Source organism: Amphibacillus cookii, from assembly GCF_016908375.1.
Taxonomy (GTDB): Bacteria; Bacillota; Bacilli; order Bacillales; family Amphibacillaceae; genus Amphibacillus_C; species Amphibacillus_C cookii.
This window is the reverse complement of record NZ_JAFBDS010000008.1, coordinates 1-57671: the sequence shown is the minus strand read 5'-3', so window position 1 is coordinate 57671 and position 57671 is coordinate 1. Positions and strand designations below refer to the sequence as shown.

48 protein-coding genes, 4 pseudogenes and 2 riboswitches (1 of these 54 running past the window's edge) are annotated in these 57671 nt (G+C 39.0%); of the genes and pseudogenes, 46 read left to right on the top strand and 6 right to left on the bottom strand.

The window, feature by feature from the left end:
• The 6 genes and pseudogenes from JOE23_RS12230 to JOE23_RS12205 form a co-directional block, all read left to right on the top strand.
• A protein-coding gene (locus JOE23_RS12230) for a S9 family peptidase (protein ID WP_204438770.1) crosses the window boundary here: on the top strand, positions 1–269 show its 3' end. Its footprint begins 1690 nt before the window's first position; the window shows 269 of its 1959 coding nt (coding positions 1691–1959); its start codon lies beyond the left edge, outside the window; the stop codon is at positions 267–269.
• The gene (locus JOE23_RS12225) at positions 266–700 is read left to right on the top strand and encodes a hypothetical protein (protein WP_204438769.1); all 435 of its coding nucleotides are present in this window, start codon (positions 266–268) and stop codon (positions 698–700) included. The genes JOE23_RS12230 and JOE23_RS12225 overlap by 4 nt, the downstream gene beginning before the upstream one ends.
• 707 nt (positions 701–1407) lie before the next feature.
• A pseudogene (locus tag JOE23_RS12220) lies at positions 1408–1614 on the top strand (transposase); the annotation flags it as partial.
• Between the two features lie 100 nt (positions 1615–1714).
• The gene (locus tag JOE23_RS12215) at positions 1715–2089 is read left to right on the top strand and encodes an MmcQ/YjbR family DNA-binding protein (protein ID WP_204438766.1); all 375 of its coding nucleotides are present in this window, start codon (positions 1715–1717) and stop codon (positions 2087–2089) included.
• A gap of 94 nt (positions 2090–2183) precedes the next feature.
• Entirely contained in the window at positions 2184–2636 is a 453-nt protein-coding gene (locus JOE23_RS12210) for a GNAT family N-acetyltransferase (RefSeq protein ID WP_204438764.1), read from the top strand.
• Positions 2623–3054, top strand: coding sequence for a VOC family protein (locus JOE23_RS12205; RefSeq protein ID WP_204438762.1), 432 nt, complete (start codon positions 2623–2625; stop codon positions 3052–3054). The genes JOE23_RS12210 and JOE23_RS12205 overlap by 14 nt, the downstream gene beginning before the upstream one ends.
• Before the next feature lie 479 nt (positions 3055–3533).
• On the opposite strand, the gene JOE23_RS12200 is transcribed toward JOE23_RS12205, so the two are convergent.
• Entirely contained in the window at positions 3534–4091 is a 558-nt protein-coding gene (locus JOE23_RS12200) for a TetR/AcrR family transcriptional regulator (RefSeq protein ID WP_204438761.1), read from the bottom strand.
• Positions 4092–4377: 286 nt separating this feature from the next.
• On the opposite strand from JOE23_RS12200, the gene JOE23_RS12195 reads away from it, so the two are divergent.
• From JOE23_RS12195 to JOE23_RS12180, 4 genes are all read left to right on the top strand, one after another.
• Complete coding sequence (locus JOE23_RS12195; protein WP_204438760.1) at positions 4378–5079, top strand: ATP-binding cassette domain-containing protein; 702 nt, start codon at positions 4378–4380, stop codon at positions 5077–5079.
• Positions 5080–5092: 13 nt separating this feature from the next.
• Positions 5093–8542, top strand: coding sequence for an FtsX-like permease family protein (locus tag JOE23_RS12190; protein ID WP_204438759.1), 3450 nt, complete (start codon positions 5093–5095; stop codon positions 8540–8542).
• A gap of 76 nt (positions 8543–8618) precedes the next feature.
• Positions 8619–8822 carry a hypothetical protein gene (locus JOE23_RS12185; RefSeq protein ID WP_204438758.1) on the top strand — a complete coding sequence of 68 codons (204 nt, stop codon included), beginning with the start codon at positions 8619–8621 and terminating at the stop codon, positions 8820–8822.
• Positions 8823–9003: 181 nt separating this feature from the next.
• A riboswitch (purine riboswitch) is annotated at positions 9004–9104 on the top strand.
• A gap of 124 nt (positions 9105–9228) precedes the next feature.
• On the top strand, positions 9229–10527 hold the full coding sequence (locus JOE23_RS12180; RefSeq protein WP_204438757.1) for an NCS2 family permease: 1299 nt from the start codon (positions 9229–9231) through the stop codon (positions 10525–10527).
• Between the two features lie 1287 nt (positions 10528–11814).
• Here JOE23_RS12180 and JOE23_RS12175 read toward each other — a convergent pair.
• The gene (locus JOE23_RS12175; protein WP_204438754.1) at positions 11815–12225 is read right to left on the bottom strand and encodes an Hsp20/alpha crystallin family protein; all 411 of its coding nucleotides are present in this window, start codon (positions 12223–12225) and stop codon (positions 11815–11817) included.
• Positions 12226–12336: 111 nt separating this feature from the next.
• Here JOE23_RS12175 and JOE23_RS12170 point away from each other — a divergent pair, with 111 nt between their 5' ends.
• The 16 genes from JOE23_RS12170 to JOE23_RS12095 all read left to right on the top strand — a co-directional run bounded on the left by JOE23_RS12170 (position 12337) and on the right by JOE23_RS12095 (position 28928).
• Positions 12337–12987 (top strand): DUF2179 domain-containing protein, encoded by a 651-nt coding sequence (locus tag JOE23_RS12170; protein ID WP_204438752.1) that lies wholly within the window; start codon positions 12337–12339, stop codon positions 12985–12987.
• Complete coding sequence (locus JOE23_RS12165) at positions 12968–13144, top strand: NETI motif-containing protein (RefSeq protein ID WP_204438751.1); 177 nt, start codon at positions 12968–12970, stop codon at positions 13142–13144. Before JOE23_RS12170 ends, JOE23_RS12165 begins: the two co-directional genes overlap by 20 nt.
• Before the next feature lie 77 nt (positions 13145–13221).
• Positions 13222–13321: riboswitch (purine riboswitch) on the top strand.
• 282 nt (positions 13322–13603) lie between these two features.
• Entirely contained in the window at positions 13604–14095 is a 492-nt protein-coding gene (gene purE, locus JOE23_RS12160; RefSeq protein WP_204439012.1) for a 5-(carboxyamino)imidazole ribonucleotide mutase, read from the top strand.
• Positions 14082–15203, top strand: coding sequence for a 5-(carboxyamino)imidazole ribonucleotide synthase (gene purK / locus JOE23_RS12155; protein ID WP_204438750.1), 1122 nt, complete (start codon positions 14082–14084; stop codon positions 15201–15203). Before purE ends, purK begins: the two co-directional genes overlap by 14 nt.
• 12 nt (positions 15204–15215) lie before the next feature.
• Positions 15216–16511, top strand: a complete 1296-nt coding sequence (gene purB / locus JOE23_RS12150) for an adenylosuccinate lyase (protein WP_204438749.1) — start codon at positions 15216–15218, stop codon at positions 16509–16511.
• 64 nt (positions 16512–16575) lie between these two features.
• On the top strand, positions 16576–17286 hold the full coding sequence (gene purC, locus JOE23_RS12145; protein WP_275581503.1) for a phosphoribosylaminoimidazolesuccinocarboxamide synthase: 711 nt from the start codon (positions 16576–16578) through the stop codon (positions 17284–17286).
• On the top strand, positions 17283–17534 hold the full coding sequence (gene purS, locus JOE23_RS12140) for a phosphoribosylformylglycinamidine synthase subunit PurS (protein WP_204438747.1): 252 nt from the start codon (positions 17283–17285) through the stop codon (positions 17532–17534). Before purC ends, purS begins: the two co-directional genes overlap by 4 nt.
• Positions 17531–18214, top strand: a complete 684-nt coding sequence (gene purQ / locus JOE23_RS12135) for a phosphoribosylformylglycinamidine synthase subunit PurQ (RefSeq protein WP_204438745.1) — start codon at positions 17531–17533, stop codon at positions 18212–18214. Before purS ends, purQ begins: the two co-directional genes overlap by 4 nt.
• Positions 18198–20426, top strand: coding sequence for a phosphoribosylformylglycinamidine synthase subunit PurL (gene purL, locus JOE23_RS12130; RefSeq protein WP_204438743.1), 2229 nt, complete (start codon positions 18198–18200; stop codon positions 20424–20426). The genes purQ and purL overlap by 17 nt, the downstream gene beginning before the upstream one ends.
• Positions 20402–21811, top strand: a complete 1410-nt coding sequence (gene purF / locus JOE23_RS12125) for an amidophosphoribosyltransferase (RefSeq protein ID WP_204438740.1) — start codon at positions 20402–20404, stop codon at positions 21809–21811. Before purL ends, purF begins: the two co-directional genes overlap by 25 nt.
• An 18-nt stretch (positions 21812–21829) precedes the next feature.
• Positions 21830–22858, top strand: coding sequence for a phosphoribosylformylglycinamidine cyclo-ligase (gene purM / locus JOE23_RS12120; protein ID WP_204438738.1), 1029 nt, complete (start codon positions 21830–21832; stop codon positions 22856–22858).
• Positions 22848–23429: a phosphoribosylglycinamide formyltransferase gene (gene purN / locus JOE23_RS12115; protein WP_204438736.1), complete on the top strand. Its 582-nt coding sequence runs from the start codon at positions 22848–22850 to the stop codon at positions 23427–23429. The genes purM and purN overlap by 11 nt, the downstream gene beginning before the upstream one ends.
• A 3-nt stretch (positions 23430–23432) precedes the next feature.
• Positions 23433–24968 (top strand): bifunctional phosphoribosylaminoimidazolecarboxamide formyltransferase/IMP cyclohydrolase, encoded by a 1536-nt coding sequence (purH, locus tag JOE23_RS12110; RefSeq protein WP_204438734.1) that lies wholly within the window; start codon positions 23433–23435, stop codon positions 24966–24968.
• Between the two features lie 27 nt (positions 24969–24995).
• The gene (gene purD, locus JOE23_RS12105; protein WP_204438732.1) at positions 24996–26252 is read left to right on the top strand and encodes a phosphoribosylamine--glycine ligase; all 1257 of its coding nucleotides are present in this window, start codon (positions 24996–24998) and stop codon (positions 26250–26252) included.
• 281 nt (positions 26253–26533) lie between these two features.
• Positions 26534–27328 carry an ABC transporter ATP-binding protein gene (locus JOE23_RS12100; protein ID WP_204438730.1) on the top strand — a complete coding sequence of 265 codons (795 nt, stop codon included), beginning with the start codon at positions 26534–26536 and terminating at the stop codon, positions 27326–27328.
• Positions 27321–28928 carry a hypothetical protein gene (locus JOE23_RS12095; RefSeq protein ID WP_204438728.1) on the top strand — a complete coding sequence of 536 codons (1608 nt, stop codon included), beginning with the start codon at positions 27321–27323 and terminating at the stop codon, positions 28926–28928. Before JOE23_RS12100 ends, JOE23_RS12095 begins: the two co-directional genes overlap by 8 nt.
• Before the next feature lie 120 nt (positions 28929–29048).
• Here the strand turns inward: JOE23_RS12095 and JOE23_RS12090 are convergent, their stop codons facing one another.
• Both JOE23_RS12090 and JOE23_RS12085 read right to left on the bottom strand, forming a co-directional pair.
• Entirely contained in the window at positions 29049–30308 is a 1260-nt protein-coding gene (locus tag JOE23_RS12090; protein WP_204438725.1) for a methyl-accepting chemotaxis protein, read from the bottom strand.
• A gap of 151 nt (positions 30309–30459) precedes the next feature.
• Positions 30460–31773 carry a 6-phospho-beta-glucosidase gene (locus JOE23_RS12085; RefSeq protein WP_204438722.1) on the bottom strand — a complete coding sequence of 438 codons (1314 nt, stop codon included), beginning with the start codon at positions 31771–31773 and terminating at the stop codon, positions 30460–30462.
• Between the two features lie 383 nt (positions 31774–32156).
• Between JOE23_RS12085 and JOE23_RS12080 the strand changes: the two genes are divergently transcribed.
• The 18 genes and pseudogenes from JOE23_RS12080 (at position 32157) to tnpA (ending at position 54099) form a co-directional block, all read left to right on the top strand.
• Positions 32157–33197: a DUF3048 domain-containing protein gene (locus JOE23_RS12080; RefSeq protein ID WP_204438720.1), complete on the top strand. Its 1041-nt coding sequence runs from the start codon at positions 32157–32159 to the stop codon at positions 33195–33197.
• Between the two features lie 13 nt (positions 33198–33210).
• A complete protein-coding gene (locus tag JOE23_RS12075) occupies positions 33211–33513 on the top strand; it encodes a YerC/YecD family TrpR-related protein (protein WP_204438718.1) in 303 nt (100 codons plus the stop codon).
• A gap of 15 nt (positions 33514–33528) precedes the next feature.
• A complete protein-coding gene (locus tag JOE23_RS12070) occupies positions 33529–34515 on the top strand; it encodes a Gfo/Idh/MocA family protein (RefSeq protein WP_204439009.1) in 987 nt (328 codons plus the stop codon).
• 484 nt (positions 34516–34999) lie between these two features.
• Entirely contained in the window at positions 35000–35683 is a 684-nt protein-coding gene (pcrB, locus tag JOE23_RS12065; RefSeq protein ID WP_420827540.1) for a heptaprenylglyceryl phosphate synthase, read from the top strand.
• A 16-nt stretch (positions 35684–35699) separates the two neighbouring features.
• The gene (pcrA, locus tag JOE23_RS12060) at positions 35700–37931 is read left to right on the top strand and encodes a DNA helicase PcrA (protein WP_204438714.1); all 2232 of its coding nucleotides are present in this window, start codon (positions 35700–35702) and stop codon (positions 37929–37931) included.
• A 16-nt stretch (positions 37932–37947) separates the two neighbouring features.
• Positions 37948–39948, top strand: a complete 2001-nt coding sequence (ligA, locus tag JOE23_RS12055; RefSeq protein ID WP_204438712.1) for an NAD-dependent DNA ligase LigA — start codon at positions 37948–37950, stop codon at positions 39946–39948.
• Between the two features lie 18 nt (positions 39949–39966).
• Entirely contained in the window at positions 39967–41130 is a 1164-nt protein-coding gene (locus JOE23_RS12050) for a CamS family sex pheromone protein (protein WP_204438710.1), read from the top strand.
• A gap of 369 nt (positions 41131–41499) precedes the next feature.
• The gene (gatC, locus tag JOE23_RS12045) at positions 41500–41790 is read left to right on the top strand and encodes an Asp-tRNA(Asn)/Glu-tRNA(Gln) amidotransferase subunit GatC (protein ID WP_204438709.1); all 291 of its coding nucleotides are present in this window, start codon (positions 41500–41502) and stop codon (positions 41788–41790) included.
• A 13-nt stretch (positions 41791–41803) separates the two neighbouring features.
• Positions 41804–43285 (top strand): Asp-tRNA(Asn)/Glu-tRNA(Gln) amidotransferase subunit GatA, encoded by a 1482-nt coding sequence (gatA, locus tag JOE23_RS12040; protein ID WP_204438708.1) that lies wholly within the window; start codon positions 41804–41806, stop codon positions 43283–43285.
• Positions 43282–44712: an Asp-tRNA(Asn)/Glu-tRNA(Gln) amidotransferase subunit GatB gene (gatB, locus tag JOE23_RS12035; RefSeq protein ID WP_204438707.1), complete on the top strand. Its 1431-nt coding sequence runs from the start codon at positions 43282–43284 to the stop codon at positions 44710–44712. Before gatA ends, gatB begins: the two co-directional genes overlap by 4 nt.
• Before the next feature lie 407 nt (positions 44713–45119).
• Complete coding sequence (locus tag JOE23_RS12030) at positions 45120–46055, top strand: diacylglycerol kinase (RefSeq protein WP_204438706.1); 936 nt, start codon at positions 45120–45122, stop codon at positions 46053–46055.
• A 522-nt stretch (positions 46056–46577) separates the two neighbouring features.
• On the top strand, positions 46578–47666 hold the full coding sequence (locus JOE23_RS12025) for a hypothetical protein (RefSeq protein ID WP_204438705.1): 1089 nt from the start codon (positions 46578–46580) through the stop codon (positions 47664–47666).
• A gap of 49 nt (positions 47667–47715) precedes the next feature.
• Complete coding sequence (locus JOE23_RS12020) at positions 47716–49014, top strand: hypothetical protein (RefSeq protein WP_204438703.1); 1299 nt, start codon at positions 47716–47718, stop codon at positions 49012–49014.
• 248 nt (positions 49015–49262) lie between these two features.
• On the top strand, positions 49263–50645 hold the full coding sequence (gene rlmD / locus JOE23_RS12015) for a 23S rRNA (uracil(1939)-C(5))-methyltransferase RlmD (protein WP_204438702.1): 1383 nt from the start codon (positions 49263–49265) through the stop codon (positions 50643–50645).
• A 49-nt stretch (positions 50646–50694) separates the two neighbouring features.
• Positions 50695–50925, top strand: a complete 231-nt coding sequence (locus tag JOE23_RS12010) for a hypothetical protein (protein WP_204438701.1) — start codon at positions 50695–50697, stop codon at positions 50923–50925.
• Between the two features lie 748 nt (positions 50926–51673).
• Positions 51674–52522 carry a sialate O-acetylesterase gene (locus tag JOE23_RS12005; RefSeq protein WP_204438700.1) on the top strand — a complete coding sequence of 283 codons (849 nt, stop codon included), beginning with the start codon at positions 51674–51676 and terminating at the stop codon, positions 52520–52522.
• Positions 52523–52585: 63 nt separating this feature from the next.
• Entirely contained in the window at positions 52586–53146 is a 561-nt protein-coding gene (locus JOE23_RS12000; protein WP_204438699.1) for a PadR family transcriptional regulator, read from the top strand.
• A gap of 485 nt (positions 53147–53631) precedes the next feature.
• Positions 53632–54099 (top strand): annotated as a pseudogene (gene tnpA, locus JOE23_RS11995) (IS200/IS605 family transposase).
• Between the two features lie 270 nt (positions 54100–54369).
• Here the strand turns inward: tnpA and JOE23_RS11990 are convergent.
• Both JOE23_RS11990 and JOE23_RS11985 read right to left on the bottom strand, forming a co-directional pair.
• Positions 54370–55527: an IS110 family RNA-guided transposase gene (locus JOE23_RS11990; protein ID WP_204438698.1), complete on the bottom strand. Its 1158-nt coding sequence runs from the start codon at positions 55525–55527 to the stop codon at positions 54370–54372.
• 211 nt (positions 55528–55738) lie between these two features.
• Positions 55739–56185 (bottom strand): annotated as a pseudogene (locus JOE23_RS11985) (transposase); the annotation flags it as partial.
• A 528-nt stretch (positions 56186–56713) separates the two neighbouring features.
• Here JOE23_RS11985 and JOE23_RS11980 point away from each other — a divergent pair.
• Both JOE23_RS11980 and JOE23_RS11975 read left to right on the top strand, forming a co-directional pair.
• Positions 56714–57205 (top strand): annotated as a pseudogene (locus tag JOE23_RS11980) (tubby C-terminal domain-like protein); the annotation flags it as partial.
• A 73-nt stretch (positions 57206–57278) separates the two neighbouring features.
• The gene (locus JOE23_RS11975; protein ID WP_204438694.1) at positions 57279–57446 is read left to right on the top strand and encodes a Fe3+ hydroxamate ABC transporter substrate-binding protein; all 168 of its coding nucleotides are present in this window, start codon (positions 57279–57281) and stop codon (positions 57444–57446) included.
• The last annotated feature ends 225 nt before the right edge of the window (positions 57447–57671 follow it).

Genomic DNA, 57671 nt, shown 5'->3' with positions numbered 1-57671 from the left:
TTTGGGACAAGTCGCCGATTGCATACGTCAATAACATAGAGACACCACTTCTAATCATTCATGGTGAAAACGATTTGCGTTGTCCTGTCGAACAAGCAGACCAATTATTTTCCGCGTTAAAAAGCCAAGACAAATGCACAAAACTAATCAGGTTTCCCAATGCTAACCACGGTGTATTAAAGAATGGGAAACCATGCTATCGAATCAATTTACTTGAACATGTCAATGATTGGTTTAATAAATATATAAAAGGAGAGAGCGAAACATGAGCGCGATTAGATTGTCGATGCCAGTCGCTTTTTTAATTGAAAATTGTTTAACGAGTGGTCTATCACATCCATCGATTATTGACGCACTTGATCGTAAAGATTTTACTATATTTAAAGATAAAGTGATTGACCCCGATATGGATTTTGCTGATCGTCTAGAAATAGCTTCAGATCTGAATGAAGATTGGCAGCAAGCAATAGTTAACGGCTACCAGATGAAACATTTACATTTGAATGGGTTGAAAAAACTATTAAACTATAGATTTAATAAAAAGGAAAACATAGATTATCATCAAAAAGATTTAACCATAATAAAATTGCAATTAGACAATCAAGAACTACTTTTGTTAGAAAGAATGATTCAAGGACAATGGTGTATAAAGCATGAGGCGAATGAGGGTTATCAAATATGTCTAAGGTATTCAACTTAATTTATCACTGATAACCATCCGTAAACCGCCCTTTACAAAATAGAGAGCTGAGTTCAATCTATTTAGACGGGCGTTAACGGACGCTAATGTCCTGATTCACTTAGCTAACCACAGTGGGGGCTCACTGATTGAAGTTTCGTTTAATTCAGGTTGTATAATATTTGACGTTGGTGAAGAGAAATATTCCTTTCATGATTATGTAAAATGAGGATCGAAATTCACTAGCGTCTTTTCTATTTCTCTGATTATAGAAATGGGTTCGGTCGTGCAGTGATTCGCTTTCCGCAGGCACGGCTTCAGCTAACTCATGTGCGCACAAAACGCTCACATGAGTGGATCTTCAGCTCGTGCTATTCGAGACTGCTGAAAAACTAACCCATGGAGGTATTTTATAATTAAAATATGGTGTATTCCACTCCAGTTACAGACGATCGCTTTCCGCGGGCACGGTCTCGGGCCTACAGGATGTAGGTCAATTAGACGTTGTCACACGAGGTGACGGATTTAGTCTAATATTCCACTGTGTGAAGCTAAGAGCGCTTCTAAAGTGGATCTTCGGACGCGTGCTATTCCCGCTGGAGTCGTCGTCTTTCACTTCCGTTTTATTAGCGATCTAATCTTACTAAACACCTTACAATAATCAGTTTTCGTCTCTTTTCTTTGGTATAATAGAAAGAGAAAGTAATAAGAAAAGAGCGGTGAAAATGATGTTAAAACAACAAACATCCCTTTCGTTAAGTCCTTATATGCAACTCTATGATGCGCTTATTCCAAAAGACAACTTTCTTCGCAAAATGCGAGATCTTATTGACTTCCCTTTTGTTGAAGAGGAATTAGAAGATAAATATTGTTTAGATAACGGACGAACTGAGCCGCCTATTCGCATGTTTAAATACTTATTACTAAAACAGATTAGAATTTAAGGAATTAGCCACATCAAGATATAAAAGGGTCATTTTAAAGATATCATGGTATACTTAATTTAAAATTCTTATTTTCTAAAGGAGGGTCTTGATGTCTCAGTTAATTGCAACACGGATTGATCACTTTAAAAACGTAGGTGATCGCTTGAAAGGGGCAAAAGTCTATTATCGAGAAGATTGGGATGTCTATTACTTTGATTTAGTGGGAAAAATGTTCGGAATGATGACGCCTGAACCGAGTGAAGATGCGATTATTACTTTGAAAGGGTTGCCTGAAGATAATGAATTTCTCCGTGAAACATGCACGGATGTGACGCCAGGTTATTATGCCAATAAAGTCCATTGGAATTCAATAAAGCTAAGGACAGAGCAACTAACGGATGAAGAAATTGAACGGTTAATTTTACAATCGTATCAGCTTGTTTATAAAAAACTAACCAAAAAAGTCCGTGAACAGCTGGGATAAGTTGTAAATGAACGTGTAGTTATAGAATGGGGGGACCTTGATGAGTGTGGTGAACTAAATATCTTAGATAAACCAATAGAGAGGATATTTAGCGATGATTATAGAATTAAATGAACTAAAACAGACAGAATTAGACCAAATAATGACGATATGGCTCACAGCTAATCGTGAGGCGCACCACTTTATAGACATCAGTTATTGGGAATCGCGTGTGGAAACCGTTCGTAAAATGATCCCGACGGCTACACTTTATATTAAAAAGCGTGATCAAAATATTGTTGGTTTTATTGGGGTTAGTGATGGTTATATTGCTGGTTTGTTTGTTGATCGAAGTGAACGTGGTAAAGGAATAGGTAAAGCTCTACTTGATCATGCGAAAGCAAGAGCTCAGTCATTAACGTTGAATGTTTACCAACAAAACAAGCAGGCTGTTCGATTTTACCTTAACAACGATTTTCAAATTATGGACATGCAACGCAATCAGGAGACTGCTGTAAATGAGTACACGATGAAGTGGAAAAGGAGTGGGCAAATTGAATCGCATTAATTTGATTTGTTTAGGTGTAGATAGTATTCCGCGTGCATTGAATTTCTATCAAAAAATTGGCTTTGAAACCACTGCGGAGGACCATGCGCCTGTTGTATTTTTCAAAAATAGTGGGACCAAACTAGAGTTATTTAATATTCATGAATTGGCGAAAGATATTGACAAGACGAATCCACCTCAAGTGAATACGGAAGGTTTTGCTGGGATAACTTTAGCAATAAACATGAAGTCTAAGCAAGAGGTGGATGCATTTTTTGCATTAGTTGCACAACATGGGGCGACGATTGTGAAGCCTCCTGAAACCGTTTCTTGGGGTGGTTATAGTGGCTACTTTGCTGATTTAGATGGTTACTACTGGGAAGTAGCCTATGGAGAAGACTGGATTTTTGATGACAATGATATGTTAATTATCGAGTAACAAGATGACGAAGATCTGAAGCTGTATCTATGAAAAACATACTAAGATTAGTGGGTAAGATCATCGACGGATGAATCTTACCCACTATTTTTCGTTTAGGCGTATAGTGAGGTTGGGACATAACTAAACATAAAGAATGAGAATCCGAACAATCTGGACTAAGCGTAGGCAAAACAAGTAGACTCCTTTGGGAACAGCACGAGCTGAAGATCCACTGTGTGAAGTGTCCTTTTTCACACAGTGGAGGAATGTTAGACTAACCCCGTCCCGTCCTGGGACAACGTCTAACTGACCTACATCCTGTAGGCCCGAAGCCGTGCCCAAGGAAAGCGAAGTGTTTTGTCGAAGCGTTATCAGTACTCAGACATTAATGTTCGGATTTTCTCTATCTCATTCTTTTTTGTCCCAGCCTCTTTAAAATGTGTTTATGCTAAAATGAAAATTCAAATCGTTAGCATTGATAAAGAGAGAGCGAGGCATTACTTTTTAAATGAAGATAAGCCATTTTGGCTTATACGCATAATAATATCAGCCATTTCAGCAGACGATTTTATAGAATTACTTTTTAACCACGTTTCGATCAGCCGGATACTTCCGCTAATGACATATTTACTTAAGTATTCAGCAAGTTCTCCGTCCGTTTGATTTCTCTCTAAAAATCCTCTTACAACAAAATCATCAGCCATACTCATAATTTTGTCATGGAAGCCTGCATTCACTTTTTCATTTAGGAGTGTTAAGCATATATCTTGGTTGGCTACAATATAGTCTAATAATTTAATCACCATTTCATCCGCTTCATTTATATTGACATGGTAGTATGCGATTAATGTTTGCTCCATGTCGTTCATCACTTCTGTTTCAATCTGATCAAGTAAATCGTAGACATCACGAAAGTGGGCATAAAAGGTTGAACGGTTAATGTCTGCTTCCTCGCATAATGCTTTAATGGTGATCTTAGAGATAGATTTATCTTTAAGTTGATTGATTAGCGCTTCTTTTAACACCATTCTTGTGTATTTCTTTCTTCGATCCATTCCAACTCCTCCTACCTAAGCATATCAAACTATACAATAATAATGAAAATGTTAGTACGCCAACATAATAGTCATATCTGTTGGGGACTGTACGTTTTTAAAAGAACTGTATGTTGAATACCCAACACGCTGTCTTTATAATGGAATATATCAATTTTATGAAGAGTGGTCAACAGTGGCTGAACGGGAAGATAAATATATGTTAAAGGCATTATTGACCTGGTGATAAGATGCACTTTATTTGTAGTATAATGGTCTATGGGACATTTTAAAGGGGGCAAAATCTGTGAGCTATGTTGAAGTTGTTGATGAACATAAACGTTATAAAATGGGTGAAAATACTATTGTGGCAAACAATGGTATTTCCTTTGAGATAGAACAAGGTGAGTTTGCGATTATCCTGGGTCCAAGTGGTGCGGGAAAGTCAACCGTGCTTAATATTCTAGGTGGCATGGATACACCTGACGAAGGAAAGGTTTTAGTCGATGGCCATAATATTGCTGAATACTCAACGAAGCAATTAACTCAGTATCGTCGTGATGATGTTGGATTTGTTTTTCAATTCTACAATCTTGTGCCTAACTTAACGGCAAAGGAAAATGTTGAATTGGCTACACAAATATCACCAAATGCTTTAGATGTTGATGGCGTGTTGAATGATGTAGGCTTAGCCGATCGAGTCGCTAATTTCCCTGCCCAACTTTCTGGTGGGGAACAACAACGGGTTGCCATAGCGCGTGCTTTGGCGAAGAATCCGAAGCTATTGCTTTGTGATGAACCAACTGGAGCATTAGATTTTGAAACAGGCAAGCAAATCCTTAAGTTATTACAAAATACAGCACGTGAAACCGGAACAACGGTTATTGTTATTACCCATAATTCAGCGATTGCGCCCATGGCTGATCGCGTTATTTATATCAATGATGCAAAGGTAAAGGAAACGATTTTAAATCCACGGCCACGTTCGGTTGAAGAGATAGAATGGTAAGGAGGCGTGATTAGTGGGTAAAAAAACAGCATTACGAAAACTGATTTTTAAAGAGATTTGGACTTCAAAAGCGCGCTTTTTGTCTATTTTAATATTAATCCTTTTAGGGGTAGGTTTTTTTGCAGGGCTACAGGCAACAGGTCCAAATATGTTAACAACAGCTGATAATTATTTTGATCAACAACATTTTTATGATATGCATATTCAGTCAACACTCGGTTTTGAAGATGAAGAAATGCAGCTGATTGCAGACTATCAAGCGACTGAGCAGCTTGAAGCTGGTTATAGTCAAGATGTATTAGCTGGTGAGCATCGTTTAGCTATGAAATTAATCGGTTATCATGAGGACCACCAATTAAATCAATATATAGTCAATAGTGGACGACTCCCTGAAAAAAGTGGTGAAATAGCTTTAGACAATCATGAGTCGATTCGTAACCAATACGAAATTGGGGACCAAATCACACTTTATGCTGACAAGCAAGATACGGATTTAGCTGAGCAATTCAATGTGACGACGTACGAAGTTGTTGGGTTTGTCACAAGTCCACGTTATATTACTGAAGATTCGCGAGGTCAAACGACTATCGGACGTGGGCAACTCGATGCATTCGGGGTTATTATTGAAGATGATTTTAACTTACCGGTCTATACCGATTTATTCGCCACTTTTACTGGATTAAGAGCACTTGATACTTATGGAAGTGATTATCAACAGCTTAGTCGTTCACACCAAACTGAAATTGAACAGCTTTTAGAAGCGTATGGACCTGAACGTCTTGAATCGATTCGAAATGAAGCAGAGGAAGAAATCGCTGATGCAGAGGCGGAGATTGCTGATGGGCGAGCCGAGCTAGATGAAGCACGTCAGCAATTAGATGATGCAAAAGAGCAGTTAAATGAGGGAAGAGAGGCGATCGCTAAAGCAGAAGCCGAGCTAGAGCAAGGCCGAGCAGACCTCGAGCAAGGTGAACGAGATTATCAAGCGGGTTTGGAAAGCTTTACGAACGAAATAGCAGATGGTGAAGAACAGCTCGAAGAAGGAAAAGCTGAGATCGAACGTCAACAGACAGAGCTTGATCAGGGACGGAAGGAGCTTGAACAAGGTGCAGATGAACTAACCGATGCCAAAAAAGAAATTGAACAGCAACGTGCAACATTTGTTAAGCAGCAAGAAGAATTCAAACAACTTCGTGCCGAGCTCAATCCGTTGTTTGATGTTCCAGTTGAGTATGTGCCTGAGCAGCAAAGAGCAGCGATTATAGAAGAAACAGCTTCTATTGAATTGGGAGAACAGACTTTGGCTGATCTATTAACCGCCTATTTTGCCGGACAGATAGCTTCAGACCAAATTCAGGAGCTGTTAAACCAAGTGGAAGCCGAACTTGAATCCGGCTTGGTACAATTGGATCAAGCCATGGAAGAAGTCAGTGATCAGCAAAAAGCAGTTGATTCTGGACGCGCCGAACTAGAGGCTGGACAGGAAGCACTTGATCAAGGCAAAACCACTTTAACTGAGCAGGAGTCGCGTTTAGAGCGTGAACGAAATAGGGGGCAAGCCGAGCTCAATCAAGCTCGAAATGAACTGGATGAAGGATGGAAAGAATATCAATCGGGGCGTGCACAACTTGAAGACGAACAGGCTAACTTTATAGAGGCGGAAGCTGAATATGAGGAAGGTCTGGCTACATTTGAAGCTGAACAGACCGATGCATTGGTTGAGATAGAAGAAGCAGAAGCAGACATTGCAGAGGCACGCGCCGAGCTTGCAGATCTTGAAGAGCCAACCTATTATCCGTTTATTCGTGAAGATAATGGAGCATTTATTGAATATGCTGATAATGCAGATCGATTAAGCGATTTAGCTTCTATTTTTCCAGTGGTCTTTTTTGCGATTGCAGCACTCGTTACATTAACAACGATCACCCGTATGATTGAAGAACAGCGTGGAGAAATTGGTACCTTAAAAGCATTGGGCTATTTAAATTGGGAAATCTCCTTAAAATATTTTGCCTATGCGATTAGTGCTAGCCTAATGGGTACCGTATTTGGTTTATTACTGGGTTACTTAGTGTTACCACGAATCATATATGATGCATACCGAATGCTTTATAATCTCCCTGATTTAATTTTGGCCAATTATTGGTTGTATACCGCGATATCTTTGGCAATTGCTTTACTATCAACCGCGTTTACGGCATGGATTGTTCTTCGAGTTGATTTAAGAAGTCATCCAGCTGTTTTGATGCGCCCACGCGCACCAAAGATAGGGAAACGGATATTAATCGAACGCATCACACCATTATGGAAACGCCTCAGCTTTATTGAAAAGGTAACGGCTAGAAATTTATTTAGATATAAGCAACGGATGTTAATGACGGTGTTTGGTATTGCGGGTTGTGCAGCTTTAATTGTGACGGGTTTTGGTTTGAAAGGGGCCGTTGAAGGGTTAACTACCTTACAGTTTGGTGATGTGATGCAATATAATGCAATGGTTATTCTTGATCAAGATGCATCTGAACAAGATGCAACATCTTATCATCAAGTTATTGCTGACTGGGATGGATTGGATGATCATTTAATCGTGTATCAAGAACAATACGAAGTTGCTCAAACGGGGAAAAATACGCAAGATGTTCATGTCATTGTACCGGAGGAGGCAGATCGGTTAACCGATTTTATTCATTTAACTCACCGAACATCTGGCCAACCTTATCAACTCACCGACGATGGAGCGATTGTCTCAGAAAAGTTAGCGACGTTGTTTGATGTTCAACCTGGTGACACACTTACCATTACCGATGCTGATAATGAATCCTATCCTATTGAAATTGTGGAAATCACTGAAAACTACACGGGGCATTACCTCTATATGACCGAAGCTGTATATCGTGGTCAAGTTGAAGATGAACCGATTCGTTTCAATGCAGATTTATTAAAGTATGATCAAGATCGTGACTGGGAAGATGCTTTATCTGATCGATTGATGGAAGAAGACATGGTGGTTACCACATCATTTAATGCAAGCATGATTGAAACGTTTGAAGATTCAATGGAAAGCTTAAATGTCGTAGTTATTGTATTAATTATTGCGGCGGCAGGGTTGGCGTTTGTTGTCTTATATAACTTGACAAATATTAATGTATCTGAACGGATTCGAGAATTATCCACGATTAAAGTGCTCGGTTTTTATGATGGTGAAGTAACGATGTATATTTATCGTGAAAATTTAATTTTAACCATAATGGGTATTGTTGCAGGTGGGTTTCTTGGGCGTATTCTCCATGTGTTTGTATTGGAGACAGCCTCAATGGATAATATGATGTTTAGCCCAAACCTACATTGGTCGAGCTACTTATATGCGGCGATTTTAACGTTTATCTTTTCTACATTTGTCATGTGGATCATGCATCGCAAATTAAAATCTGTTGATATGATTGAAGCATTAAAATCAAATGAATGATAGGGGATTAGCTGTTAATCACAGATAATCGATGCTAATGCCTTAATTCACTCAAATTAAGAAGGTTGTACGTCAAATGACGTTGGTAAGTCCTAGTAGTCAACTAAATTATCATGTGTTTGAGGCCGTGCCTGCGGCTAGGGAGACACTGCGTTTACCAAGATGTCTCCCTTGTGCTTGGGAGAGTGAAAGCGAGTATATTTCCTCTGCGGTTCAAGCATCATTTTGTCAATCCTTTAACGATGTTGAAATGAAGATCAAACGATTACTTGAAACATAGAATTGAAAAATGACGTTCGTGCGTTTTTTTACTCATCAACGTCATTTATTGTACAACCAATAAAAATAAGCGAGAGCATGACGGGAAAGGGTATATCCGAACAATGGATATATCCTTTTTGTGAACATTCGTTTTTGCTCTTGACGATCGCTGTGTTCCCTAGTATGATTATTCCTGTATTAAAAATTAAATTTAAATTCGTCGTATAATCTTGAGGATATGGCTCTAGAGTCTCTACCGACCACCGTAAATGGTCTGTCTACGCAGAAGAATAGAAGAAATATGTCTTATTATTGCTTATTTATCAATCTATTTTCTACTTCTGACTGCCTGAGCACATCCTTGATTATATCATTAAGGTTGTGCTCTTTTTTACGCGACGAAAAAGAAGGGAAGCGAAGGATATATGAAGAATTTTTTTGAGTTAGATCAGTTGGGTACAAATGTAAAAACTGAATTCATCGCAGGTTTAACGACCTTTTTATCAATGGCTTATATTTTGTTTGTAAACCCACCAATGCTTGCAGCAACGGGTATGGATGAAGGAGCTGTTTATACAGCGACGGCATTGTCAGCGGTCATTGGTACATTAATTATGGGACTTTATGCGAAATACCCGATTGCATTAGCACCAGGTATGGGCTTGAATGCGTTCTTTGCTTATACAGTTGTGTTAGGGTATGGAATCCCTTGGCAAACAGCTTTAAGTGGTGTCCTTGTTTCTGGTCTAATCTTTATTTTGTTAACCTTGTCAGGTGTACGTGAAAAAATTATTAACACGATCCCACCAACACTGAAGTTAGCGGTAGGTGCTGGGATTGGCTTATTTATTGCTTTTATTGGTTTTCAAAATGCAGGAATTATTGTTTCTGATGAAGCAACGATGGTCGCTTTAGGAGACTTCACTTACGGCCCCACGGCACTTGCTATCTTTGGTTTAATTGTTACGGTTGTATTGATTGCCTTAAAAGTTAATGGTGGCGTTTTTTATGGTATGGTGATAACGGCAGTGGCGGGTATTATCGTTGGACAAATTGATTTACCGTCTTCTATTTTTGCTCCTGTTCCGAGCTTAACGCCAACTTTTGGTCAAGCCTTTGCTAATTTCGGAGATATTTTTACGATACAAATGGCAGGTGTTATTCTAACGTTTTTATTTGTTGATTTCTTTGACACGGCAGGTACGCTCGTTGCCGTGGCAGAAAAAGCTGGTTTAATGAAGAATAATGAATTGCCACGTGCAGGGCGTGCGCTGATGTCAGATTCAACAGCAACTGTAGCGGGTGCAGTCTTAGGTACGTCAACAACGACATCATATGTTGAATCGGCAACAGGTGTTGGTGCTGGAGGGCGTTCAGGTTTAACATCAGTATTTACCGCTATCTTTTTCTTGTTAGCGTTACTGTTCTCGCCACTTCTAAATGTGGTCACTTCTTCTGTAACGGCGCCAGCATTAATTATTGTTGGTGTGATGATGGCTTCTACTTTAAAAGATATTGCTTGGGATCAATTTGAAGTTGCTGTGCCAGCGTTTTTAACGGTAATCATGATGCCACTTGCGTATAGCATTGCAACAGGTATCGCTGTTGGCTTCACCTTTTATCCAATAACGATGGCAGCGCGTGGTAAAGCAAAAGACATTCATCCATTAATGTGGGGATTATCTGTTATATTTGTGTTATTCCTCATCTTCTTAGCCGAATAAAGGTTGAAAAAGCGTGGTCCTTTGAATGGGACACGCTTTTTTTGTTCGCCCAGCATGGGCGAACGCTAATGGGTGAAAGTCCCGAGTACGACCTAGTATCGGTAAGTACATAGCTAAAGGCAAGGGTGTCCATGGCGACGTGGAATCTGAAGGAAGCCAAGGCAAACCTCTGGTCTGACGAACAGAAATCATATTAAGAGGCAACCTCTCTCCACTTCTTAGCAATATCATGCTTAATGAACTGGATGTAGAGTTCATGAAGTTTCTAGGGTTCGGTTTCTTTAAAGATTATCAAACAGACTTATACAAGGAACCGCACCAAAAGTCAGTAGAAAACTTCAAATACAAATTGAAACAGCTAAGAACCGAAGGAAGAACTTAATCAAATTGGGAATGAACAAATATAATGCCTACAAATATAGCCATACAAGTAAAGGGTTACCCGTACAGCTTACGCTTGGATACTTACGACAGCACTAACGAATAAGAGATTAGCCAAATTCGGCCTAATCTCTTGTGTAGAACATTACAACAAAGTACATGCTTAGTATGAAATTGAACCGCCGTATACGGATCCGTACGTACAGTGGTGTGAGAGGTCAAGGCTGGGACAAAACTAAACAAAAGTAATGAAAATCTGAACAATCTGGACAAAGCGCAGGAAAAATACGAAGACTCCTGTGGGAATAGCACGAGCTGAAGATCCACTGTGTGAAGCGCACACAGTGGAATATTAGACTAAACCCGTCACCTCGTGTGACAACGTCTAATTGACCTACATCCTGTAGGCCCGAAGTCGTGCCCACGGCTAGGGAGACACTAGGTTTACCAAGATGTCTCCCTTGTGCTTGGGAAAGTGAAAGCGAAGTATTTTTCCGAAGCGTCATCTGTCCTCAGTTATTCATGTTCGGATTTTACCTTTCTAATGACGCTTTTGTTCCAAACTCTCCTACTCGATGAAAGATAAAAAAGTATAAAAAATTTAGTGATATACCAAGGGTTAAGAACCTTTTTGGAGCAAGCGTTTGTCACTCCGAAATAAGCGATAAAACTAGCTATAGAAATACACGAAGACTCCTCGAAAATAAAGAACAATTTTCTTCGTGCGATGTATGACCGACGAGGCTTTCCTTATCCTGTGGGAGAAGCACGAGCTGAAGCCGGGCCCACGGAAAGCGTAGTGTATTTCCATAGCGGTACGTTTTTCTATCATTGGCCACGCTGTACACTAAGCTCTTAAAGGACCGAGTGGTTTTCCCTTGTTTTTCTTACCATGATAAAGATTGTTCAATCTATTTTTTCAATAGGAATCGTTGTAGAAGGTGTATCCTCATCTAACTGTCGGTGTAATCGGATAATAAGTAAGCCAGCTCGATAAGACGCTTGTATTTGATCGGGCCGCACTGAATAAGGGAGATCAATTGATCGCTCAAACGCACCATGTACAATTTCATCCTGAATAAGCTGCCCATCTGTTTGATTTAGGGGAATTTCGCCAATAATAAATAAACGACTCCCTTTAACGTAAAGCTTAATGGCATTGACATCTTCTAGACCTGGGATATTGACATAACACGTGATTTCTTTATCAAGCTGATAGATATTGGTTTGTGGAATAGGTGGCTTTAAGATGTGTTCAAAGGAATGCCAAAATTGATCACCAAAAAAATGATCGAAATTCTTTTTCCATTGTTGCATAAATTGAACCTCCTCCATGTCATCCTATCCTTAACATATGCCTACTTGCATAAGAAGGTTCATTGGAAAAAATAGAATGAGTCATATACAATGAAGCTAGGAGGGTTGCATATGTTAGAAAGTGCGATGATAATGGTTTCAATTATATTAGCGATTAACATTATTTATGTATCCTTTTCAACGATTAGGGTTATTCTCACTTTAAAAGGGCAAAAATATATTGCTGCAACAATTGGAACGGTTGAAATTATTATCTATACATTAGGCCTTGGTCTTGTTCTTGATAATCTTGATCGGATCGAAAATTTACTTGCTTACGGGATTGGCTATGGTATTGGGGTCATTGTAGGCTCGAAAATTGAGGAACGATTAGCATTGGGTTACATAACTGTTAATGTGATTTCGTCTGATCCTGATATTTCTTTTACAAAAGAGTTACGTGCAAAAGGGTATGGTGTCACAAGCTGGTATGCTTACGGAATGGATGGTGATCGATTATCTATGCAGATTCTTACTCCAAGAAAATATGAATTACACCTGTATGAGACGATTAAGACGATGGATCCGAAAGCCTTTATTATTTCTTATGAACCTAAACATATTAATGGAGGTTTCTGGGTTAAACAAGTTAAGAAAGGAAAGATTAAGCAAAGTGTCGAAGCAGAAGAAATTGAGCGGAGCAAAGCTGAAGAACAAACGAACGAAACGGCAGAACAGCCAAAAGAAGAAACAGTTCGAACGAATGGACAACGAGACGATTGATCAATGTATCGATCGTATTAAAAAAGCTGGTTACTTCCCAATAAGAAGAATTGAAAAGCCTATCTTTGAAGAAGTTATGAAAGAGGGAGAAGTTCATTATCAACCGATTGGAAAAAAGATTGTTTTTGACGCTATTGTGAACAAAGACGAACAATAGGACTTTTTATTTATTTATCGTTCGATTTTTATTGACTAATAAAGGTGTCCTTGTTATGATAAACATGCAGTAATGATAATGAATATAACAACTAACCTCATATAAATTTGAGAATAAGGCTCAAAAGTTTCTACCCGTTACCGTAAATAACGGACTATGAGGGAAGATGAAGCATGACAACAGCAATCTATCAATATAACAATAGATTTATGTTGTGGTGTTCTTTTGTTCTGACTATTGGTTCAGACAGTGATTGTTCAGTGGTGTGTAAACGCCATTTCACCTATTCATCTTCTCTCAATAATGGGAGAGGTGGATAGGTTTTTTTGTAAAATAGTATAAAATTCAAGCGAAAAAACGGGAAATGACGAAGTTAAAATTTTAAAGTGCCAAGGATAAGAAATGCTATCTGACCAGCAAAAGGGAGCGTTTCTAATGCGTGAGGAAAAGGGGGATAAAATGGTTCAAGTCGGTGTGATTATGGGAAGTATTTCAGATTGGCAAACGATGATGAATACATGTGAAGTTTTGGATTATTTAGCGATTGACTACGAAAAATTGGTTATTTCGGCTCACCGAACACCTGAGGATATGTTTGAATATGCAGAAACAGCTCGTGCAAAAGGCTTGCGAGTGATTATTGCTGGTGCAGGTGGAGCGGCCCATTTACCGGGCATGGTCGCTGCCAAAACGACGTTACCAGTTATCGGTGTACCGATTCAATCGAAAGCATTGAATGGTATCGATTCTTTACTATCGATTGTGCAGATGCCGGCTGGTGTCCCTGTTGCGACGGTTGCCATTGGTGTTGCAGGTGCAAAAAATGCAGGTTTGCTTGCTGCACAGATTTTGGCAACGCATGATGTTGATTTAGCTACTAAATTAACTGCTTATCAAGCGGAAATGCGTGAAAAAGTCTCGGAAATGAGGGATCAGCTTGCCGAACAATGAGTTCTACTTAGGCAAAACAATCGGTATCATCGGTGGTGGACAGCTAGGTCGGATGATGGCAACGACAGCACGTCACATGGGTTATCGTCTGATCGTACTTGATCCGACACCGAACTGCCCAGCTGCACAATTAGCTGACGAGCAAATCATCGCTTCCTATGATGATTTTACAGCCATCAAAGTATTAGCTGAAAAAACAGATCTAGTTACTTATGAATTTGAGAATGTCGACCTTGAAATGGCGCGCTATCTCGAAAAGCAGGGTTGCTTGCCACAAGGAGCCAAATCACTAGAGATTACCCAAGATCGTGAAAAAGAGAAGCAGGCGATGCTTGCTAGCGGACAGGCGGTTGCCCCATTTAAAATCATAAAAACCAATGACGATTTAATAGAAGCAGTGGACACGATTGGCTTTCCCGCGGTGCTAAAAACATGTCGCGGTGGTTATGATGGTAAAGGGCAAATCAAGTTAACGAACAAAGCGGATTTAGCAGAAGCAAAGACATTTTTAGCCAAGCATCAGCGCCTTATTTATGAGGCATGGGTCAGTTTTGATTGTGAAATATCGGTTGTTTTCACACGTGGTATCGATGGTGCTATTACTTACTTTCCGATTGGTGAAAATGTCCATCGTGATCATATTTTGCATACAACGACGGTTCCCGCTCGTGTCTCGCCAATTGTGATAGATAAAGCGAAACAGGCGACAGAAGCGATCGCAGAAACGATTGGTGTGGTGGGTACGTTTGCGATTGAGTTGTTTGTTAAAGCTGATCAGATCTTTATCAATGAATTAGCACCACGACCGCATAATTCGGGCCACTATACCATTGAAGCCTGTAATGTGTCACAGTTTGAACAGCATATTCGAGCGATTTGTAACTTACCACTACTTCCGATTTACTTTCACGGTGCAGCAGTAATGGTCAACTTGCTTGGTGATAACATAGATGCTTATTTTTCTAAGTGCGAGCGACTTGAACGTGCCCACGTTCATATGTATGGCAAGGGTCAGCTTAAACCGAAACGAAAAGTGGGGCACCTTACCTTTGTTGATCAAGACCGTGAGCAATTGGTGCAATATTTAAAGCAACAACATTTAATTTAGGGGGACATAAAGATGATTGAACGTTATACGCGACCTGAGATGGGTGCAATCTGGACAGATGAAAACAAATATCAAGCATGGTTAGAAGTGGAAATTCTAGCTTGTGAAGCATGGAGTGAACTTGGTGTTATCCCAGAAGTAGATGTAAAAAAACTTCGTCAACATGCTTCATTTCGTATTGATCGCATTTTAGAGATTGAACAAGAAACGCGCCATGATGTTGTTGCTTTTACACGAGCCGTGTCAGAGACACTTGGTGAAGAGAAAAAGTGGGTGCATTACGGGTTGACCTCAACAGATGTTGTTGATACCGCTTTGTCTTATTTATTAAAGCAAGCAAACGTTATTATTCGTAACGATATTGAACAATTTATTGATGTTTTAAAAAATAAAGCAATTGAGCATAAACATACCGTCATGATGGGACGTACACACGGTGTGCATGCTGAACCAACGACCTTTGGATTAAAGATGGCGCTATGGTATGAAGAGATGAAGCGTAATCTTGACCGCTTTAATGCAGCGGCAGATGTGATAGAAGCAGGGAAACTGTCAGGTGCAGTTGGAACCTATGCCAATATTGATCCCAAGGTTGAAGCCTATGTTTGTCAGAAGCTTGGGCTAAAACCCGCGCCTGTTTCAACCCAAACCTTGCAGCGTGACCGTCATGCGCAATACATGTCTGCACTAGCACTCATCGCAACATCAATTGAGAAGTTTGCGACTGAAATTAGAGGCTTACAAAAAACAGAGACCCGTGAAGTCGAAGAATTTTTTGCTAAAGGGCAAAAGGGTTCCTCTGCTATGCCGCATAAACGAAATCCTATTGGGTCTGAGAATATGACGGGGATGGCACGTGTCATTCGTGGTTATATGATGACTGCTTATGAAAATGTCGCATTGTGGCATGAACGCGATATATCACACTCTTCAGCTGAACGGGTGATTTTACCAGATGCAACCATTGCTTTAAATTATATGCTTCATCGATTTAGTAATATTGTTAAAAACTTGACCGTATTCCCTGATAATATGAAACGCAATATTGATCGGACTTATGGTGTAATCTTTTCGCAAAGGGTGTTACTTTCATTGATTGATCAAGGGATGAGTCGAGAAACGGCCTATGACCTTGTCCAACCAAATGCCATGAAAGCATGGGAAACAGCCACACCTTTCCGCCGTTTGATCGAGGAAGAACCAAAGATTACTGGTTTGTTGTCTAAAGCTCAGATCGATGATTGTTTTGATTACACGTATCATTTGAAAAATGTTGATCAAATTTTTGATCGGCTTGGACTTGTGTAAGTCAAGTTTACCTTTTGTTCCGTCGTTTTAAATGAAAGGATATCACAAAAGAGGGGTGTAGCTGATGAAGAAACAGCTTTTGTATGAAGGGAAAGCTAAGCAAGTCTATACAACGGACCAATCGGATTTATTGGTGCTTTCTTATAAAAATGACGCGACTGCCTTTAACGGAAAAAAGAAGGCCACCTTTAATGGGAAGGGCCGGTATAATAACTTAATTTCGGCTTATTTGTTTACCTATTTAGCTGATCATGGGGTCCCAAGTCATTTTAAAAAAACGTTAAATGATACAGAACAACTTGTCCAACAAACGACAATCGTCCCACTCGAAGTCGTTGTTCGTAATCTAGCAACAGGTAGTATTGTCAAACGATTAGGCATTAAAGAAAAGACCGTTTTTGATCCACCTCTAATTGAATTCTATTTTAAAGAAGATGCACTTGATGATCCAATTATTAATGACCAACACGCTCTGCTTTTAACAGACGCAACGATCGAAGAGCTTGATCAAATCAAAAGCTATGCCCTTAAAGTGAATCATCTGCTGCAAACTTTCTTTGACACGATTGAAGTTAAATTAGTAGATTTCAAACTAGAGTTTGGTCGTGATCGATTGGGAGAAATCGTCTTAGCTGATGAAATTTCACCAGATACGTGCCGACTTTGGGACAAAACGACTGAAGCTAAACTAGATAAGGATGTGTTTCGGCAAGGTACCGGTGATTTAATAACCGTCTATGATACGATACTAAAACGACTGGAGGCAGTAAAATGATTAAAGTTAATATTCATATCACGCTAAAAGAGGGTGTCCTTGATCCACAAGGGAAAGCGATTGAAGGTTCTTTAAATACGCTAGGCTATCAAGGGGTTGAAGATGTTCGCGTAGGTAAATTTATTGAAATGACCTTTTCAGATAGTGAACAGGTGACAGAGCAAGTTGAGCAAATGTGTCAGAAACTTTTGGCTAATCCGGTGATTGAAAATTATAGCTATACCATTGAGGAGGGCGTTGTTCAGTGAAGTTTGCTGTGATTGTTTTCCCTGGCTCAAATTGCGATCGTGATATGTATTATGCTGCCAAAGATGCACTTGGAGCAGAAGCTGAGTTCGTCTGGTATCAAAATTCATCGCTTGAAGGTTATGATGCGATTTTACTTCCTGGTGGTTTTTCTTATGGTGATTATTTACGATGTGGCGCCATCGCCTCAACTTCAGAAATTGTAAAATCACTCCACCGAGAAGCCGATCGTGGCACGCCAATATTAGGGGTGTGCAATGGATTTCAAATTTTGCTCGAATCTGGGCTTTTACCCGGGGCACTATTAAGGAATAAAGCATTAAAATTTTTGTGTCATCACGAGAATCTAGTTGTTCGCAACAATCAAACATTATTTACTTCTGAATATGAAAAAGGACAAATGATTTCGATTCCGATTGCCCATGGAGAGGGAAATTATTTTTGTGATCCAACCACGCTTGCTCAGTTGAAGGCAAATAACCAAATTGTCTTTACCTATCAAAATAACCCCAATGGTTCGGTGGAGGATATTGCCGGCATTGTTAATGAAAAAGGAAATGTACTTGGCATGATGCCACACCCTGAACGTGCAACGGAAGCTATTTTAGGCAGCGAAGATGGCTTGAACTTATTTAAGTCAATGCTGGTAAATTGGAGGGAAAGCTATGTTACAAACGCTTGAAGTTAGCCCTGAAACCATTGAAAAAGAAAAACACTATCGAGAAATGGGTTTGTCCGATCAAGAATATCAATCGATCGTGCGTATTTTAGGTCGGCGTCCTAACTTTACAGAGACAGGGATCTTTTCCGTGATGTGGTCAGAGCATTGTAGTTATAAAACATCAAAGCCGTTATTGCGCAAGTTTCCAACCGAGGGTCAGCAAGTGATTCAAGGGCCAGGTGAAGGTGCTGGTATTGTTGATATTGGTGATGGTCAAGCCGTTGCTTTTAAAATAGAAAGTCATAATCATCCTTCAGCAGTTGAACCTTATCAAGGGGCAGCCACTGGAGTCGGTGGGATTATTCGTGATATCTTCTCGATGGGGGCGCGTCCGATTGCCTCACTCAATTCATTACGCTTTGGTCCGCTGACAACGGGTCGTGTTAAATACCTATTTGATGAAGTTATCCACGGTATCGCGGGTTATGGTAACTGTGTTGGTGTTCCTACTGTAGGGGGAGAAATTCAATTTGATGCCTGTTATGAAGGGAACCCCCTTGTTAATGCAATGTGTGTTGGTCTGATCGATCAAAAAGATATCCAAAAAGGTATTGCAGCTGGACTCGGAAATACCGTGCTTTATGTTGGATCGAAAACGGGGCGAGACGGTATTCATGGTGCTACATTTGCTTCTGAAGATCTAACGGAGGACTCAGAAAGCAAACGGTCAAACGTTCAAGTCGGTGACCCGTTTATGGAGAAATTGTTAATTGAAGCATGTCTTGAAGCGATTAAATCGGATGCGCTTGTTGGGATGCAGGACATGGGAGCTGCGGGCCTAACGTCATCAGCAAGTGAAATGGCGAGTAAAGCCGGTATGGGTATGGAGATGAATTTAGATTTGATTCCGCAACGTGAAGCGAATATGACGGCCTATGAGATGATGCTATCCGAATCACAAGAACGGATGTTACTTGTTGTTGAAAAAGGTCGCGAACAAGAAATTACTTCTATTTTTGAAAAATATCAACTAGAGGCTGTTGCAGTGGGTCAAGTTACTGATGATAAGCAGTTTCGCTTACTTCATCAAGGGAAGGTCGTTTGTGATATTCCTGTTGACAGTTTAGCTGAAGATGCACCCGTCTATAATAAACCATCACAAGTACCTGCTTATTATGAAAAGTTTCAAGCGATGCCCGTTTACTATCCAAAGGTAACCAATCATGGTGAGGTATTGGAACAATTACTTGCTCAACCGACGATTGCTAGTAAAGAATATGTCTATGATCAATACGACTCGATGGTTCAAGCGAATACAGTTGTCGCACCAGGTTCTGATGCGGCGGTGGTTCGTATAAGAGGTTATGATAAAGCGATTGCGATCACAACGGATTGTAACGCGCGTTATATTTATTTGGATCCTGAAGTAGGGGGTAAGATTGCTGTTGCTGAGGCGGCCCGTAATATTGTGGCATCAGGAGCACAACCCCTTGCGTTAACAGATGGCTTGAATTTCGGTAATCCTGATAAACCAGAAAATTTCTGGCAAATGGAGAAAAGTGTCGAAGGGATGGCAGCGGCTAGCTTGGCTTTAAATACCCCTGTTATTAGTGGTAATGTATCGCTTTATAATGAATCAAATGGTCAATCGATTTTCCCAACGCCAATCGTTGGGATGGTAGGGTTGCATCAATCAACGAAAGATATCACCACTTCACACTTTAAAGAAGCCGGTGATGTGATTATTCTTATTGGTGAAACCCAACCGGAATTTGGTGGTAGCGAGTTGCAAAATCTATTAGAGAACCAATATTATGGTCAAGCCCCATCGATTGATTTAGCCATAGAACAAAAACATCAAACCCAACTGTTATCAGCGATTCAAAAAGGACTTGTTAAATCAGCGCATGACTTATCTGAAGGTGGTTTAGCTGTGGCTTTAGCTGAATCGCTCTTTTCAACGAAGCAGTTAGGTGCTGATGTTCAATTAACTGGCGATGCAACAACCCTGTTATTTAGCGAGAGTCAATCGCGCTTTTTAATAACGGTTGCGTCTGCTGACAAAGAACGCGTACTCACAGAAATTGAAGACGCAGTCTCAATTGGCACAGTCACTGAGACAGCCGATTTAAAGATAACAATCAATGATAACATGATCATTAGCAAACCAGTTACAGTGTTGGAATCACGCTGGAAGGGAGCTATACTATGCTTGCTGAAATCAAAGGTTTAAACGAAGAATGTGGTGTTTTTGCGATTTGGGGTCATGAGAAAGCGGCAGAGATGACGTATTATGGTCTGCACGCCCTGCAACATCGTGGGCAAGAAGGTGCAGGTATTGTCACAAGTGATGGTGATCAGCTCCATCTCCATAAAGGAATAGGGTTAATTAACGAAGTCTTTCAAGAAGGACAGATTAAGGAATTAACCGGTTCTGCTGCAATTGGTCATGTTCGTTACGCCACACAAGGTGGTGGCGGGTATGAAAATGTTCAACCGTTATTATTTCGTTCGCAAACATCGAGTATGGCTCTTGCGCATAATGGGAATTTAGTAAATGCATTTGCGTTAAAAGCGCAACTTGAGGCACAAGGGAGTATTTTGCAAACGACTTCTGATACAGAGGTTGTCGCTCATCTCATCAAACGTAGTGGCTACCTTAGTTTAGAAGAAGCGATTAAGCAGGCGTTAGGCATGATAAAAGGAGCATATGCTTTTACTTTTTTAACTGAACACCAATTGTTTGTCGCACTAGATCCTAGAGGTTTACGTCCGCTTTCATTAGGTAAATTAGGCGATGCTTATGTGGTTGCTTCTGAGACGTGTGCCTTTGATTTAATTGGGGCCGAGTATTTACGAGAAGTAAAGCCGGGCGAATTGATCACCATTGACAAAGACGGACTTAAATCAAGTTCATTCAGTTCACCAATGCGACGTTCACTATGCGCAATGGAGTATGTTTATTTCTCTCGTCCTGATAGTAATGTCAATGGTCAAAATGTTCATGCCAGTCGTAAAACAATGGGTAAGCAGCTAGCGAAAGAAGCAATTGTTGAAGCTGATGTGGTAACAGGGGTTCCTGATTCTAGTATTTCTGCAGCGATTGGCTTTTCTGAAGCGAGTGGTATTCCTTATGAATTAGGATTAATCAAAAATCGTTATGTCGGCCGAACGTTTATTCAACCTTCGCAAGAATTGCGGGAGCAAGGTGTGAAAATGAAGCTATCTCCAGTTAGGGGGATTGTTGAAGGAAAACGTGTTGTGATGGTTGATGATTCGATTGTTAGAGGAACGACAAGTCGGCGAATTGTTCGACTACTTAAAGACGCAGGGGCAACAGAAGTGCATGTTCGGATTGCTTCTCCACCAATTGTAAATCCATGCTATTATGGGATTGACACGTCAACTAAAAGTGAGCTGATTGCTGCCAATTATTCGGTTGAAGAAATGTGTGAACAAATTGGCGCAGATAGCCTGGCCTTTTTATCTGTTGATGGATTAGAGCAATCGATTGTAAAAGAGCCGTCAATTGAAGATGGGATTTGTCATGCATGTTTTACGGGCAATTATCCGACCGAAATCTATCCAGATACGGTTATACCAGCCTACAAAGATTAAGGACAGGAGCGAATAATAATGAGTGATATTTATAAAGCCGCCGGTGTTGATGTGCATGCCGGTTATCAAGCGGTTGAGTTAATGAAAAAGCATATTAAACGAACCGATCGTCCAGAAGTCCTTGGTGGTGTAGGTGCTTTTGCTGGTTTATTTGACCTTGCTGGATTCTCATACGATCAACCCGTGCTTATTTCTGGAACGGACGGAGTTGGAACGAAGTTAAAGCTTGCTTTTGAATTGAATCAGCATGATACAATCGGTATTGATTTAGTGGCCATGTGCGTGAATGATGTCATCGCTCAAGGGGCTGACCCGTTGTTTTTTCTTGATTACATCGCTTGTGGTCGCAATATACCTGAACAAATCGAACAAATTGTTAAAGGGATTGCCGATGGTTGTGTGGAAAGCGGAGCCGCATTGATAGGTGGAGAAACGGCGGAGATGCCCGATATGTATCAGCCAGATGAATATGATCTCGCTGGTTTCGTTGTCGGTATTGCAAATAAACCTGACTTAATCACAGGTCAAACGATTAAGGCGGGTGATTGTATTATCGGATTAGCCTCAAGTGGTGTACATGCTAATGGATTTTCGTTAGTTCGAAAGATTTTGGCTGATCAGCAACTTAAATTAACGGATGTCCCGGAACAACTCGATAGGTCTATTGGTGAATCGCTTTTGATACCAACAAGGATTTATGCTAAAGCATTTAAGGCTTTAAAATCGAAGGTCACTATTAAAGGGATTAGTCATATTACTGGAGGCGGCTTTTACGAGAATATTCCGCGTGCCTTACCCGATCATCTAGGTGCTGTCATTCAATTGTCAAATTGGGAGATTCCTGCTATTTTCACTTTTTTAAAAGACCAAGCCCAATTAACAAATTCAGATTTATTTGGTGTATTCAATATGGGGATTGGCATGGCAATGGTTATTGATGCTGAACAGAAAGATTTGGCACTGCAATTACTAACAGACCTTGGTGAAACAGCCTATCATATTGGCGAGGTGGTTGCAGAGACAGGGGTGAAATGCATTGAAGGATAAGACGCGATTAGCCGTCTTTGCTTCTGGAACGGGGAGTAATTATGATGCAATTGATCAAGCCATTAAGCAGGGCACGCTTGATGCGGAAGTGGTGATGATCGTTTGTGATCGGCCAGGCGCTCAAGTGATTGAAAAAGCAGATCAGAACAAAGTCGCTACGTTTGTTTTTGATCCAAAAGATTATCAAACGAAAGTAGATTTTGAAACAGAAATTGCGCAGCAATTGCGAGAGGTAAAGGTAGATTGGGTGATTTTAGCTGGTTATATGCGCCTTGTTGGCCCCACGTTATTGGCAGCGTATCATGGGAGAATGGTGAATATACATCCATCCCTACTTCCTGCTTTTCCCGGTCTAGATGCAATTGGTCAAGCTCTACATGCTGGCGTAAAAGTATCCGGTGTAACAATTCATTATGTTGATCAAGGTATGGATACCGGAAAAATTATTGCACAACAACCTGTTAAAATCGAAGAGGACATGACACGTGAAGTGTTACAACGTAAGATTCAAGATGTCGAGCATATGTTGTATCCCAAAACGATTCAGCAATTAATCAAAGAGGGGGAATAGACGTTGACGAAAAGAGCATTATTAAGTGTTTCGAATAAAAATAATCTTGTGCCATTTGCAAAGGGGTTAGTCAAAGCTGGTTATCAATTAATCTCAACTGGTGGGACGTTAAAAGCGTTAGAACAGGCTGGACTAGAGGCTTTACCCGTATCAGCTGTTACTAACTTTGATGAAATCTTGGACGGACGTGTGAAGACGTTGCATCCAGCCATCCATGGTGGTTTATTAGCTCGCCGTGATGATCCATCACACCAAGCCCAGTTAGCCGAGCGAGGGATTACACCGATTGATATCGTTGTCGTTAACTTGTATCCATTTAAAGAAACGATTGCAAAACCAGGTGTAACAGAGGCTGATGCGATTGAAAACATTGATATTGGTGGACCGACGATGTTAAGATCAGCAGCAAAGAACTTCCGTGATGTTACGGTTGTAGTTGATCCAACAGATTATGATAAGGTGCTAGCGCAATTAAATGACGGACAAGTAACGGTAGCATTCCGCAAGCAATTAGCAGCAAAAGTGTTTCGCCATACAGCACATTATGATGCGTTAATTGCTAATTATTTTAGTGAAATAACAGAAGAGAATGCCCCCGAAACCTTAACCCTTACTTATGAGAAAGTACAATCGCTACGCTATGGGGAAAACCCACATCAATTAGCCGCTTTCTATCAAGAGCCGCTCATTAATGGTGGATCCATTGCAAATGCGAAACAGCTTCATGGCAAAGCGTTATCTTACAATAATATTCAAGATGCAAATGCTGCCTTAGAAATTGTATTTGAATTTGATAAACAACCAGCTGCTGTGGCTGTAAAGCATATGAATCCTTGTGGCGTGGGGATAGGCGAGACCCTTGAACAAGCTTTTCAGAAGGCTTATGATGCTGATCCTATTTCGATCTTTGGAGGGATTATCGCGTTGAATCGCGAAGTGGATCAAGCGACAGCTCAGCTGTTGCAAGACATCTTTTTAGAAATCGTGATTGCGCCAAGCTTTTCTCGTGAAGCACTTGATATTTTAACGAGCAAGCCGAATTTGCGCTTACTCGAAGCATCAATGGAATCAGATAAACAAGATACGCAAAAAGTCGTTAGTGTCCTTGGCGGTCTTCTTGTCCAAGACCGAGACCTTGGTCAAATTAAAGCCGATCATTTAACCGTTGCGACGGAACGCGCGCCAAGCGAAGCGGAGTTAGCAGAATTATTGTTTGCTTGGAAAGTGGTGAAGCATGTTAAATCCAATGCGATTGTCGTGGTTAAAGGTCAGCAAACCATTGGTGTAGGTGCAGGTCAAATGAATCGTGTCGGTGCTGCTCAGATCGCTTTTGAACAAGCAGGTGCTGAAACACATGGAGCTGTCCTTGCCTCAGATGCATTTTTCCCGATGCCAGACACCGTTGAGAATGCTGCAAAAGCCGGCATTACAGCAATTATTCAACCAGGTGGATCGAAGCGCGATCAAGATTCGATTGATGCATGCAATCGTCATGGTATAGCGATGGTCATGACGGATATGCGTCATTTTAAACATTAAGATATTAAGATAAGGTGAGTGATTCGGATGGACGTACTTGTGATTGGTAGTGGTGGACGTGAACATATGCTTGTGAAGAAATTGAATCAATCCGATCGTATTAAACAAGTCTATGCTGCGCCAGGCAATGGTGGAATAGCAACAGAAGCGATCTGTGTGGATATTAAAGACGATGCAATTGAAGAGCTTGTTGCGTTTGTCAAAAAGGAAGCGATTGATTGGACCATCGTCGGTCCAGAAACTCCATTAACGAAAGGGATTGTCGATGTATTCCGTCGAGAAGGGTTAAAGATATTTGGACCGACACAAGCAGCTGCGCAAATTGAAGCAAGCAAAGATTTTAGCAAACATTTAATGCAAAAATATCATATCCCTACAGCAAACTATCAGACATTTACGAATAGTGAACAAGCAAAAGCTTATATCAGTGAGCAAGGGGCACCGATTGTAGTCAAAGCAGATGGTTTAGCTGCTGGCAAAGGGGTGGTCGTGGCGATGACTGTTGAAGAAGCTCATCAAGCTGTTGAGCAGATGCTTGTTCACAATCGTTTTGGTTCAGCTGGGGCATCGATTGTAATTGAAGAATTCCTCGAAGGCAAAGAGTTTTCTCTATTTGCTTTTGTTGAAGGGGAGGCCGTTTACCCAATGATTCCTGCTCGTGATCATAAGCGTGCTTTCGACCATGACCAAGGACCTAATACTGGGGGGATGGGCGCATATGCTCCTGTTCCAAATTTAGACCCTGATCATGTATCATTTACTGTCGAGTCGATTATAAAGCCGGTCGCCAAAGCAATGGTCGCGGAAGGACATCCTTATACCGGGGTGTTATATGCTGGATTAATTGAAACGAAGTCAGGGGTTAAGGTGATTGAATTTAATGCGCGTTTTGGTGATCCTGAGACACAAGTCGTCTTACCGCTGTTGGAAAATGATTTGATCCAAGTGATTGAGGACGTGACATCAAGTATCGATCCAAAATTAAAGTGGCGAGATCAATATGCAATCGGTACGGTTGTAGCTGCAACCGGTTATCCGGGATCATATAAAAAAGATGTCCCCCTACCGGAACTTAGTGATGATTCCAGTTGTTATCTGATCCATGCCGGTACTAAACAAGGGGAGATGGGTCAACTCGTATCAAATGGAGGTCGTGTGTTATTGGTTGGGGCGATAGATAACACAATTGAAAAAGCACAAACTGAAGTTTATCACTACCTTAAACGATTTGATCAGACCGACCACTTCTTTTATCGAAAAGATATAGGTATAACTGAATCCTAACTAGCAAAAGCTTGTCGCACTCATCGAAGTACGGCAAGCTTTTGCTATTGCCGTCGATCCATTTAAAATGAATCTTCAATCAGTGGGCGGAGGGTTACAGGATGTAGATCCTGCAGACGTTGCCACAGGACGTGGCGATCTTAGTCTATGATCTTCCCTTGCACTGATTGATAGTTGAGTTAACCAGGACATTTGCGCCGGCTATCTGTGATAAAATCTTTAGTGATCATTAGTAAATTATGTTAAGGTTAAAGAAATGATTAGTTAAGGAGGCGATTGAATTGTCAGAGGATCTCGTACTTGAATTAAAAGATTTATCCATTCAGTTTAATGCAAAACAAGTACTTAACCATATCAACTTACATGTGAAACGCGGGCAAATTATTGGTTATATTGGTCCAAACGGTGCAGGAAAAAGCACAACTGTAAAAATCATTTTAGGTTTGCTTGACCGTTATCAAGGACACGTCCACGTATTTGGTCAAGATATTCGACACGGAACAGTCGAATATAAACGTCGAATTGGCTATGTTCCTGAAAACGGAGAAATTTATGATGATTTAACCGCACAAGAATACATCCTTTTTGTTGGACAGATGTATGGGATGGATGCTGAAATCATTAAGCGAAAATTAGCGGTACTACTTGAGAAGTTTGATATGAAGACCGCGACCCATTCAAGAATTGGTACGTTTTCTAAAGGGATGAAACAAAAACTGTTAATTATAGCGAGTTTAATACATAATCCAGATTTGATTTTTTTCGATGAACCGTTAAGTGGTTTAGATGCAAATAGTGTCATGATTATTAAAGAGATGATGGCACAATTGGCTAAGCAAGGAAAGACGATCTTTTATTCATCGCATATTATGGACGTTGTTGAGAAGATAAGTGATCGAATCTTATTGCTTAATGAGGGGGAAATAGTGGCGGATGGCAGCTTCGATCAACTAAAAGCTAAAAATAAGGAAGGGACGTTGGAGCAAATATTTAACCAGCTGACCGGCTTTGATCAGCATCAACAATTAGCAGAGGACATTGTGGCGGTTATTCATGGAGATGATAACAATGAATGAGTCATTAACATTAAAAATACTTGATCAATTTGCCTGGCTATTTCGTTTGTTAAAGGCAGATTATCGTTCGCTAAGATTAATTATTGCATTTAAAATCAAAATGGATCATCGTCGTGTACCTACAATTATGCAAGGTGGCAAACAGCGTGCAGATCCAATCATGACTCCATTTGTTAAATCATTATTATTATATGCTTTTTATGGCTTGTTCCTTATCCCATTTCTTATTTCTGAGGATTCTTATCTATTGCAGATGATGATTGTCTTCGCTATAATGATATTTATTTTAATAACATCGATGATATCGGATTTCTCATTTGTCTTATTAGATGTTCGAGATAAAGTGATTTTGGATACCAAACCACTAGATGCGCGAACACGAGCATTAGCAAAGTTTACCCACATTATCATTTATATGGTGCAATTGACGGGGGCTTTTTTATTAGTCCCTTTAGTAAGTAGCCTGGTCCAAGGCCCACTATTTGCATTATTGTTTTTTATAAGCATTATTTTAAATGCAGTATTTTGTATGGTTATAACCGCCCTTTTCTATATGACTATTTTAAAATTTTTTGATGGTGAAAAATTAAGCAATCTTATTAATATGATTCAGATCTTTTTAACTGTTGGGTTGTTTATAGGTTATCAATTGATTGTGCAATCTTTTGGTGTTGTTGACTTATCGATTACAATCGATTGGCAGTGGTGGCACATATTTCTACCGCCGATTTGGTTTGGTGCTGTTTTTGAGATGTTTTTACTTAACAATTATTCATTAGTGTTGATCATATCTTCGGTACTTGCTGTTTTGATTCCTTTATTATCGATATCGCTTTATTTCAAATGGATGCCTACTTTCGAACGCAACTTACAAAAACTATTGATGACCAGTCATACAGGTAAGCCTAAAAAGCATTGGTGGTCAACGTTGATAGGCCGGATCGTCTGTCGTGATGTTCAAGAACGGACGATTTTCACGTTTGCTTGTGCAATGATGCGACAAGAGCGTGAGTTTAAATTAAAAGTATATCCTTCATTAGCTATTTCAATTATCTTACCGCTGTTCTTGTTGCTTAATTTATTTAACCCTGATCAAGGGTTCGGTGGTGGACTTAGTTATCTTTATGGATACTTTGTGTTGTTGATGATTCCAAACGTGGTTTATATGTTAAAGTATTCTAGTAAAGCAAATGGTGCATGGATATATAAAGTGGTACCGATAGAAAACCGAAGTCTATATTATCGTGGGACATTGAAAGCATTTTTTGTTCAACTATGCTTACCATTGTTGAGTGTATTACTGATTGTTTATATGGTCATGATAGAGTTTTCACTGTTCCTTGATTTATTTATTATTCTTGTCACTGCATGCTTATTTACGGTGATCTGTCATAAAATCTTTAACAATGGTACATACCCGTTTTCAGCATCTTTTTCTTTTAGTGATTCAGCGGGTGCAGTGTTAGTATTTGTCGCCATGTTTGTAATTGGAATATTTGCCTTTATTCATTTTGCCTTCACCTTGATCCCATTGGGTTTATATATTTACTTGCTTGTGTTGCTTATTGCGAACTTTTTTGTTTGGAAGAAAGTTCTGTAATGAAAATGAAAAATGAGAAGGTATGTTTTAGTTCTTCTAACGTTTCGGTAAAATACTGGGCACGGTCTAGGTTTACAGTAGGTAACCTAGAATCGTGCCCATGGCATGATTTACTATTGTTTAATGTGTATGAAAAGATGATTTTAAATCGGCAACTTCAGCATTGATCGTTTCCGCGTGCTTAAGTTGTTCTGAAATGACATCATTCATTTTAACAACATGCTCAGTGGTTGATTCTGTCGTCGATGTTGCTTGTTCCATCGCACTAGCAATCTCTTCACTAGATTTAGAGATATCTTGTGTATGTTGATTAATAGTATCAATCATCTTAATATTATCAGAAATATTTTTTGCAAACTGTTTGAAGTCCTTATTAATGGCTAAAATTTTGCCGGATTCATCGGCTATATTTGTTGCTTGTGTCTCTGTTTGTGTTGTAAATTGATCAACACCAGCTAAAATTTGATCAACGGTTTTCGCAATCTGGTCTGTGGCATCAACCGAACGCTCAGCAAGTTTTCTTACTTCTTCGGCAACGATTGAGAAGCCTTTACCATGTTCCCCTGCTCTAGCAGCCTCTATCGACGCATTTAATGCCAATAAATTGGTTTGTTCAGAGATATCGTTAATAAGCGTGACAATGCCTTTTATTTTATCGATTTCATTGGTAAGCTCAGAAACAATAGCTTTGGTTTGATCAGAATTACTTGCGATTTCCTCCATTGCATTTGAGGACTGATTCACTTGATTAATGCCGGCATCGGTACTGGTGCGCATTTTATTGAAAGATTCTGTCAATTCAGTGATGTGCTGAGCAATTCCCTGAAATTGCTCGTTCATGTTATCTGTCACAGCTGAAGTTTCTTCAAATGTACTTAATTGCTCAAGGGCACTATTTGAAATATCGTCAAAATATTTGTTCATTGAACGCATTTCCTTTGTTAAATGATCAACTTTATCGGAAATGGTTTGTGATTTATTTTCTACAAAATCAATTTGGGTTTGCTGATCGTTTTGATGCTGTTCAATTTGGGTGAACATCTCATTTAAACCATGACTGAGTACGCCAATTTCATTGAAATTCTTCGTGTTTACTCGGACAGAATAGTCACCTTGCTGGAACTGGTAAATCTTTTGCTCCATCGTTTGGATCGGTTTAATAATGTAATAGTTAATAAACAAGCTAATTAAGATGGTAGCCACAATGATATTCATAAAACCGTTTAAAAATTGTCCAATTAGACCTAATTCTATACCGGTCATCTCAATTAAATTTAATAACAGCCCAGAGAGGGTTGTATTTATCAGTAGAACAATGACTAATATGGTAATTGCATGAATATGGAGTCTTTTCCAAAATGGTATTTTTTTGTGTGTCATAACTGTTCTCCTTTATTTGTCATTTTTCTATGTGTATTTTCACAAGACCTTCACATTATAACAAACAATAGGTGTAATGACGAACAAAAAGCAACGCAGTAACTTAAATCACTGCGTTGTATCTTAAGTATTTACGGTTAAACAGAATTCATTAAGAGAATTGTGGCAAGTGCTCTTTATGTGCTTCCATCATTTCATCTACAATTTGTTTAGCAACAGTATCAGATGGGGTAAGTGGGTTAATGGTTAGAGCCAAGACAGCCTTATCATAATCACCAGTTACCGCTGCTTCTGCACCAATCCGTTCGAATGATTTAATTTGTTGGACTAATCCACGAACAGCAACAGGTAAGTCCCCGACTGTGATCGGTTTAGGTCCATCTTTTGTAATGATGCTACTTACTTCTACTGCTGAATCATTCGGAATACTTGCAATGGCTCCATTATTTCTCGTGTTTACAGGTTGAATGTCACGTTTGTCATTATAAATAGATGTAATCAACCGAACGGCTGCATCTGAATAATAAGCGCCTCCACGTTCTTCAAGTTGAGGTGGTTTAATGGCTAGTTCAGGATCTTTATAAAGTTCAAATAGCTCTTTTTCTAATTTAAGAACAACTTCTGCACGTGTTCCTTTTTCTGCTGCATCTTTCTTCGTTTTTTCAAGCATGTCCTGAGATTTATAGTAGTAGTTATGGTACGGACAAGTAAGGGCATTTAAAGCACGGATAAAGCTTGGCTCCCAACCGATACCTTCAATGTTTTTGACAAAGCTTGTGTTTTCTGGATCTGTTAACATTTCAATCACTTTGTCTTTGACACTTACGCCATCTAAATAAACATCCAAGCCATAAACCATGTGATTTAAACCGGCAAAGTCAATACGGATTCTTGAGTGTTCAACATCGAGTAACTTCGCAACACCCATTTCAATACCGATTGGCACATTACATAAGCCAACCACTTTCTTAATATTCGTGTAACGAAGTACAGCTTCTGTAACCATTCCGGCTGGGTTAGTAAAGTTAATCAACCAAGCATCAGGACAGAGACGTTCGATATCACGACATATATCTACAATAACTGGAATCGTACGTAGCCCTTTGAATAGTCCTCCAGGCCCGTTGGTTTCTTGCCCTAAAACCCCATATTTCAATGGTATCCGTTCGTCCTTAGCGCGTGCTTCTAATAAACCAACACGGAATTGGGTCGTGACAAAGTCTGCGTCTTTTAAGGCCACTTCACGGTCTAATGTTAAATGAACATCAATCGGTAAGCCTGCTTTTTTCACCATACGCTTGGCAAGCTCTCCTACAATTTCAAGTTTTTCTTTTCCTGCTTCAATATCAACAAGCCAAAGCTCTGTTAATGGAAACTCATCATAACGTTTAATAAATCCTTCAATTAATTCTGGTGTGTAACTTGAACCTCCACCAATCGTTGCAACTTTTAACTTTTTTGTCATAAGTCATTTGCCTCCATTTCTTATATCGGTTATCCTAGTTAGTTATCCTTTTATGAAAGACATGATCATTCATAAAAGCGTTATCAATGATCATTGTATCTTGGATAACGCGTGTTGCCTAGGGCTTTTGTGGAAACGGTTTATTTTAACAAAGAAAGGAACTTGTTTTATTTGCGTAACAGGGTGTTTTCTACTAGGTGTCGGTCTTTGAAAAAGCCAAGCGCTTCGTGGAGATCTTTGTTATAATAAAGATTAGAAAAAGTGGTCTTCGCTCCTCTCTTAGCGAATTTATTGATTTTCTTAGGCTTAGTCTTTGAAATTTTTAAGCTTTCTTAACGTAAAATAAAGCGCGTTAACTTATATGTTAGTAAAGGATGGGTGTCATGATAACAAAGAAATTATTAAGTCTTATTATGTTGTGTTTAATTATTTTAATTGCTTGTTCTAGTGATAATGCGGATCAAACAGGTCAAAATGTGCCTTCAAAAGAAATCGACCAGGAACCGATTGAAACATCTGAACCTCAATTTTATTATCCGCTAACAGGGTTGCCGTCTTCCCACCCTGTTACGAACCGAATTGTGAGTGTGATGATTAATAACCATCCGGCTGCCCGTCCCCAAACGGGTCTATCTCAAGCTGATATTGTGTTTGAATTGCTAGCTGAAGGACAAACAACACGCTTTTTAGCAATGTTTCAAAGTGAAGAACCAGAGGTCGTAGGACCTGTTCGGAGTGCACGTCCGTATTATTTTAACTTAGCTGATGATTACAATGCGCTTTATGTTTACCATGGAGCAGCAGATTTTATTGAAAATATGCTTAAAGGCGGTGCAGCTGACCATTTGAATGGAGCCTATTTTGATAATGATGGTCATTTGTTTGTTAGAGAATCTTTCCGTGTTGCTCCACATAATTCTTATTTGCAGTATCAAGCTGTAGCGGATGTTGCGACTAATCAAGGCTATGATATGGAAGCTACATATGAGCCTTTAACATTTTTAGATGAGGAAGCTTTTGATGATATTGCCGGAGAACAACGGTCTGAAGTCACCTTATATTATGGACAAGAATCCGTTCGATACGTATATGATGAGACAATGGATAAGTACTTGCGTTATAATAATCAACAACAAACCGTTGAATTAGGAAATGAAACAGCAATTGAATTGGATAATGTTTTCATCATAGAAACCCCACACCAAGTGATTGATGATCAAGGACGACGAGATATTGATCTAACATCAGGTGGCAATGCTTATTTATTGCAAAAGGGTAAGATTCAGAAGATCCAGTGGAAAAATAGTGAAGGTAGAATCATTCCGGTACGCAATGATGAGCCTGTCGGATTTGTTCCGGGGAAAACATGGGTTAATGTAGTTCCGACAGATCCAGGCTTGAATGGGATAACGGAAATGGAATAGGAGGTTAACGTCAATGCAAATCGATAAATTGAGAGGAGAACAGCTTGATCAGTTGTTTGATGCGATTTTAACATTAAAGGATCGTGAAGAATGTTATCGTTTTTTTGATGATCTTGCCACAATGAACGAAATTCAGGCACTTGCTCAACGGTTAATGGTAGCAAAGATGCTTTATGAAGGCCAAACTTACCATGCGATTGTCGAAGAATCGCATGCGTCAACAACAACGATATCACGTGTTAAACGGTGTTTGACTTATGGAAGTGAAGGTTATACAACAGTATTAGATCGAATGACTAAAAAAACTGAGGAATAAGAGAGGATGGCTACAATGGTGCGTTTTGGTGTAATAGGAACAAATTGGATTACAGATCGGTTTTTAGAAGCTGGTTTTATGGTAGATGATTTTAGGTTAACTGCTGTTTATTCAAGGACTAAAGAAAAGGCAGAAGTTTTTGCTGCTAAGTATCAAGTTGATACGACCTATACGGATATCGATCACTTTGCGCAAAGTGATAAGATTGATGCGGTTTATATTGCTAGTCCAACATCACTTCATGCTGAGCAAGCTATCCGCTGTATGGAGCAAGGTAAACATGTCTTTGTTGAGAAACCAATCGCATCGAATCAACGAGAAGTTGAGCAAATGATTGCAGTAGCTAAAAAGCATGATGTTTTATTAATGGAAGGGATGAAAACTACCCATTTACCTAACTTTAAGGTGCTTAGAAATCATCTGACAACGATTGGGCCTGTTCGTCATTTGATAGCTAATTTCTGTCAATATTCATCACGGTATGATCAGTATAAGGAAGGTGTTGTGCTAAATGCCTTTAAGCCCGAATTCTCTAATGGATCATTGATGGATATCGGTATTTATACAGCTTATCCAATGGTGGCATTGTTCGGTGCCCCTGAACATGCCAATGCCAATGCCTATATGCTTGATTCTGGTGTGGACGGTCAAGGAACTATCGCTGTTAAATATCCAGAACTAACTGCAGATTTAATGTTTTCAAAAATTACAAATTCTAATATCCCGTCAGAAATTCAAGGTGAAAAGGGGACAATTGTCGTTGATAAATGGAGTGATATGCGTAAGTTGACTCTAATTGATAATGAAGGAACGGTTACCGATATTTCTGTTGAGCAAAAACAAAATACGATGTATTATGAAATCAACCATTTTGTCGGCTTATTACAGGACGGTTCGCGTGAAAGTGATGTGAATAGTCATATGGTGTCGTTAAATACAATGAAACTGCTTGATCAGGCGAGAGCTTCTATCGGCCTGCGCTTTCCTGCTGATGACATTTAACACCATTTAACGCTTTTTTACGCCATACAAAAAAGTGAACCCATTCCGTAAAACATCCATATCAAAATAGAGAACAGAGGTCAATCTATTTAGGTAAATACTAACGGACGCTAATGGCCTGATTCACTTAATGAACCTACAATCAGTGGGCGAAGTACGAAAATGCCCACTGATAGAAGTTTCGTTTTATATTGGATATCTCAATAAACGTACTGCTAAACTTGGCGGTGCGTTTTTTAGCTGTGCAAATAAGTATTTATCACAGATAACCGTCCGTAAACGCCTGCCACAAAATAGAAAGCAAAGGTCAATTGATATAGGTAGACGCTAACGGACGCTAATGGCCTGATTCACTCAACTACCACGGATTGAAGTTTCATTTTATTAAGTCGATTAATTGATGATTCCTTGATAAAATTTCCCCGTTTTGATGTTGTTTTTGTTATAATGAAGAGATGAAAAGAAAGAGATTGGAGGCTTCATGTTGTATAATCGCAAGGCATGGAAGCATGTATTTAAACTAGACCCGAATAAATCGCTAACTGATCAACAGTTAGATCAAATATGTCAATCTGGAACGGATGCCATTATCGTTGGTGGAACAGACAATGTTACCCTTGATGGTGTGCTTGATTTAATGAGTCACATTCGTCGTTATACCGTCCCTTGTGTACTTGAGGTATCAACCCTTGATGCGATCACACCTGGTTTTGACTTTTATCATATTCCAATGGTTTTAAACAGTCGTGAGAAGAAGTGGATGATGGATATTCAACATCAAGCAGTGAAAGAATACGGTCACTTCTTAAATTGGGATGAACTAGTGACAGAAGGCTATGTGATCTTAAATCCCGATGCCAAAGCCTATCAATTAACCAATTGTCGCTTACCTGATAGCGATGATGTGATTGCTTATGCCCAAATGGCTGAGCATATGTTTAAATTACCGATCTTCTATATCGAATATAGTGGTACATATGGTGATCCGGCACTGGTCAAAAAAGTTAAACAAGAACTGCAACACACTCAGCTTGTTTATGGTGGCGGCATTAAGCATCGCTCACAGGCAGAAGAAATGGCGCAATATGCGGATGTAATTGTTGTGGGAAATGGCTTATATGAACAGTTTGATGAAGCGATAGAAACAGTAGCAGCAGTTAAACATTGATAAGGACGGTGATAGTGTGAATCAACAAACGGAAGATTTCCTCAATGGATTAAATAAAAAGCAACAAGAAGCTGTTAAATATACTGAAGGTCCACTGTTGATTATGGCAGGTGCTGGTAGTGGTAAGACACGTGTACTTACTCATCGGATTGCCTATTTATTGGATGAAAAACAAGTTGCACCTCGCAATGTACTGGCGATAACGTTTACTAATAAGGCGGCAAGAGAGATGAAATCGCGCGTCCGTCAATTGGTGGGGCCGGAAGGTGAATACATGTGGGTATCTACCTTCCACTCGATGTGTGTCCGTATGTTAAGAAGAGATATTGATCGGATTGGTTATAATCGCAATTTCACTATTTTAGATAGTGGTGATCAACTGACCGTGATAAAAAACGTATTAAAAGCAAAAAATATTGATGCCAAAAAATTTGAGCCACGGGCGATGTTAGCTGGGATTAGTGCAGCCAAGAACCGATTGCTGACACCTAAACAACTCGAAGCAGAGGTTGGCAATTTCTATGATAAAACAGTTGCTGATGTGTATCAAGGTTATCAGAAAGTGTTGCAACAGAATCAATCATTAGATTTTGATGACTTAATTATGCAAACCATTAAATTGTTTGATCGTGTTCCTGAAGTGTTGGAATACTATCAAAGACGTTTTCAATATATTCATGTTGATGAGTACCAAGATACGAACCATGCACAATATCAACTCGTGAAACAATTGGCAGCCAAATTCCAAAACCTTTGCGTTGTTGGTGATTCTGATCAATCGATCTACCGTTGGCGTGGAGCAGATATAAAAAATATTCTATCATTTGAAAAAGATTACCCTAATGCACAGGTGGTCCTTCTTGAACAAAACTATCGATCGACAAAGTCAATTTTAGATGCGGCGAATGCAGTGATTAGCCGTAATTCTGGACGTAAACCAAAGAAACTATGGACCGATAATGATCATGGTTCTAAATTGTATTATTACCAAGCAGCGACCGAACAATATGAAGGTCTGTATGTGGCTGACAAAATTGAAACGTATGTGCAAGAGCAGACATTTAATTATCGAGACATTGCGATTCTTTATCGAACCAATGCACAATCTCGTGCGATTGAAGAAACATTTGTGAAGGCAAATATCCCTTATCAAATGGTCGGTGGAACGAAATTCTACGATCGTAAGGAAATCAAAGATATGTTGGCATATTTGCGTCTTATCTCTAACCCAAATGATGATCTGAGTTTTGCCCGTGTCGTGAATGAGCCAAAGCGCGGAGTAGGCAAGACCTCACTTGAAAAGCTCCAAAACTATGCAACCAATCATGACATTTCATTGTATACAGCAACAAAAGAAATTGATTTTGTTGGCCTTAGTACACGTGCAACCAAGTCACTTGCGGCATTTGGACAAATGATTACAGAATGGACCCAACAGCAAGAATTTTTAACAGCAACCGATATGGTTGAAGAAGTGTTAAAGCGGACAGGCTATGAAGAGATGCTTATTAATGAGCGCACGATCGAATCGCAGAGTCGTTTAGAGAACTTAAATGAATTTAAAACGGTCACCCAACACTTTGAAAAAGAAAGTGAAGACAAAACTCTTGTTGCCTTTCTTACAGATTTAGCGCTTGTAGCTGATATTGATCGTATCGATGATGATCCATTTGCTGATAATAGGGTAACGATGATGACTTTACACGCAGCCAAAGGTTTGGAGTTTCCGGTTGTGTTTTTAATTGGCATGGAAGAGAATGTTTTCCCCCATAGCCGCTCGTTAATGGACGATGAGGAGATGGAAGAAGAACGTCGCCTGGCTTATGTTGGGATTACACGTGCGGAAATGGTGTTACATTTAACCCATGCGCAGATGCGTTCCCTTTATGGACGCACCAATATGAACCCAATTAGTCGCTTTATCCATGAGGTACCAACGGATCTAATCGAGGGGTTGGCGGAAAAAAAAGATCAACCTATTTTTTCTTTGTCGCATAAACAGCAATCGACACCAACGGAAAAATCTGCGCCAAAGCAAACCTTTAAGCGTCAGGCTCAGAAACAATCAACAGGTGGGGAAAAACAGGCTTGGCAAGTTGGTGACAAGGCAGCGCACAAAAAATGGGGTACGGGTACGGTTGTCAAAGTATCGGGTACGGGTGAATCATTAGAATTAGATATTGCCTTTCCGGCACCAACTGGGGTTAAACGATTGCTCGCTAAATTTGCCCCGATTACGAAACCATGATGAAGAGGTGACAGGATTGACATCACTAGAGAAAAAAGTTGCTGATTTACACCAGACTTTACACACATATAATTATCAATATCACGTCCTTGATCAACCAACAGTACCTGATGCCGAGTATGATCGATTAATGCAAGAGTTACGAACGTTAGAATCAGCCCACCCTGAGCTCATTACAGCTGATTCACCGACGCAACGTATTGGAGGTCAACCCCTTGAAGGGTTTAATAAAGTTGAACATCGGGTCCCCATGCTCAGCTTGGCAAATGCTTTTAATGATCAAGATTTACGTGATTTTGACCGTCGCGTTCGCGAAGGATTGGGGGTTGAACAGGTTGATTATGTTTGTGAATTGAAAATTGATGGTTTAGCGGTATCTTTACGTTATGACCAAGGTATATTCCAACAAGGGGCAACGCGAGGTGACGGGAATATTGGCGAAGATATTACGCGCAATTTGAAAACGATTCGCAGTATTCCATTAAAAATCAATGAAACCAGTACGATTGAAGTTCGTGGCGAAGCCTTCATGCCAAAGCAATCTTTTCTCTCTTTAAATAAAGATAAAGAGGCGCGTGAGGAAGAGCCCTTTGCCAACCCCAGAAATGCGGCGGCGGGTTCATTAAGACAACTTGATCCAAAGATTGCTGCCAGTCGTAATCTTGATATTTTCATTTATGCCGTTGGAGAATGGGAAGCTGGGCATTTAGATAGACATAGTGATCGATTAACTTATTTGACCACGTTAGGATTTAAGATCAACCCAGAATGGCAGAAGTGCCAAGGAATTGACCAAGTGATTGATTATGTGGAGAACTGGGTAACTAAACGTGCTGAGTTACCTTATGAAATTGATGGTATTGTCATTAAAGTTGATCGTCTTGATTATCACGACGTATTGAAGACAACGGCAAAGAGCCCACGTTGGGCGATTGCTTACAAGTTTCCAGCTGAAGAGGCTGTCACGACGTTGATTGATGTCATTCTAAGTGTCGGGCGAACAGGTGCTGTTACACCGACTGCTTTACTTGAACCTGTAAAAATCGCTGGTACAACCGTTCAACGCGCGTCTTTGCATAATGAGGATTATATTAAAGAAAAGGGTATTCGTATTAACGATACGGTTGTCATTAAAAAGGCAGGAGATATTATCCCTGAAGTGGTGAGGGTTATACCAGAACAACGCCCAAAAGATGCTGAACCTTTTTCCATGCCAGCCGACTGCCCGTCATGTGGCGCGGAGCTGGTTCGCCTCGATCAAGAGGTGGCGTTACGTTGTATTAATCCAAACTGCCCAGCCCAATTAAAAGAGGGACTGACGCATTTTGTGTCAAGAAATGCCATGAATATTGATGGACTTGGGGAAAAGGTGGTTGAGCAACTTTATGAGAATCAACTCGTTGCCAATGTTGCTGACCTTTATCAACTTAAACGCGAGGAATTATTAGCGCTCGAACGAATGGGCGAAAAATCTGTTAGCAATTTGTTAACAGCGATTGAGGCCTCAAAAGCAAACTCACTTGAGCGGCTACTATTTGGTTTAGGTATTCGCTTTGTTGGTGCAAAAGCAGCTAAGACATTGGCTCGTGCATTTGGCGATATCGATCAACTCCGAGCCGCCTCACGCGAATCATTAGAAGCTGTTGCTGAAATTGGAGAGAAGATGGCTGATTCGATAGTCCGTTATTTTGCGGAAGAGAGGGTTGAGCAATTAATTGATTGCCTCAAACAAGTTGGTGTGAACATGTGTTATCGAGGTCCAAAGCCAACTGTGAAGCAAGAACCATCGATTTTTGACAATAAAACCATTGTGTTAACTGGGAAACTTGAGCAATTAACAAGAAATGAAGCAAAAGAAAAAATTGAGATGTACGGTGGGAAAGTGACAGGAAGTGTAAGCGCAAAGACAGATTTACTTATTGCTGGTGAAGAGGCAGGTTCAAAGCTAGCCAAGGCAGAGCAATTAGGGATTGAAATATGGAGTGAACAGCAGTTTATTGATCAAATAGATAAATAAAAAGAGAGGAGGACTGGGATGAAACGTTTATTAATGATATTAGGTGTTATTTTCATCGTATTAGCCGGCTGTGCACCTGATTTTTCTAATCAAGAAGAAGTCGTAGATGAAACAATGCCTGATGATGCTGCACAAGAGTCTGCGATCATTCCAAACTATAGTGTGTCTGATCAGGAATATCAAATTCTATTACCTTATCGTTTGAGTCAATCACGAGGTGTGACAACGAACCAAGTTGCGAACCGTTTAGATATCCCCGCATTGGAAAACGGGTTACGTCGACATTCAGTAAATGTGTTTGATCCAGACAGCCATTACTTTCAAGAAGGTCAGCAGCTAGAGAGAAGTGAATTATATAGTTGGTTAGAGCGCGAGTCTGACTCAGATGAACTCGGTTTAAATCCATCAGTTGATTACGATGAAGAAGACGATGAAGAAGAAATTATCGAGGAAGAAAGAGATAATCCAAGGTATTTATCACATATTCTTGAACAAAATTACCTTGTTCGAACGGATGATAATGCGGTTCAGCTAGCTGGTATTTCTTTGGGGATTGCGATGAAATCGAATTATCGTTTTCAGACTGAAATTGGTGGTCCTTTTTACTACGAAGACATTTCAGAACAAGAAATGCTGCAAGAAGCGGCTGTTATTGCCGAAGAAGTAGTTAGTCGAATGCGTCAAAAAGAAGGATTACAAGAGATACCAATCATGATTGGTATTTATCGTGAGGCAGCAAGAGATGCTCTTGTTCCAGGTCACTTTGTTGCAACAACAACTGTACAGGGTGGGAGTCAATCGATCGATAATTGGGAATCTGTTGATGAACAGTATGTACTCTTTCCTTCTAGTGATGCGCGCAATTTAGATCCAGATCTATCAGCTACGATTGAGGGGTTTAAATCAGAAGTTGCAGAATATTTCCCAAACTATGTCGGCATCATCGGCGAAGGTTTTTATGAAGGTGATCAAATTCGTAAGCTTACACTAGAAATACCTATTGAATTTAATGGTCAGGCTGAAGTTGTCGGCTTTACTCAATATGTATATGGCTTAATTATGGACAGCTTTCAGCCTCACTTTGCGATTGAGGTCAATATCAAGTCGAGTAATCAACAAGAAAGCTTGATTGTTCGTGAAGCAGGTGAAGAAGAACCGATTGTCCATATATATGAAAGATAATTTGATTGTTGTGGTAATTAAGTCTTATCACAGACAACCGTCTGTAAAACCACCCTCAAAATAGAGAGTAGAGCAAATCGATTGAGGTGGGTGATAACGGGCGCTAATGTCCTAATTCACTCAACTAGCCATCAGTGGACCTGATTGAAGGTTCGTTTTGTCGGGGTTCGTAAAGTTGTCATTGTAAGTTACGATAAGTGAGAAAGAAAAAGAAGGATTATGCCATCTTTTTCTTTCCGTGTTTTTCTAGTTGATCTCACATATGCGCCATTCTTTTAAACGGATAAAGTTGCTAAAGCGCGCTATTGTTTGCTATTATCATAAGTATGTTTAATCAGATGAAGTAAAAATCTCATGGAGGTGACAGAAATGGCTGAAATTTCAAAACAACAAGTTAAACATGTCGCTCATCTCGCTCGATTGGCGATAACGGATCAAGAAGTTGAAGTGATGACAAAGCAACTAGGAGATATTATTCACTATGCTGAACTATTAAATGATCTAGATACAAGCCAAGTTGAACCAACCACACATGTGTTGGATCTTAAAAATGTGATGCGTAAAGATGAGCCACGCAAATGGATTGATCGAGAGGATGCTTTAAAGAACGCACCAGATCAACACGATGGTCAATTCCGAGTGCCATCAATCTTAGAATAGGAGGCGAGCAGAAATGTCAGTTTTTGAGTATACGTTAAAAGAATTACAAGCTAAGCTACATAATAAAGAACTTACCGTGACAGAACTTGTGCAAGCTTCCTTTGATCAAATTGAAGCTGTTGATGATCAAATTAAAGCTTTTTTAACTTTAAATAAAGAAGCTGCTCTAAAACAAGCACAACAACTAGATGAGCAAGTTGATCAAGCCAATCATCCATTATTCGGTATACCAATTGGTATAAAGGATAATATGGTAACAAAAGGGATACGCACAACGTGTGGGAGTCAATTTTTATCTAATTTCAATGATCCCTTATATGATGCAACCGTCGTTGATAAGTTAAACAAGGAAAATACCGTTATGGTTGGAAAATTAAACATGGATGAATTTGCGATGGGATCATCTAATGAGAATTCAAGCTACTATACAACCCGTAATCCTTGGAATACTGATTATGTGCCAGGTGGTTCAAGCGGTGGTTCTGCAGCAGCAGTTGCAGCTCGGGAAGTCTTTTTTTCATTAGGTTCAGACACGGGTGGATCAATCCGTCAACCCGCTGCTTTTTGTGGAGTGGTAGGTTTAAAACCAACTTACGGTCTAGTGTCTCGCTTTGGATTGGTCGCCTTTGCTTCTTCACTTGATCAGATTGGTCCGATTACAAGAACAGTGGAGGATAATGCCCATCTTTTACAAGCGATCGCGGGACATGATCCAATGGATTCAACATCTGCTAATGTTGAGATCCCAACGTATAGTGATGCCTTGAAACAAGATGTTAAAGGGTTGAAGATTGCTGTACCTAAAGAATATCTGTCAGATCAAGAAGGTGTGAATGGCGAAGTACGTGAAGCTGTATTAGCTGCGCTTAAAGTATATGAGGAGTTAGGTGCGACGTGGGAAGAAGTTTCCCTGCCTCATTCTAAATACGCAGTAGCCGCTTACTACTTGCTTGCTTCATCAGAAGCTTCCGCTAACTTAGCACGGTTTGATGGTGTTCGTTACGGTGTCCGCACAGAAAATGCTGATAATATGATTGATATGTTTAAGAAATCCCGAAGTGAGGGCTTCGGCGATGAAGTTAAACGTCGGATTATGTTAGGAACATTTGCACTTAGCTCAGGCTATTACGATGCTTATTATAAAAAAGCGCAAAAAGTACGGACATTAATTAAAAATGATTTCGATAAAGTGTTTGAAGACTTTGATGTTATTATTGGGCCAACAACACCAACACCAGCCTTTAAAGTGGGTGAAAAAGTTGACGATCCATTGACCATGTACGCTAATGACATTTTAACGATTCCTGTTAACTTAGCAGGTGTACCTGGTATGTCAATACCATGTGGATTCTCAAAAGATGCCGGCTTACCAATTGGCTTGCAAATTATCGGAAAACATTTTGATGAAAGTACCCTTTATCGGGTAGCGTACGCATTTGAACAGGCAACAGATTATCATAAACAACGTCCTCATTTAGGAGGGGTGAAGTCATGAATTTCGAGACAATTATCGGTTTAGAGGTTCACGTTGAACTTAAAACAGATTCAAAGATATTTAGTCCAAGCTTTAACCATTTTGGGGCAGCGACCAATGAAAATGTCAATCCAATTGATTTAGGTTATCCGGGTGTTTTACCCGTGCTCAATGAAGAAGCCGTCAATTTTGCTATGAAAGCTGCTATGGCGTTAAACTGTGAAATAGCAACAGATACTAAGTTTGACCGTAAAAATTACTTTTATCCAGATAACCCTAAAGCTTATCAAATCTCACAATTTGATCAACCGATCGGCGAGAACGGCTGGATTGATATTGAAGTAGAGGGTAAGACAAAGCGGATAGGGATTACTCGCCTTCATTTAGAGGAAGATGCAGGAAAGTTAACGCATAGTGGTGATGGTTACTCACTAGTTGATTTTAACCGTCAAGGAACACCCCTTGTGGAAATTGTATCAGAACCAGATCTGCGCTCACCAGCAGAGGCCTATGCGTATTTAGAGAAATTAAAAAATATCATCCAATACACCGGTGTGTCTGATTGTAAAATGGAAGAAGGCTCATTACGTTGTGATGCTAATATTTCGCTTCGACCGATTGGTCAAGAGGAATTTGGTGTCAAGACAGAATTGAAAAATTTAAACTCATTTTCTTTTGTTCAAAAAGGCTTAGAATTTGAAGAAAAACGTCAACAAAAAGAATTATTAACAGGTGGGGTGATTTTACAAGAAACCCGCCGTTATGATGAACAAACAAAGGAAACGATTTTAATGCGCGTTAAAGAAGGTTCAGATGATTATCGCTATTTCCCTGAACCAGACCTTGTGCCACTCTATATCGATGAGGATTGGAAAGCACGGATTCGTGCAGAAATCCCAGAGCTTCCAGATGCTCGAAAAGCACGTTATATTAAAGAATTAAATTTACCTGCTTATGATGCGATGGTCTTAACAAGTACGAAAGAAATGTCAGACTTCTTTGAAGCCGCTATAGCAGCTGGTGCTGACGTCAAACTGGTTTCCAATTGGTTAATGGGTGAGGTCTCTGCTTATATGAATAAGCAACAGAAAGAACTTCATGATTTACCACTGACACCAGCCGCGTTGGCAAAGATGATTACGCTGATTGATGATGGCACTTTATCATCTAAAATGGCGAAAAAAGTTTTTGCTGAGCTTGTTGAGAACGGTGGCGATCCTGAGCAGATTATTAAGGATAAAGGTCTTGTGCAAATTTCAGATGAGGGTCAATTAACTGAAATCATTACAGCCATCCTTGATAAAAACGAACAATCAATTGAAGACTTTAAAAATGGTAAGGATAAAGCAATTGGCTTCTTAGTCGGTCAAGTGATGAAAGAGACAAAAGGACAAGCTAATCCACCCATGGTAAATAAAATTTTGTTAGCTGAAATTAAAAAACGCTAATGTTTATCCAGGACTATCAATACAGTTGTTATTGATAGTCTTTCTTTGCACATGCGTCTACTATAAACGAATGGGAAACGATAAATCCAAAATCTCAGTAGACGCATGAATGTTTTCTAAGTTTTCAGGCATTAACGATGTTAAATGCTTACTACTTAGTTGATTACATTGCTCACCATTGCTTCCTCTAATCAGTGGGGACGTTCTTCTCCCACTGATTGGTTGTTGAGTGAATCAGGATATTAACGTCCGTTAACTCCCGTCTAAATAGATGAACTTCCCTCTCTAGTTTGAGGCGGGTGTTTTACGGACGGTTATCTGTGATAAAAAAACAGCTAATTTGGAGTTTTTCTGACACAAAAATGGTATGATAAAGTCAGATAGTGTATGTCATTAGGGGGTTTTTTATGAAACGCGCAAGAATTATTTACAATCCAACGTCAGGTCGAGAAGCTTTTAAAAATAAACTTCCTGACGTATTAGCAAAATTCGAGCAAGCCGGTTATGAGACGTCAGCGCATGCAACAACAGGTATTGGAGATGCAACTGAAGCCGCTCGAATCGCTGTTACTCGTCATTTTGATGTGATTGTAGCGGTAGGAGGAGATGGCACGATTAATGAAGTTGTTACAGGAATATCAGATGCTGATCAGCGTCCGCGTTTAGGCATTATCCCTGCTGGAACAACGAATGATTTTGCTCGTGCTTTGAATATTCCTAAGGCAATTGATAAAGCTGTTGATATTATATTAGCCAACCATACCTGCAAACTTGATGTGGGTCGAGTTAATGAGCATTATTTTGTTAATATTGCTGGTGGAGGTAAACTGACAGAGGTATCTTATGAAGTACCAAGTAAATTGAAAACGATGTTAGGCCAACTTGCTTATTTTATGAAGGGTGTTGAGCTAGCACCACGTTTACGACCGATACAAACCCGGATTGAATATGATGGTGATGTGTTTGAAGGTGAGATTATGATGTTTTTAATCGCGAATACAAATTCTGTTGGTGGCTTTGAAAAGTTAGCTCCAGATGCAAAAATGGATAATGGTCTATTTGATCTGCTCGTTTTGAAAAAAAGCAATGTTGCTGAACTTGTTCGTGTATTGTCAGCCGCTACAAGAGGAGCTCACTTTGATGACGCTAATGTATTTCATGCCAGAGCTAAAGATATTAATGTCTACACAGAAGAGAAGATGCAATTAAATATCGATGGTGAGTATGGTGGGCTATTACCGGGTAAATTCACCAATCTTAAGCAACATATTGAATATTTTGTTCCGACACCTGACCAAGCTACATTACAAATTGAAGAACCAAATGAAGAAGCTCTTGATTAAATTCGAGGGCTTTTTATCATGGATAACCGTCCGTAACTAAATAGAGAACAGAGGTCAATCGATAAGTTGAGTGATAACGGACGCTAATGCTCTGATTCACTCAACTAACAATCAGTGGACGAAGGCTCGTTTTTATTTTTGGTTTCCGTTAACCTAACTTTGAGAAGCGAGAGGCCTTTACTTTAGCTAGACATATAATATTAGTAACTTTTGTCGTATGTATGTGAAGCTAGTTAAGGTATAAAGTCCTTTTTCTGAAAAGATACAGGATTCGACAGATTCCACAATCGCCTTGTGTTATATTATGGATATTCATTCTAGTGATTCAAGAAAGGAGGACTAGTAAAAGCGAAGGACTAGGATAACGACAGCATGGCTAAGTAAATCACTTCTCCTAATTTTTTGTTGCCCATTTAGAAAAGGAGCATTGTATTTACTTAAACATCATTTGCTTTAAATCAATGAACATCTTTGTTTCGACATCAATAATAAATAACAGAGGTGATTAAGGTGAAAAGTAAAATGAAAAAAGTGATATGGATAGCCGTACTCGTGATCAGTGTGACAACCATCCTAGGCATTCCATCGTTAATGGCTGAAGTTGAAGAATGGGACCCAGCTGATTGGGATGAGGATAAGTTAGCATCCTTTGATTTAGGTTTAATTGATGAAGATGATCATATTGAAATCAGTGAAGACGAACTCGTTATTGATAAATCAAAAGCGATTGAGGTAGAAGATGATAACACAATGTCAACACAAAGCTATTACTCGGTTGATGGTGATCGGATGTATTTTACCGATATGTTGACGAATGATGATCCAGATGATTGGTGGTTCTTTACGCTCGATGAGGAAAGAAGTTTTCTATTTGAGCTTGAAAGTAATCAAACAGATTATTATATTCAACTTTATTTAGTAGATTGGGATACTGGCAATGCATATGAGACAAGCGTTGGATCAACCCCTAACAGGCTATACGCTGGTGACCACATACCTGAAGGGGATTGGGCACTTCGCGTTTATTCAAATGATCAATTAGGTGATGCCTATACAATAAAAATGAATGCGGCAAATCCAGCAGGTGCTGTAGGACTTGTATCGAGATCTGCTTCATTATTATATGCTGCCTTAAGCTATGATAATGGTGATATTTATTTTAATGGTGATTATATCGCTAACTTTAGTGGTGATAATAGTCACTTAGATTGGGAGCGACGCTACCATTTTAGTTGGGATGGCAACTATAATCAACGGACACACACTGTTTCAAGTGTAAAGATTAGGAACATCTCCTCACCTGTAAGTTATCAATCGCAATATGCGAGCTCATCCAATGCTTTACTCATTTATTTGGATATAGGTACACTATTTATGCATCATGAATCTTATTTCCGATCAGGACCACCGACACAGTATGAAAGTTCTTTTGTTGATACAATTGGATTGATCACACCAAGACGTCTAGATCAAGATGACTTCGAACATTGGGGTGATCACATTTTAGTCTATGATACTGAAAATAATGAAACGATAGACTTTTTCAGTGTCTTGAATTATTACTATGCGAGTGGCGTAGAACGGACGCCAACGATTAATTTTTTACAGTAGCAAGCAGTAAAGATTCACTCAGCCGCAGTAACAAAGGAGGATAGACACCATGATTACCAACAGATTTGCCACAACGCATTACGGAAGATTGATCAATCAGAATAGCACGTCCAATCTTTTTCTTTTTAATCAAACGAATAATCAAGTAACGACGAACGCTGATTATCTAGCTAATCAAGATATTTATAAACAACAAGCCTCTCATCGAATGGGAAAAGAGATCTTTAACATTGTAAGGAATGAAGAAGGTACAGTTACCGATATGGTAGCCGTTACAGATGGTAGTCGAAGGTTTAATTGGGGATTATTAGCACTACCACTTGTTCCGAACCACAACACTACGGACAACGTTGGTTACGATATTGATTATTTAGCTTCTGAATACGTCAATTATCAAAATCAAATTAAACGATTATACAGTGAAGAGGAGCAGGCGGAGCAACTTCAGAAACTTGATCAACTCATGAGCAAACAAGTTGAGAAGTATGCCGAGAAATTTGCTGAAATAACAGGTGATTTTTTTAATCAAAACGGTGTGGTTGTTCAAGCAGAGGATATTAAATCAAGTTTAATTGATCATTTTCATCAACGCACAGAGCAATACCAACACTTTTATCAACAAAATCAAGATTATGCTCATTTAAAAGGAACAGAAGATGAGTGGCTGTTAGATGATACGATCTACATGGGTGATTATTTGCGTTATGCTTTTACTCAAGAACATTCAGAAATGAGCGTTTCTAGCGAACATGGTTACCATATTGAGGAGTTGGTTGCAGTTGGAACCATTGCCTCTGAAACGTGGCAGATGGCATATCAATCTCGACACCTTGGTTCGTATAAAAATAAGTCAGAAGAGGAGCTAGGTGTTTCCTTAGGGTTAATGGCGATGAAATATGAGTTGATCAGTGACAACTATCAGCTAAGTGATCCTTTTAAAGCAAAGCTTGATCAAGCTTTTAAAACATACCTACAGGTAGAGAACGAAAAGGCATGTGACTATGTAACTCAGCAACAAAAAGATCCCTATGTGCGAAATAAACAAGCTTATAAAATGGATTGGAATGAACAGTTGGTTTATGACATTATTGAGAGAATGGTAAGTAGTCTTCAAACGCATGATGTGCAACAAGCTATTGAAAAAGACATCCTTATCATTACTGAGATGTACAAAGATAATCGTAACCAGCACTTAAATGTATCAAGATACAATAATCACAATCATTTATCGACGATTAACAATTATGTCCAAGACTGGAATCGTTTTATTAAGGCTACCATACCAGACGATCAGGTAAATGATTATTTACTAGATGTTGATTTAGTAAAATTAGATTTAAAGGTTTAATGGCTAAAAAGTCAGCGATAGATGCTGGCTTTTTATTTTTTGAAATCCAATCGCACTTTAGTATTTGTTAATCATTTTTTGTTGATAGGGGGTTAAATTCCCTGCTTTCCTAAAGCATAAAGCCTTCAAGGACGAATTTAGACAAATTAATTATTTCCTAGGAAATAAAAAGTCGAAAGAGCGTCACTTTCTTTCCTAAGGGCTTTTTGATAAACTATGAACAGCGCTAAGAAAAGGACGTTGATACAATGAACAAACAACAAGTACCTGTCAAAAAGAATCAGACCGTTACCCTGAATTTTGAAGACATCACACATGAAGGAAGTGGAGTCGGCAAACTAGATGGTTATCCGCTATTTGTTGAAAATGCTTTGCCAGGTGAAACAGCGAAGGTAAAAGCAATTAAAGTGAAGAAGAACTATGCAATCGGTAAGTTGATAGAGATTGAAACAGAAAGTGCTGAACGCGTCACACCACCATGCAATGTATATTTTCAGTGTGGCGGTTGTCAGCTGCAACACATGAGCTATCAGATGCAATTAGATATGAAACGAAAACAAGTTGAAACAGTATTGAAAAAAATAGCTCATATTGAAAATGTGTCAGTGGAACCGACCTTGGGAATGGAAGATCCTTGGCGCTATCGCAATAAAGTGCAAATCCCGGTTGCAAATAAAAGGGGCGAGTTGATAACCGGTTTTTATCGCAAAAAAAGTCATGATATTATTGAGGGAATGGATCGTTGCATTATTACAGCAGAGGTGAATGATCGTATGGTAGAAGCAGTCCGCTCCATTGCGGATCAACTTGGCATACCTGCCTATGATGAACAATCTCATCGTGGCGTTTTGCGTCATATTATGGTAAGAACAGGTCAAGCAACTGAGCAAACAATGATTGTACTCGTTACACGAACGAATGAATTACCTCACAAAAAACAATTGATCAAACAATTAACCGAAACTTATCCTAATGTTAAATCGATTATTCAAAATGTTAATCAAGAGCGAACCAATGTCATTTTAGGCAAGCGAACGCTCTGTCTATGGGGCGACGAATATATTTACGACACAATTGGTGAAATTAAATTTGCGATCTCAGCCAAATCTTTTTATCAAATCAACCCAGATCAAACGAAAACGCTTTATGAAAAAGCACTTGAATTTGCTGATTTAACTGGTGGCGAAACCGTTATTGATGCCTATTGTGGTATTGGAACGATCTCACTCTTTTTAGCAGAAAAAGCTAAGAAAGTTTACGGTGTCGAAGTGGTCCCAGAAGCGATTGAAGATGCCAAACAAAATGCAATCCTAAATGGCATCACTAACACTGAATTTGTTGTTGGCCAAGCTGAAAAGATTATGCCATGGTGGACTGCACAAGGATTAAGACCAGATGTGATTGTCGTTGATCCGCCGAGAAAAGGCTGTGATCAAGCCCTGCTTGATGCGATGCTCGAGATGAAACCTGATCGGATTGTCTATGTTTCGTGTAATCCTTCAACGTTAGCTCGTGATTTAGCCATCTTAGAAGCGGGTGGTTATCAAACCCAGAAAGTCCAGCCTGTTGATATGTTTCCGCAGACGAGTCATGTGGAGTGCTGTTCACTACTAATTTATGAAGGTAAATAGGAGTTAAGTTTATCAGTTTATATGTTTCAAACAGAGCGGGGGTGTTTTCATGCTATGGATAATCACACAGAATGAGAATAGTTTGATGAGTGTAAAAGAGGTTACAGTTAAGGGCAATTACATTGAAGGTGTTGTAGGGAGAAGTTTCTTCAGCGAATGGAGTAAAGCCTTAGGAAAGTACGAATCGAGCGAAAGAGCAACAGAAATCCTTAATGAAATATATATGAAGATTGAAGAGGGAAAAGGTAGTTCTATAACGTTTACTATGCCTGAAAAATAAAAATACATCTTCAAGTAACGGGTGGCAATACTTTAACAAGCTGTTGCTTCCGTTGTGTCGTTAACGAGCAAAGCATCCGTGTATTTGAGGACTTGAATGAAGAGTTATTGCATCGTTTAGTTGAGAGGATTGAAGTGAAAGAGGATAACGAGGTAGTAATCCATTATAAATTCATAAACCCGTTATCTATGGTTGGTTAAAATGTAGTGACCGATAGTCAACACATGTGGAGACAGTTGTGTTGATAGAGAAGAAATTGTCTAACTAAAATAAACACCTGACAATAAGAATAAACATTTGCTATTCAGGCCCTGATTTCGTAAAAATAAACATTTGCGAATTCGGGGTCTTTTTCGTACAATCCCTTTTCCTGCCTACCTTTTCTCAATTTGTTCTTTCTTCCATTATCGCAAGACTTTATTCCAAATACGGAAAAAATGGTGGAAAAACAGGCCAGAAACATCCATTTTTGAACCGATAATCGTCCAAAATAGATGATTCGTAGCAAAACTTTATTTTAACTCGAACGTTGGAATGTGGGTTTTGAAAAAATATAGTTGACAATCAGTCTAATTAGACTATAATATTTAAGTGGGATTGGTCTAATTAGACTAATGATAAATTTGGTAGTATTGATATCTAGTAAATCCACTGAAGTAATGAATTAAATAAATAAGTAATACTTAACATTTATTGAGAACTGGAAACATTTCTTCATAAATATAAATAGAAAGAAAGGATGAAAAAAGTGGTTAAATCGTTTTTAATGTTAGGACAGTCGAATATGGCTGGAAGAGGGTTTATTCATGAAGTAACCCCGATTTATAATGAAAGAATACAAATGCTGCGTAATGGTAGATGGCAAATGATGACTGAGCCCATCAATTATGACCGTCCTGTTTCAGGAATAAGTCTGGCCGCTTCATTTGCAGATACATGGTGTCGCCAAAATCAAGAAGATACTATTGGCTTAATTCCTTGTGCTGAAGGTGGAAGCTCACTGGATGAATGGGCTGTAGATCAAACACTTTTTAAACATGCAATAACTGAAGCTAAATTTGCTATGCAGAATAGTGAGTTAACAGGAATTCTATGGCATCAGGGAGAAAGTGATGGTATGAATGGTAACTACAAAGTCTATTACAAAAAATTACTTTTAATTATTGACGCTCTTAGAAAGGAGTTGAATGCTCCAGACATTCCTCTCATTATTGGTGGTTTAGGGGATTTTTTAGGCAAAGAAGGCTTTGGAAAAAACTGTACGGAATATAATTTCATTAATCAAGAGTTACAAAAATTTGCGTTTGAACAAGATAATTGTTATTTTGTCACAGCCGTAGGTTTAACATCTAATCCTGATGGTATTCATATTGACGCAATTTCTCAAAGAAAATTCGGTTTACGATATTTTGAAGCCTTTTCTAATAGGCAGCATGTATTGAAACCATTAATTAATGAAGATGAGTTGCTAAATTTGAATCATGCCAGGCCACATACCAAGGGAGAAAAGATATATATAAAAAGTATGGATTTTGCTTTAGGAGAAATATCATATGATGAATTTGTAGCGCAAGTCATGCAAATCAACAAGGATTAAACCTTATCATTATGAAATAAAAATTGATATAGCTTTGATGAAGAATATAAAGGAGATATTTTTTTGATACCATTACTGATTCTAGGTTTATTAAAACAAAACCCAGGTTCTTACGGATACGAATTATTGGCCTTAATGAAAGAGAAACACTATAAATATATAGTAAATTTCACTAAAGGGTCATTCTATTATAATCTTCAACAATTAGAAGAAAAACAATATATTAAAAAAGTTGATCAATTTGACAATATCAGAGAAACTCATAATTATATCATTACTGAACTAGGGGATAAGGAATTTGAAAAATTGATGTATAAATATGGCTCTAAGACAGAGTATGTAAATTTATCTTTTTATGCAGCAATGCTATTTGCCAACGAATACAAAAGTGAGGAGCTAAGAAAGCTAATAGAAATACAAATCGAACAAACCAAAGAGAAAATTTTTTTAATAGAACAATCTCTTGAGCATAATGAGACTATCCCTACTTATTTTAGAAAAATGCTTGAAAATTCACGTTCTCATCATTTGGTAAATGTTCAATGGTTTGAAGGACTGTTAAAAGATATAAGGAAAGAAAGTGAAACAACAAAGCCTATTAAAATGGGCAATTTCAATAATTAAAACTTGTAAATCTATTTGGGTATTGGGTATAATTCACGCCCTCCACTCCCCAAAAATCCTCCGGGGTATAGGTGCAATAATTCCGCGTAGTAGTATCATTTTTCTATCACAACACATGTGGAGACTATAGTTTCGATACAACGGAAAATTATGTAGAAATCCTTAGTTTCAAGGTGTTTCACAAGCATTATCAATTTTCACCAGATGGTAAAAATGGACGTAAAAAAACACTATATTGACGTTTCGGTAGGAATCAATCTGGTGTAAGGGAACACAACAAATTAGAAATTCAATCTTGAATAGGTTTTAAATTTTTTAGGCGTTCAAATAATTGGACGTCTATTTTTTTATGGTCTTTGAAAACCTCTGGCTATGCCGGGGGTTCCATAAACCTTCAAGCGTGGGGGCAAAAAAAGCCTCGCTCCATGGTAAGATAAGGTTGGTTTCCCGACCACCAAATCTCACCAAAGAAGGAGGTATGTCCAATACAGGACAAGAATAGTTTAGCACATACACAATGGAGATGTAAGTATCATCTCGTTTTTGCACCAAAATATAGAAGGCAAATTATTTATGGAAAATACAAAAAAAGTATTGGAGAAATTGTAAGAGAGCTTTGTGAAAGGAAAGGGGTTAAAATACATGAAGCAAATGGATGTAAAGATCACATTCATATGTTGGTGAGTATACCACCAAAACTTAGTGTGTCTCAATTCATGGGTTATTTAAAGGGTAAAAGTAGTTTGATGATTTTTGATCGTCACGCCAATTTAAAGTACAGATATGGAAATCGCAAATTCTGGTGTCGGGTCTACTTTGTAGATACGGTGGGAAGAAATAAAAATCAAATCCAAGAATATATAAGGAATTAGCTAAAAGAAGACTACATGAGTGATCAGTTAACCTTATTTGAAGAATTTGATCCGTTCACGGGCGAGAAAAATAAGAAATAGCGATTCTTTAAGAATCAGTGAGTGTGGTGCAGAAGGGAAACCCATTCAGTGGGCCTTTTAGGCCGAGGCCGGCAACAGAGGCTTCTAGCAGCAGAGCAAGAGACTAACTATATAAAGTCAATGTTTTTAGCTCAAAAAAAATAGTATTTTCTTCAGCTATATTTAGTCATGATAAATAAGCTTGATGGTTATGTTTTTTTTAAGCATTAATCATCAAGCTATTTTTATAACTTACCCTCCTGCAAATAACTGCTTGTTGTTTGCATTGTATTATGCATTAACCTCTTTATACGCTTCACCTGTCCGAATTAAGTGGAATATGACTCGTATTAATTTCTTTGCTACATGACTTAATACGACATTATAGTGCTTTCCCTCTGCTAGCTTTTTCTCATAATATGTTTTAAACGTGGGTGAATAGATCGAAACCAATCTTGAAGCATGATACATGGCCCATCGAAGCTGGGACGATCCGCGCTTAACCATCTTCCCTTTTCCTTGGTAGTTACCTGACTGATAAATGGAGGGTTCCATGCCTGCAAACGCTAGTAATTGACCAGGGTTTTTGAAGTTGAAGATCACACCTATCTCTGCTATGATAATACTACCGAGTCGATAGGAAATTCCGGGAATGGTTACGATTGGTGAATCGAGTGTATCCATCATTTCTTGAATCTTTTTATCGACTTCTTTTATTTGTGTGTCATACAAATCTATCTGTTGTATGGTTTGGGTTAATTCAAACTCTGTAATGGAGGAATAGCACCCTACACTGTCCCTTGCCAATTGTTTAAGTAAGGCGGGTTTAATGCTTTTCATTCCCAGTAGTTTGACAAGGGTTTTTTCATGAGCCATTACAATTTTTCGAGGGCTTGGGTACTTTTTTAGTAATCGCATCATATACGCCGAATGGCGAGCTTGACCATAAGTAGCTAACTCAGGAAAGCTCCTCTCTAAAATACGTGTGTACTGAACTTTAAGAAGGGTTTGATGTTTGCCTAGCCTACTTCTATACCTCGTCAATTCTTTAAGTTCTTCGGTCGCGTTGTTTGAAATGTGTTCGCTTTTTTCGACATCACCCATGACCATTTTTGCGATAACTAAAGCATCTGTTTTATCTGTCTTTGTCTTTCTCAACGTATGAACTTTAGAAAACTCTTTAACTAGAATGGGATTATAACGATATACTTGATAATGCTTCCTCCTTAAAAATTGTAAGATTGGGACGTTATAATGACCCGTGTCCTCCATTGCCATCTTGCAGTTTTGGCCTGTTTGTGTTTTAATGCGACTAATAATCTTATCAAGTTCTTGAAAACCTAATTGATCATTTGAAATGACGAAGTCATCTTCATAAACCTCCCCCTCATCATCAATAATTGCCACTTGGTGTTTGTGCTTACCTACATCAATCCCTGCATAAATCATGATTATTTCTCCCTTCTATTTTAGTTCGCTGTGCTTTCAAGCCACGCACCCCTTGTCCTGTATCCTTGTATGAAATCAAACGTCTGGCGTTATCTAACTGATTAACAGATAAACAAGAAGCAGTGGTTAGATTCTCTAAAAACCAGTTACTAAAAAGTACTGTAGGCTGGGTTACTAATCCACAGCGTTAGTTTTAGTATAAATGACTATACTAAAAAAGCACCAGAGGTAACAAACCTCTCGCACTTAATATACAAGGCTGGGACATAACTAGCCTAAAATGAAAGAAAAAGCATTTGATCACCGATTCTTGGTGATCAAATGCTTTTTTGTCCTTGCCTTTTGAATTGTTTGGGGATTGGCTGTTGTCCGAGGCAGTGTATTTCCTCAAATTCACTGCCATGAACGCGAAGCCCATTTCATTTTTCACCTTTTCGTTTCCTCTTACGGAGAATCGGGTGAACGCCAAATTAGCCTTCAAGAATCCGAAGACTGGCTCTACATCAATCTTTCGCTTGCCGTAGATTTCACCCGTTTTCTCTTCTGAAAGCTTTTCTCGAATATAGGCTTTTTGGTTCTCCCATGTTTCATTAATATACAGTCTCCGATTATTTCCTTCTTTCGCTTTTGTACACCGGTCACGCAGTGGGCAGCCTGTTGCACGCAAAAAGCCTGCGAAGGCTTCTTCAGGAATCGACTCCGTGAGCTCATTCACAGCGTAAGCAATATCATTTTCCTGCAATTTCATCTCCATATCGAGCGGTAAAACAACCTGATTTATGTTATAATCTTTAAACATAGGGAGACCTCCTTTGGATTAGGTTGTGGTGACTTTAATTCTAACAGAAGGTTTCCCTATTTTCCTGTCTAAAACATCAAAAAAACGGATCTGAAGGAGATTTCTTCAGAATCCGTTTTTTTCTTTTAGTGGGTTTTGTCCCAGCCTGTTTGATTATTAAAAAAATTTTTAGAACTGAATAAATTTATTATTTTTTCTCACTTTTATGTAAGAAATATGGTAGTGTAGTTTTAAAGAAAAATCTAATTCTACACTATAATCGTTATTCAACTAACGGAGCAAAGAGTTGAACAAAACAACATTTATTTATGTTAATATTTAGATAAAGTGTAAGGTGGTCTTAGAGATGGAGTTGTATTTTGTTCCGCCTATGTATTAAGCTCTGTTAAGGAATTTGATGTTTATAATACTAACGATGAAGTAATAGGTAAAATGCATAGGTTTAATGATAATCCTTTCTTACATTCAATTGGGCGACACATCACTAAAAGAGCTGTTCAAGATATTAATATATCAAGTCTATCAAGTGAAATTAACTATAAGCTAAAGGCAAGAAGTATGTTAAAAAACTCTATATATGTTGCAGGTTTTATAATACTTAGGAATAGTAGTGAGGTTGGTAAAGCTTCAAAAGTAAAAATAGGCAATACTCTGCTTTTTGAAATAGATAATAAAAAATATAAAGCACATTCACCATTATCTAAATTCAGAGAAATAAACTTTTATGAATTAGACGGAGCCGAGGAGTTAACTATTGGAAAATCAGTAAGACAAAATCTTATTGATACAAAGACGTTTATTACTATTGATACTGAAAAAAACTTCTTAGACCCATTATTATGTGTAGGTCTAACATGGTTACATAGTAATGTAAAATAATTTTTATTTCATTAGCGAGAGCGTTAGTAATACAGACTTTTACTAATCGTATTTATAAAAGGGGAGGCAAAGAATGTTTAAAATAAAACCAAAGTGTTCTATATGTGAGAAAGAAATTAAAGGTAACGATGTAGTTTTTGTGAAAATGAATTATCCAAAAAGTAGAGGAATGACTGAAATAAAAGCATATTTACAAAATGAAGGCGAGATTATATGTGAAGATTGCTCTCAAATCAAATAGCCTATATAAATAACGGTAAGCTTTAGTTGTGTATTTGTCAATTAAAAAGTGAACCATTGGGGGTGCGGATGTTTTCTTGGATCATTAAAATAATAAAGAATCCGCCTATTATTTAATAATCTAAGCTATTTGGTATGTCAACACCAAATTAAACAGTATTTTTAAGGGCTAAGTTTCTATAACTTACCGGACTTTTGTAGCCAAGGGCGCTGTGAGACCGGATGT

Bases quoted from the DNA above. Each gene is read 5' to 3' on its own strand.
- JOE23_RS12225 (WP_204438769.1), top strand. From the start codon at position 266: ATGAGCGCGATTAGATTGTCGATGCCAGTCGCTTTTTTAATTGAAAAT.
- JOE23_RS12215 (WP_204438766.1), top strand. From the start codon at position 1,715: ATGTCTCAGTTAATTGCAACACGGATTGATCACTTTAAAAACGTAGGT.
- JOE23_RS12210 (WP_204438764.1), top strand. From the start codon at position 2,184: ATGATTATAGAATTAAATGAACTAAAACAGACAGAATTAGACCAAATA.
- JOE23_RS12200 (WP_204438761.1), bottom strand. From the start codon at position 4,091: ATGGATCGAAGAAAGAAATACACAAGAATGGTGTTAAAAGAAGCGCTA.
- JOE23_RS12185 (WP_204438758.1), top strand. From the start codon at position 8,619: ATGACGTTGGTAAGTCCTAGTAGTCAACTAAATTATCATGTGTTTGAG.
- JOE23_RS12180 (WP_204438757.1), top strand. From the start codon at position 9,229: ATGAAGAATTTTTTTGAGTTAGATCAGTTGGGTACAAATGTAAAAACT.
- JOE23_RS12175 (WP_204438754.1), bottom strand. From the start codon at position 12,225: ATGCAACAATGGAAAAAGAATTTCGATCATTTTTTTGGTGATCAATTT.
- JOE23_RS12170 (WP_204438752.1), top strand. From the start codon at position 12,337: ATGTTAGAAAGTGCGATGATAATGGTTTCAATTATATTAGCGATTAAC.
- JOE23_RS12165 (WP_204438751.1), top strand. From the start codon at position 12,968: ATGGACAACGAGACGATTGATCAATGTATCGATCGTATTAAAAAAGCT.
- purE (WP_204439012.1), top strand. From the start codon at position 13,604: ATGGTTCAAGTCGGTGTGATTATGGGAAGTATTTCAGATTGGCAAACG.
- purB (WP_204438749.1), top strand. From the start codon at position 15,216: ATGATTGAACGTTATACGCGACCTGAGATGGGTGCAATCTGGACAGAT.
- purC (WP_275581503.1), top strand. From the start codon at position 16,576: ATGAAGAAACAGCTTTTGTATGAAGGGAAAGCTAAGCAAGTCTATACA.
- purS (WP_204438747.1), top strand. From the start codon at position 17,283: ATGATTAAAGTTAATATTCATATCACGCTAAAAGAGGGTGTCCTTGAT.
- purL (WP_204438743.1), top strand. From the start codon at position 18,198: ATGTTACAAACGCTTGAAGTTAGCCCTGAAACCATTGAAAAAGAAAAA.
- purF (WP_204438740.1), top strand. From the start codon at position 20,402: ATGCTTGCTGAAATCAAAGGTTTAAACGAAGAATGTGGTGTTTTTGCG.
- purM (WP_204438738.1), top strand. From the start codon at position 21,830: ATGAGTGATATTTATAAAGCCGCCGGTGTTGATGTGCATGCCGGTTAT.
- purD (WP_204438732.1), top strand. From the start codon at position 24,996: ATGGACGTACTTGTGATTGGTAGTGGTGGACGTGAACATATGCTTGTG.
- JOE23_RS12095 (WP_204438728.1), top strand. From the start codon at position 27,321: ATGAATGAGTCATTAACATTAAAAATACTTGATCAATTTGCCTGGCTA.
- JOE23_RS12090 (WP_204438725.1), bottom strand. From the start codon at position 30,308: ATGACACACAAAAAAATACCATTTTGGAAAAGACTCCATATTCATGCA.
- JOE23_RS12085 (WP_204438722.1), bottom strand. From the start codon at position 31,773: ATGACAAAAAAGTTAAAAGTTGCAACGATTGGTGGAGGTTCAAGTTAC.
- JOE23_RS12080 (WP_204438720.1), top strand. From the start codon at position 32,157: ATGATAACAAAGAAATTATTAAGTCTTATTATGTTGTGTTTAATTATT.
- JOE23_RS12075 (WP_204438718.1), top strand. From the start codon at position 33,211: ATGCAAATCGATAAATTGAGAGGAGAACAGCTTGATCAGTTGTTTGAT.
- JOE23_RS12070 (WP_204439009.1), top strand. From the start codon at position 33,529: ATGGTGCGTTTTGGTGTAATAGGAACAAATTGGATTACAGATCGGTTT.
- JOE23_RS12050 (WP_204438710.1), top strand. From the start codon at position 39,967: ATGAAACGTTTATTAATGATATTAGGTGTTATTTTCATCGTATTAGCC.
- gatC (WP_204438709.1), top strand. From the start codon at position 41,500: ATGGCTGAAATTTCAAAACAACAAGTTAAACATGTCGCTCATCTCGCT.
- gatA (WP_204438708.1), top strand. From the start codon at position 41,804: ATGTCAGTTTTTGAGTATACGTTAAAAGAATTACAAGCTAAGCTACAT.
- gatB (WP_204438707.1), top strand. From the start codon at position 43,282: ATGAATTTCGAGACAATTATCGGTTTAGAGGTTCACGTTGAACTTAAA.
- JOE23_RS12030 (WP_204438706.1), top strand. From the start codon at position 45,120: ATGAAACGCGCAAGAATTATTTACAATCCAACGTCAGGTCGAGAAGCT.
- JOE23_RS12025 (WP_204438705.1), top strand. From the start codon at position 46,578: ATGAAAAAAGTGATATGGATAGCCGTACTCGTGATCAGTGTGACAACC.
- JOE23_RS12020 (WP_204438703.1), top strand. From the start codon at position 47,716: ATGATTACCAACAGATTTGCCACAACGCATTACGGAAGATTGATCAAT.
- rlmD (WP_204438702.1), top strand. From the start codon at position 49,263: ATGAACAAACAACAAGTACCTGTCAAAAAGAATCAGACCGTTACCCTG.
- JOE23_RS12010 (WP_204438701.1), top strand. From the start codon at position 50,695: ATGCTATGGATAATCACACAGAATGAGAATAGTTTGATGAGTGTAAAA.
- JOE23_RS11990 (WP_204438698.1), bottom strand. From the start codon at position 55,527: ATGATTTATGCAGGGATTGATGTAGGTAAGCACAAACACCAAGTGGCA.
- JOE23_RS11975 (WP_204438694.1), top strand. From the start codon at position 57,279: ATGTTTAAAATAAAACCAAAGTGTTCTATATGTGAGAAAGAAATTAAA.